We start from the raw sequence: 57,050 nt of genomic DNA, 5'->3' as shown, positions 1-57,050 counted from the left end.
CCACCGCGTCCTCCACGCGGGAGCTGCTGCTCCACGTCGCCCGGCAGGAGATCTTCGAACGCGGCTTCCACGGCGCGGGCGTGCGGAGCATCGCGCGTCGCGCGGGGGTGGACCCCGGCCTGGTGCGGCACTACTTCGGTTCCAAAGACGAGTTGCTGCTGCGCGCGGTGCGGGTGTTCGACGCGCCGCAGGAGTTGGCCGCGCACGTGCTGGCGGGCGCCCACGACAAGATCGGCGAGCGGGTCGTGCGGTTCATGCTGGAGCTGTGGGAAGCCTCGCCCAACTCCCTGGTGCGCCTCACCGCGGCGTTGAACAGCGTCGACGTCGCGGACCTCGCGCGGGAGTCGTTCGTCGTGCCGTTCTTCGGCACCATCGCCCGGCACGTCAGCCCGGACCGGCCCGAGCTGCGCGCCTCCCTGGTCGCCGCGCAGGTCGTGGCGTTGGCGCTCGGCAGGCACCTGGTCTGCGACCCGGCCCTGACGGGTGCGGGCCTCGCGGTCCTGACCCGCGTCGTGGGGCGGGTGGTCCAGCGGTACCTGACCGGGCCGCTGGCGTGACGTGGTGCGCTCGGCTCAGAACCGCTCGGTGAGGTAGCTCTGGCACGCCTCGCCGATGGTCGCCGCGAGTTCGGTCGCCTCCATGGACGCCAGCGGTTCGCTGCGGAGCACGTAGCGCATGTACACGACGCCCAGCAGGTGCGTCCCGAGCAACGAGGCGCGCAGGTCGGGTCGGCCGCCCCCGAAGGCCGCGACCACGGGGCCGAGCACGTCGCCCGCCAGGAAGTCCCGCACGGTCCCGGCCGCGCCGTCGAACGACCGCACGGAGCGGATCAACGCCTCCACGCGCGGCCGGACCTCCGGGTCGTCCCAGTGCACGAGGAACGCGCGGGCCAGGCGCTCCCCCGCGCCCGCCGGGTCGCCGGCGACGACGGTCGCCACCAGGTCGGGCACCGCGAACACGTCCCGCACGGCGGCGGTGAACAGGCCGTCCTTGGTCAGGAAGAAGTGGTGCAGCAACGCGGAGTCGACGTCGGCGGCGGCGGCGATGGCACGCATCGTCGCGCCCTCGAAGCCGTTCTCGGCGAACTTCGCGCGTGCCGCCTCCAGGATCGCGTCGTGGCTGCTCGTCGGCCCGGCCCGGCGTCCGCTGCGCTTCCTGCGGGTCTGCTCCTCGCCCGTCACCGACCGCTCCTCACCTGCACCGGCCGCCTCCGGCGGGCCGAGAACAGGGTGGCTCAGAACAACGTGACCGCCCAGTGGATGCGCACCGGGTGCTTCGGCAACCCGTCCTGCGCGTCGCCCGCGATACCGGCCGCCACGATCCGGTCCAGCGTGTCCATGCCGTGCACCACCCGGCCGAGAACGCTGTACACGGGCGGGATGTTGGCGTGCGAGTGCACGATGAAGAACTCGCTGCCGTTCGTGCCCGGACCCTGGTTGCCCATCGCGATGGTGCCGCGCGGGTACGTCTCGCGGCCGGTCACCTCGTCGGCGAACCGGTAGCCGGGGCCGCCTTCTTCGGCGCGGTGGATGTCGCCGCACTGCAACACGCCCAGCCGGGCCGAGTTCGTCAGCCGGAAGCACTGGGTGTGGTGGTAGAAGAGGCTGCGCACGAGGTGCGTGAAGTTGTGCACCGCGCACGGCGCGTTGGAGCGGTCGAGCGCGACGACGACTTCGCCGTAGTTGGTGCGCAGCACCGCGAACGCGGTGCCCTTCGTGGACGCGGTCGGCGTGGGCGGCCGGACCGGTTTCGCGGCCGGCCGGTCCGGGGTCGGCGTGAACTCGCAACGCACGACGGGTTTCGCCGCTCCCGGCGCGGCGACGGCCGGTGCCGCGGCACCCGCCAGGGTCATGAGCAGGACGACACCGGTTACGGCAAACCTTCTCATGGACGGAGGTTAGCGCCGATCGACCGGCCACGGGCAAAACCGCTTCGGGGCGCGTGGTTCCGCCCGTGCGGCGCAGTGGACACTCGCGCCCCCGCCGGACGGGGTCCGCTCGCGCACCGTGAGTCAACCGGTTGACCTATAGCAACATTCGCGTTGGGCGTGCACGCTTCGGGTACCGCATGTCCGGGGACATCTCCATGCGGTCAGCCGATCTCCCTACCGAAAGGACAGCCGTGTCCTTATCATCGCCCCGATCGCGCCGCGCGCGGTTCGGTCGGGCAGCACTGGCAGCGCTCACCGCCGGCCTGCTCGTGGCGGCGGGCGGCACACCCTCCTCCGCGTCCACTGTGGACGAAGCCGGTATCGCCGCGCCTCCACCGGAAGCACCCGTCAGCGGTCGACTCGTACCCGGCGCGCGTGGTGCGGAAGCGAGAGCCGTCACCGAGTCCACGGTGGGCGTCCAGTTCCGGAAGCTGTCCGAGTCGCGGGACGCCGCCCGCGACAACGGTCCCGCCCGGGTGCTCCCGCCGTGGACCGGCGAGAAGCACTCCGGCTGGGGCGCGTTCCCGTACTCCGCCTCCGAGGGGGCGCAGGCCACGCACACCGTCAACCCGGACATCAGCATGTCCCCGGACAACCCCGACGTGGTCTACGCGCCGACGCTCGACCCGAGCGGCAAGACGTGCATCGAGGTGACCACGTACTACTGGAAGTACGGCAACGCCGTCGCGGCGTGGGACTGGTGCGCGGCGTCGCCCGGCTTCGCCGCGATCATCCCGATCGACACCTACTTCGTGAACACGTACACCACGACGTTCCAGGGTCGGCCCGCGTACACGGTGCAGGACGTGCAGACCAACCCGGTGACCAACTCGTGGACCGCCTACCTGTACAACTACACGACGTCGTCCTGGGACACGGTGTTCACCAGCGCGAACACTTCCAAGCTGACCGAAACACACGGCGGCTGGGACATGTTCGAGGTCTACACGAACTACAACCCCGACACCAACGAGGGCTACTACTGCACCGAGACCGTCGGGGCCGAGTTCCACGCGAGCAACATCAAGATCAGGACGGGCGGGACGTGGAACACGCTCACCACGGCCAACTCCTCGGTGACCCCTCCGAGCAGCGTGTCGAACGCCGACTTCGGCTGCTCCGGGCTGACCTTCTCGCTGCCCACGGCGAACAGCTACTGGAAGGTGACCAACTGACCTGCGCCGGGTGACCGGTGGGGTGCCCGGCGCGCACCCGGGCACCCCACCGGTCACCCTCCGGCCCCCGTCCCGCCCCAACCCGGCACACCCCGCCCAACCACCCGAACACCACTCGCCGCCTCCGCCCCGCGCCGCACCCCTCGCCCCACGCCCCTCGCCCGCGCACCTCGCGCCGCGCCCGCGCACCTCGCGCCGCGCCCGCGCCCCTCGCGCCGCGCCCGCGCCCCTCGCGCCGCGCCCCGCGCCTCGCCCGCGCCCCTCGCGCACCTCGCCCGCACCTCTCGCCCCGCACCTCTCGCCCCGCGCCCCACGCCTCGCGCCCCGCGCCTCGCGCCCCGCGCCTTGCGCACCTCGCCCGCCCCCTCGCGCCGCGCCACCAGCCCGCCGCCGCGCACCCGCACAGCCGCCCATCCCTCAGCCCCAACCCGGCTGCCCTTGCCACTCGGCCATCCCGCGCAGCCGCCCCGCCACACAGCCGTCCGCCAGTCGAACCACCCGCCCCCATCCCGAACGATCGCTCGGCCCCGTGGGACTCGGCGGCGGCGATTATCTTTCAGGGAGCCTGCCTGATAGATCCGCGGTTAACTATCAGGCAGGCTCCCTGAAAGTTTCGGCGCACCGCAGACCCGCACGCCACCGGCAGAGGGCGGCTCGCTCAAGCGTTCACCGGACTGAGCAGGGGGCCGAGCGGTCCGCGGGCGGTGGTGAGTGCTCGGCGGAACGCGGTCCAGAAGCCCGGGCTGCGGGCCGCGCGGCGGACGTCCGCCGCGAACCGCCGCACCCACGGGTCGTCCGGCTCACGGCGGTGCACGGTGTGCAGGTACTCCAGCACCTCCCGCGCGGGCCGGAGGGTGGACATCAGCTCGTCGTCGCCCAAAGTGCCCGCACGGCGGATGCGCTCGACGAGCGCCACCTCGGCCCGGTCACCGGCCAGGGCGACACGCGCGACCTCCGCACTGCGCGGCGCGAGCAGCGTCACCCGCTCGACCGACAGACCGGACACCAGCCCGCGCGGGAACCCCGGACGGTCGACCAACGCGCACACCACGGGTTCGGGCAGGGGTCGCGCGGCGTGCGCCCGCTCCAACTCGCCCCACGGCGGGTCGACGCCGGCGAGCACCGCCTCCGCCTCTACCGCCCCCGCGCACCGCCGCAACGCCGCCACCAGGTCCCCCGGCTCCCGGCGCGGCTGCCGCGCGGCCAGGAACCGGCGCAACTCGGGATCCCGCTCCGCGGCCAGCTCGTTGAGCCGATCGAGGTCGGAGTCCTGCCCGTGCGCCCACATGCGGGCGGCCGTGGAGGGGTGTGCCGCGCGCACCAGCCGGGCGAACACCGGACGCGGCTCGACGCCCTCCACCGCCAACCGCTCCACGAACTGCCGCAGCACCTCACCCCGGACCCGCAGCCGGGACAGGTGGCGGGCCGCCATCTCCGCGACCTCGTCGTCCGACGCGGCGGCCACGACCTCCGCGAACACCGGCGCGTGCACCAGCACCCTCGGGTCGGGGCACGCGCCGGGCAACGCGGCGACCCGGCGGAGCAGGCCGGCGAACGTCCCGGGCCACTCCCCGACCGCCGCCGACGCGGCCCGCCACGCCCGCGGGTCGTCACCGCACCACGGGCGGAGCAGGGCGGCGACCGCGCTCCAGAACGCCGTGACGACGTCGGCGTGGTTGTGGTCGAACCCGTCGACCGCGCGGACCAGCAGGCCGAGGTGGGGCACGCCGGTCACGAGTTCGGTCGCGACCTCCGGGCCGCCGTGCGCCAGCACCGCGCGCACCAGCGCGGGCCGCACCTCCCCGATCCGCGCGGTGACCGCGAGCCGCACCGACCGCGGCACGGCCCGCCCGCGAGCGCCGACCCGGGCCGCGACCAGCGGGTCCCAGGGCGTGACGAGGGCGGGCACCAGTTCGTCCGGGCAGTCCGGACGGGCCACCAGGGCACGTCGCTGTGCCCGGCCGAACGGCACGCGCGCGTGTGCCGCGGCCAGCCCCGGCCAGTCGACGGCGAACGGCCCGGCCAGCACGTCGTCGCACGCCCGCACCGTGTCCGCCGCGCGCAACCGCCGCTCGGCGAACTCGGCGGGCAACACCGCCGGCTCGTCCCGACCGGGGCGGCGCACGCCGTGCGCGACCAGCTCCGCGCCGGCCGCCGCCCGCTCGTCCTCGGGCAGCAGCGACACCGCCCACCACACCAGCTCATCGACACCCACCGGCCAATCCTCGCACTGCCGGGCCCATCGGTGGGATCAAGCGGCACAACCATCCACAGTGGACGGTGATCAAGCCACCAGGGCGTCCGCGTGCCGGGCCAATTCCACGTCGGGCACCTCCGCGTAACCCCCCGCGGTCAGCACGGCCACCGTCGGGTGGATGCCGCGGGCGACATCGGGACCGCCCGTGGCCGAATCGTCGTCGGCCGCGTCGAACAACGCCCGCACGGCGACGCCAACCGCTTCGTCCCGCTCGAGGTCGGGCCGGTGCAGCTTCTTCAACGCGCCCTTCGCGAAGTGCCAGCCGGAGCCGGCACCGCCGAAATCACGTTCCTCGGCGGCCGCGCCGGAGACGTCGAAGGTGAAGATCCGGCCACGCCGCTCGTCCTCGTCCCAGCCCGCGAGCAGCGGCACGGCGGCCATGCCCGCCATCACCCGCTCCAGGCTGTCGCGCACCATCGCGGACAGGCGGTTGACCTTCGCCGGGAAGCTCAGCCCGACGCCCTCGATCTTCTCGTAGTGCCGCAGCTCCAGCCGGAACAGGCGCACCATCTCCAGGCCGAACCCGACCGTGCCCGCGAACGCGACGCACGAGTGGCCGTCCGCCGGTTCGAGCTTGCGCAGGTCCCGCTGCGCGATGACGTTGCCGCTGGTCGCGCGGCGGTCGGCGGCCATCACGACGCCGTCGCGGAAGTGCAGCGCCAGGAGGGTCGTGCCGTGCGGCACACCGGTCGCGCGCGGCAGGGCGGGGTCCGCGGCCCTGCGGAGCAGGGCGTACACCGAGGAGCCGTTCTCCGCCATGAGGTCGGCGAACGAGCAGGGCCACCGCCGCGGCGAGTCCAAGACCAGCTCCCCCATCCGTCGTCCACCACCCGCGCGACCCACCCTACACACGGCGGCGGACCGCGCGCCACACTGTCCACAATGGACGGTTGTGGGACCAGTGACAGGACCCCGGTGATGAGTGTCTTTTTCCACGCGCCCCGGCGAAAGAGCATCGAGCCGCGGAAACACGACCTGTAGGGAGCGAGAAGACGCATGGGAAAGTACGATCACCTGTTCGTCCAGAACATGCTTGAGTGCGCCGACGACCTGGTCAACGAGGGTGCCGCCGCGGGCGGGGAGCGACCGGCGAACATCAGCAACCCGTTCGGGTTGATGCGCGGCATCGACGTGGACGCCAGCAAGGTCCACATGGCGTACAGCTGGATCAACCCCACGTCGGAACGGGTGCACTGGGTCAACGACCACGAGCACACCTACGACGAGGTGTTGATGTGGATGGGCAGCGACCCGGACAACCTCCACGACCTCGGCGCCGAGCTGTACCTCGACATCGAGGGCGAGCGGCACACGGTGACCACGACGGGTTCGGTCTACATCCCGGCCGGCCTGCGCCACTGCCCGCTCGGCTTCAACTCCGTCACGCGCCCCTTCACGTTCATCGCGTTGTCGCTCAACCCGGACTACGCCTCGGACGAGAACGTCCCGCGCCACTCCTGAGCGGCGCTCCGCGAACGCGGGCCGGGCGGAATCACCTCCGCCCGGCCCGCGTCGTCGTCCGGGGACCGAAAGCCCCGTAGCGCGCTTGACGCCGAGCGCAAGCGTGACCCGCGTACGGGCTGACGTACAGCAACGCCGGTCAACGACCGACCCGCGCGGATCGTCATACCGACCACCGGCGCCGAAGCCGACGCGCCAAGGGCCCCCGGTGTCGCGGTCCCTGCGATCCACGACACCGGAGGCCCCACCGCCGACACGTCGGCGGCCCTCCCCCCGCCTACGGCCCGACCGGGCCGCTGCCCGCGCCGGTGGTCCGCACCGCTTCCGCCACCTCGGCCAGGTCCTCGCCGGTCAACCGGAGCGACGCGGCCGGCAGCCAGCCCTCGACCTGGGCCGCGGTGCGCGCGCCGACGATCGCCGCCGACACGCCCTCCCACGCCGTCGTCCACGCGATCGCCACGGCGCCCACCGACACCCCGTGCCGGGCGGCGACCGGTCGCAACGCCTCCTGCAACGCCAGGTTGCGGTGCAGGGCGGGCGGTTGGAACTCGACGGCGCGGGAGCGCCAGTCGTCGTCGGGCAGCGCGGCGGCGCGCTCGGCGCTGAACGTCCCCGACAGCAACCCCGCCGCCATCGGCCCGTACACGATCACCCCCGTGCCGTTCCGGGCGCACCACGGGATGACGTCGGCCGCCGCCTCCCGCTTGACCAGCGACAGCGGCGGCTGGAGGGTTTCCACCCGGCCCACCGCCGCGCACCGGTCCAGCAGCGCGGTGTCGAAGTTCGACACCCCGACGTGCCGCACCTTGCCCTCCCGGACCAGCTCCAGCAGCGCGCCCCAGGACTCCTCGACCGGCGGACCGGCCGGGTCGGGCGCGTGGATCTGGTACAGGTCCAGGTGGTCGACGCCGAGCCGGCGCAACGACGCCACGCACTCCCGCCGGATCGACTCCGGCGTCAGGTCGTTGCGCTCCACGCCGCGGTCGTCCCACACCAGGCCGCACTTGGTGAACACCAGCGGCCGGTCGGCGGGCGGCAACGCGGCCAGCGCGCGCCCGACGACCTCCTCCGCGTGGCCGAACCCGTACACGGCCGCGGTGTCGATCCAGTTCACGCCGCCCGCGACGGCCCGGTGGACCGCGGCGATCGACTCGTCGTCGGACTGCGCGCCCCAGCCCATCAGGCCGGGCCCGCCGGTCACCCAGCTGCCGAAGCCGACCGCGCTGATCTCCAGCCCGGTGCGGCCCAGCGCACGTGTCGACATCACTTCTCCGTTCGGTGTGGTCGGGTGGCCTCGGACGGCACGACCGGCAGCACGACCCGCGACAGGTGCGCACCCGAGTGGTGGACGCTCTGCATCGCGCTGACCGGTTCGCCGACGCCGCCCGTGTTGGGGTTGCGGTCGAAGTGGGGGAAGTTGCTGCTGGACACCTCCAGCCGGACGCGGTGCCCCGGCTGGAACACGTTGCTGGTCGCGCCCAGGTCGATCCGGTACTCGACGACCTCGCCCGGGGTCAGCGGCCCGGCGCCGGGTGCGCGGTGGCGGGCGCGCAGCACACCGTCGGTGAGGTTGCGGGCGTAACCGCACGGCTCGACGTCGACCAGCTTCGCGGTCCAGTCGGTGTCGACCGCCGTGGTGGCGGCGTGCAGCACCGCGGTCACCGGCCCGGTCACGTCGAGCGGTTCGGTCAGCGGCTCGCTGGTGTAGACGAGGACGTCCTCGCGCGCCTCCACCGGCCGCTGGTCGTACACGCCGCCACGGGTGTGCACCGGGCTACAGCACAACGCGCCGCCCAACGTGGGCACCGGGTTGCGCGGGTTGTAGACGAACGCGTCCGGCGGCTGGGCGCCGGGCGTCTCGCGGGACAGCCGCCCGTCGCCGTGCAGCGTGTTGGCCCGGCCGTCGCTGTGCAGGTACCAGTCCTGGTGCTCGGTGCCGGGCAGCGGCCACGAGTCGGCGACCCGCCACCCGCCGCCGCCCATGGCGTACAGCAGCACGGGCGGGTCGGCCTCGGCCGCGTCGTCGCCACGCAGCCAGCGGTCGAACCAGCGCAACTGGAGCCCGTCCACGTCGAGCGCGGAACCGGTGGCGCGGGCGCCGAAGTTCCACTCCCCCACCGGGTTCCCGCTGAACAGGCCCTCGTGCGGCCACGGGCCGACCAGCAGCCGCTGCCGGTCGGGCACCGCGCTCCGCGCGCGCATCCCGGCGAAGTTCGCCAGGGTGCCGCCCAGGAACGTGTCGTACCAGCCGCCCATGTTGAACGCGGCGACGGTCATGTCCGGGTAGGCGCGGGACACGTCGAGCCGTTCCCAGAACTCGTCGTAGTCGGGGTGGCGCAACCACTCCCGGTAGTACGGCGCGACCTCGTCCAGGTACGGGTGGTCGTCCAGCGGCAGCACGCGCGTGGTGTCCGGCAGCCGGTCGAGGGCGTCGGTCAGGGCGCCGCGCACCGACGCCGGCACGGACGGGTCGCGGGCCGCGTTGTGCGCCGCCAGCGACAGCGTCCAGCCCAGGCTGAACGAGAGCTGGAACGCGCCACCCCGGTACACCCAGCCGTGGTGGTAGCTGGACGCCGTGACGTTCGGCGCGATCGCCCGCAACGCCGGGTGCCCGGACATGGCGCCCTGCCACTGGGTCACGCCGTCGTACGAGCCGCCGAACATGCCCACGTTGCCGTCGCACCAGGGTTGGGACACCACCCAGTCCACCGTGTCGTAGCCGTCGTCGCGCTCGTGCACGAACGGCGTGAACCGGCCACCGGACGCGCCCCGGCCGCGGGTGTCCTGCATGACGACCGCGTACCCCTCGGACGCGGCGCGCAGCGCGAACGTGCCGTACATCCCGAGGCCGGTCCGGTCGTAGGGCGTGCGGAAGACCAGCGCGGGGCACCGCTGCCCCACCGGGCGGTACACGTCGGCGCGCAGCACGACGCCGTCGCGCATCGGCACGGCCGACATCCGGTCCACGGTCAGTGATTCAGTCATTGTCGGCCAGCCAGTGGTCGAGGACGTTGCGGGTGAGCCGGGACAGGCCGTTGTCGTAGCCGTTGGCGGACAGGCCGCTGCTGTAGTCGATGGAGCCGGTGGCGAACACCGAACCACCGCCGCGGGTGTGGAAGTGCACGATGTCCGACCGCACGTCGGGGTGCTCGGTCGCGCCCTGTCCGGGGTGCGTGCCGCTCAGCTCCTCCACGGCGTACTGGTAGCCGTCGCCGAGCCCCTCGGAGGTGGCCAGCACGACCGCGTCCGGTGGGCTGCCCAGCGCGATGTCGTAGCGGTCGATCTCGTTGCCCGCCGCCCCGCCGTGCAGCGACACCTCGCCGAACACCTCGGGCACGTCGTGCAGCAGCTTCGCCGGGTCGGGGTCCGGTCCGAGCCGGTAGTGCCCGGACGGCCCGCCGCCCTGCGCGGAGAACCCGACCCCGAACACCTTCTGCGGCGCGCGGTTGCGCCCCGCCCACAGGCCGCCGCGCTCGCCGGTCGTGGCGTGGTGGTACTCGCCGGGCCGCGCCTGCCAGCTCCGGGTGCCGTACTCGCCGCGCCGCAGCTCCATCACGTGCGGCAGCTCCGGGTGGAACGAGACGACCCAGTAGTAGCCGTTGCCGCCGAGGTAGGCGAGGTGCCCACCGCCGTCGACGTACGCCTCGATGGCGTCGATCATCTCCCCGGACGCGTACTCGGGGTGCGACCCGGTGAGCACCGCGCGGTAGCGGCGCAGCAGGTCCACGCCCTCCGCGTGCAGGTCGTGGTCGGTGATGACGTCGAAGTCGTAGCCCAGCTCGGTCAGCCAGTCGACGATGTACAGGTCGGAGGCCAGCATGAACGGCGACAGGTGGATGCGGAAACCCGGCGCGAGGGTCAGGATCGGCCGCCGCCACGAGGTGTAGCAGACGCCGCTGCCGTCGGTGTGCCGCGCGTACGCGGAGTGGCCCAGGTCGTAGCGGTGCTCCAGGAACACCGTGCCCGGTGGCACGGCGGGCACGTGCCCGAGGCCGCGCTCGTTCGCGTACGCCAGGTAGGTGGCGGTGGGCAGCAGCAACGCGAGCCGACCGGTGGCGGTGCCCGCGGGCGGGCGCACCACGAACGGCACGGACCGCTCGCACGACCCGTCGACCGCCGCGACGCGCAGCGCGTACACGCCGCTGGGCAGGTCGGCGGGCACGGTGAACTCGTGGCTGGGCACCCAGTCGGCGTCGGCCAACGCGTCGTCGTGGAAGTGGATCGCGGCGTACCCGCGCGGGTCGACCGCGTAGTGCTCGACCCGGCCGGTGAAGTGGCGGCCGGTCACGCCGCGCACCGGCAGGTTCACCAGCCGCCCGTCCAGGCCGGGCCGCCCGACGCACGGCACCACCAGCGACGCCGCCGTCGCGCCCGGTTCGAACGCCCAGCGCAGCGGTGCGTCGTGGTCGTCGGACGCGGCGGCCACCAGCGCGGCGCGGGACAGCGGGTGCGGCCAGAAACCCGGCCGCTCGACCTTGCCGTTGTAGTGGCCGGCGTCCGGGGTGAGCGCGCCGAACAGCAGGTCGCCGTGGTCGGCCGGGGTGAACGCCGCGTCGACCCGCCGCTCCACCACGTGCGGCCGGTCGTCCACCACGATCGGGCTCACCCGGCTGTTGGCGCTGTTCACCAGGGGCCGGGTGACCAGCACCGCGCGCCCCGTCGCCGGGTCGTAGCTCGCCGCCACGCCGTACCACCGGTGCAGTTCCAACGGCGCGTCGGCGTGCACGGCCGTCTCACGGGTGCCGTCGCCGAGCCACAGCGTCGCGCGGCCCTCGCCGTCGATGCCGAGCGCGTAGCCGCGCGCGCCGTCGTTCCAGCGGGCGATCACGGCCTGCGGCCCGCCGGTCACGTGGGTCGGGTGGACGTAGGCCGCGACGGCGAACCCGCCGTCACCGGTCGTCGCGCCGTGCGCGTCCCGGACGGCGATGTGCGAGCCGAGCCGGGTGCGCTGGACGTGGCCGCGGTGCGTGCCGCGCCAGGCGCCCGGCACGGGTTCGACGCGGACACCCGGCCCGTCCGGGTCGTCGTCGGTGTGCCGCAGCCGAAGCAGCTCGGTGGTGTACTCGGCGACGCCCTCGGCGGACACCATGAAGGCGAGCGCCTCGCCGGGCGCCGCGCTGACCCGGTCCGCGTAGCCCAGCAGGACCGGGCCGTCCTCGCGCAGCTCGGGACCGTCGATCGCGTCCGCGGGCGGCTCGCCGTAGCCGAACACGTCGTGCAACTCCCGCCGGAGGCACGCCTCGCGGGCCTCCCCGGCGTCGGTGAACTCGCGGCGGTCGGCGAGCCGGTAGGTCTCGCCACGCCGCGCGGGCGGGCGGACGAGCCGCCACCGCCCGTCCGCCGACTCGTGCACGGACAACCGCTCGGTGGGCGGGCGGGCGTCGAGGAACCGGGCCACGAGGCTGAGCGGTTCCCGGTCGACCGCGCCCGGTTCGTCGAGCCAGGCGCGCACCAGGTCTTCGGTGAGCAGGGGGCGGAGCTGCTCGGCACGGCGTTCGGCGAACCGCGCCCGGATGGCCACTACGGAGGAGTCCATGCACCGACGTTAGGCAGCGCCTCCGGGCGCGGGTAGCGCGTCAGGTCGGCGGCCGTGTCACTGAGCGGAGGTGGTCCGCGCCGGTCGCGCGGCGGCGGAACTCGCCGGGGCTCATCCCGGTCTCCCGCTTGAAGAACCGGCCGAAGTACGACGGGTTGTCGAACGCCAGCCGCTCCGACACCTGCGCCACGGTGAGGTCGGTGTGCGTCAGCAGCCGCTTGGCCTCCACGGTCAGCGCGGCGCGGATGATCTCGGCGGGCCGCTTGCCCGTGGTCCGCTTCACCACGTCCGCCAGGTGCTTCGGCGTGACGCCGATGCGGCTGGCGTAACCACGCACGGTCTGCTCGTGCGGCAGCTCCTCGCTGACCAGTCGCAGGTAACGCCGGGCCAGCGCGGTGCCGCGGTCCTCCTCCACCGCGCCCGCGCCCACGTCCCGGTGCAGCCTGCGCATCTCCACCAGGAGGACGTGCAGGTACGCCTGGAGCACCGAGACGTCCGCCCCGCCGGGCCGCCGGTACTCGCGCTCCAACGCCGTGATCAGCGCCGTGACCGACTCGACCTGCTCGGCGGCCAGGTGCAGCGCGTGCCCGGTGCCGAGCGGGTCGAGCGCCAGCGACCGGCGTGGCGACACCCGGTCCCCGTACTGGGGCACCAGGAACTCCTCCACGAAGACCACCACGTGCCCCTCCAGGGGCGCGCGGCGCTCCCAGAACTGCACCTGGCCCGGCGCGATGAAGTACAGCGTCGGCGGCGCGACCTGGTACGGCACGAAGTCGATCACGTGCGTGCCGGACCCGCCGGTCACGCACACCAGCTCGTAGAAGTCGTGCCGGTGCGGGTACGGCGCGTCCGACCACGGCGACAGGTCGGCGAACGACCCGATGGCGAACCCCGGCGGGCCGTCCGCGATCAGCGGGTCGTCGAACCGGTGGGTCGGCAGGGGTACCGGCTGCACTGCTCCTCCCGCTGTCACTCGTGCGAGCCCGCGGCGGGCGCGGTCGGTCGGATGCCGGGGTTCGCGGCCAGCAGGGTGCGGGTGTACTCGTGGTTCGGCGCGGCGGCGATCTCCGCCGGTGTCGCCACCTCCACCAGCCTGCCGTCCTTCATCACGCCGACCCGGTCTGCCACGGACAGGATCAGGCTCAGGTTGTGGGTGATGAACAGGAAGCCGAGGTCGCGCTCGCGGCGCAGGTCGAGCAGCAGGTTCATCACCTGCCCCTGCACCGACACGTCCAGCGCGGAGGTGGGCTCGTCGGCCACCACCAGCGCCGGTTCGGGCGCGATGGCGCGTGCGATCGCGACCCGCTGGCGCTGGCCACCGGAGATCTGCGCCGGTATCCGGTCGATGATCGACTTCGGCAGGCCGACCTCGTCCAGCAGGCGCTCCACCCGGCGGCGCAACGCGGCGCCGCGCAGGTCGGTCAGCTCCCGCAGCGGCTCGGCGATGATCCGCCCGATGGTGTGCCTCGGGTCCAGGGAACTCTGCGGGTCCTGGAAGACGAGCTGCACGGTGCGGCGGAACGCGCGGACGTCGCCCTCCAGCCCGCGTGGCGTGTGCTGCTGCCCGGCGACCGTGATCGTGCCCGACGTGGGGTGGTCGAGGGCGGCGACGAGCTGGCCGAGCGTGGTCTTGCCGCTGCCGGACTCGCCGACCAGGCCGAAGAACTCACCCGGCCGCACGGTCAGGCTCACCCCGTCCACGGCGTTGGTGCGCTCGCGGCGGCGCAGCTTGAACAGGCCGCCCGCGCGTCCGCTGCGCGTGGTGAACGCGCGGTGCACGTCCCGCACCTCCAGCAGCGGCGCGACCTCCTCGGCGGCGGGCGCGGCGAGCGGCGGCGGCGCGGTCAGCGGCAGCTCGACCGGGCCCGCGCCGGGGTGCCAGCACGCCACCTCCGACTCGCCGTCGACGGCCAGCGGCGGTTCCTCGGCGGCGCAGCGGTCGACGGTGTGCGCGCAGCGCGGGGCGAACCGGCAGCCCGGCAGCACCTCGCCCGCCGCGGGCACCGAACCCCGGATCGACGGCAGCCCCTCGGCGCGGCGCGTCCCGATCCGCGGCACGCACTCCACCAGCGCGCGGGTGTAGCGGTGCCGCGGTGCGGACAACACGTCCGCCGCCGGACCCACCTCGACCAGGCGGCCCGCGTACATCACGGCGATCCGGTCGGCGATCTCCGCCGCGACACCCATGTCGTGGGTGATGAACACGCACGCCATCCGGTGCTCCCGCTGGACGTCGCGGAACAACCGCAGGATCTCGGCCTGCGTCGTCACGTCCAGCGCGGTGGTCGGCTCGTCGGCCAGCAGCAGGTCCGGTCCGGCCATCAACGCCATCGCGATCATCACGCGTTGCTGCATCCCGCCGGAGAGCTGGTGCGGGTACAGGTTCGCGACGCGTTCCGGATCGGTGAAGCCGACCTCGCGCAGCAGGTCCAGCGCGCGGGTGCGGGCCGCGGCACGCGCGTCGCGGCGAGCCGCGCCCGGCTGGTGCGCCTCGGCGAGCTGCGCGCCGATCCGCTGCGCCGGGTTGAGCGAGTCCAGCGCCTCCTGGAACACCATGCCGATCCGCCGACCGCGGACCGACCGCATCGCCGCCGGACCGAGCGCGGTGAGGTCCACGTCGTCCAACCGGACCGCGCCGGTCGTCCGCACCGGTGCGACGAATTCGAGCAGCCGGATCACCGACAACGCGGTGACCGTCTTGCCGCTGCCCGACTCGCCGACCACGCACAGGGTCCGACCCGACTCCAGGCTGAGCGACAGCTCGTGGACCAGTTCGGTGGCGACGTCGTCGGCGAGCACGCCGACCGACAGTCGGTCGATCTCCAGTAGCGACACGGGTGTCATCCCTTCCGCCGGCCGGCACGACCCGGAATCCGGTGATTCTGTACCGCGAACACCCCGTCTTACAAGGGTTGCCGGACAGTCTGCGGGTACGGGGGCACGTCTGTCCACAGTGGCAGGTGGGGTTGTGGCGATTTCGCCTGAGTGACAGAAAAGCCGACATCGGCGTCTGTGCGCCCCCGGTGCCCCCGACTACCTTCTCGGCCACCGACCTGCGGAAACCAGGCGCGAGGAGCCGCAATGGATCGCACCGCACGACGTCTCAAGCACAGGATCTCCGCACTCGCCGCGGTCGGGCTGGTGCTCACCGCCTGTGCCACCCCGGCTACCAAGCTCGCCGACGAAACCGGTCCACCGGTGCGCGGCGGGAACCTCACCGTTCGACTCGCCCAGGACCCGGGGTCCCTGGACACGGTGCAGAACACCAACGCCGGCGTCACCTACATCGGGCACGAGGTGTACGAGCAACTGGTGACGATCGACGCCGACTACCAACCCCAACCGGTGCTAGCGGAATCGTACAAGAAGGCGGACGACGGCCTGAGCTACGAGTTCACGCTGCGCAAGGGGGTCGTGTTCGCCGACGGCACGCCGCTGCGCGCCGCGGACGCGGTGGCGTCGTTGAAGTATTGGGTCGCCAACGGCAGCTACGCGGGATCGCTCAAGCCCGTGCTGAAGGACATCACCGCACCGGACGACAGCACCGTGCTGGTGACGCTCAGCTCGCCGTTCAACCTCGTCGCGCTCGTCGCGGCGAGCCACGGCACCGGTATCCGCAAGGAATCCGACATCGCGGCGGCCGGTCCCACGGGAATTCCCCGCGAGCGGTCCACCGGCAGCGGCCCGTACAAGGTCAAGTCGTGGACGCCGGGTCAGGAGATCGTGCTGGAGCGCAACGACCGTTACCAGCCGCCCGACGGGAAGTCCAGTGGTTACGCGGGGAAGAAGAACGCTTACCTGGACACCATCACGTACAAGGTGGTCGCCGACGCCGACGCCGTGCTCAACGGGCTCCAGACCGGCCTGCTGGACGTGGCCGAGCCGTCACACGACCAGTACGACCAGATCAAGCGGACCGACACCCTCAAGCTCGGCGTCGAGGCCGCGGCGAACATCCAGTACGTGGCGCTCAACCACAACCCCGGTTCCCTCTTCGCCAAGCCCCAGGCCCGCGAGGCGATGAACCTGGTCATCGACAAGGCCGCCGTGATGGCCGCGCAGGGCGTGCCGGACCTGGTGTCGCCGAGCGACGGCGCGTTCGCCGCGCAGACGAACAAGGCCATGTACTCCGCCGCGGGCAAGGACAGGTGGTCCCAGCACGACCCGGAGCGGGCGAAGAAGCTGTTCGAGGAGGCCGGGCTGCGTCCCGGGCAGGCCGTCCGCATGATCACCACCGACGAGTTCCCGCAGTTCAAGGACGCGCTGGTGATCATCCAGAGCCAGCTGGAGAAGATCGGTGTCACGGCGACCATCGACAGCTACGACTTCGCGACCCTCATGGGCCGCAAGAACAACGAGCCGGACAGCTGGGACGTGCTGGCGCTGATGGACGACGCCAACCCGCCCGTGCCGTCCTACAGCGACAACGTCCAGGGATTGGACAACATGGGTTACCCCCGGGACCGCCTCCAGCCGTTGCTCGGCGCCTACAACGCGGCGGCCACGCCGGCGGACCAGCGGCGCGAGGTGGACCGCATCCAGCAGTTCACGGCCGAGAACCTGCCGACCATCACGCTGTACACCGCGAAGTCCTATGTGGCCTTCAGCTCGAAGGTGCGCGGGTACGACGGCTGGGGCATGGAGTTCGCCGACGTCTGGCTGGCGGGGTAGCCGCCGATGACCGCCGTAGTCCTGCGCCGGTTGCGCGATCTGGTGGTGGTGCTGTTCGTGGTCGGCACCGTGCTGTTCTTCCTCCTGCGGTCCATTCCGGGCGACCCGGCCCAGGTGCTGCTGGGCACCAAGGCCACCCCGGAGCAGCTCGACCGGCTGCGCCGCGAACTGGGGTTGACCGGCCCGCTGCACGAGCAGTACCTGCACTGGCTGGGCAACGTGCTGACCGGTGACTTCGGCACGTCGATCAAGTACCAGCTGCCCGTGCCGCAGATGATCGCGGACCACGTCGTGCCCACCCTCACCCTGGCCGTCCTCGGCACGGCGATCAGCTTCCTGCTCACCGTGCTGATCGTCAGCTGGGCCGCCGTGTCACCGCACAACCCGGCGGCGCGGTTCGTGGGCCGGGCCGCGCAGTTCGGGCTCGCCCTGCCGGAGTTCTGGCTCGCGCTGATCGCCGTCTACGTGTTCGCGCTGACCCTCGGCTGGTTCCCCACCAGCGGCTACACCCCGCTGTTCGAGGACCCGGCGACGGCGGTGGCGCAACTCGCGCTGCCGCTGGCGGTGCTGGTGGTGGGGCAGACCGCGTTCCTCACGATCACCATGGAGGAGAGCGTGCTCGGCGAGCTGTCCCAGCTTTACCTGCGCACGGCGCGGGCCAAGGGCGTCGGCGAGCGGCGGATCGTGCTGCGGCACGTGCTGCCCAACTCGATGCTGCCGGTGCTCACCACGGCCGGGCTGAACTTCGCGTCGCTGATCGGCGGCGTCGTGGTGATCGAGAGCATCTTCGTGATACCCGGTCTCGGCACCATGCTGCTCGGCGCGGTGTACGCCCGGGACTTCCCGCTGATCCAGGGGGGCGTCATGTTCATCGCGATCCTGTTCGTGGTCGTGAACCTGCTGGTCGACCTCGCGTACGCGGTGATCGACCCGAAGGTGCGGGTGTCATGACGGACGGCGTCCTGGTCGACCGGCCGGCGCGGGCCGGCCGGTACCGCTCCTTCGCGCGGCGCAACACCGCGCTGGTGGTGGCCTGCGGGCTGCTGGTCGCGATCACGCTGGTGGTCGCGGTCCTGCCGCTGGTGCTGCCGGACCCCAACGCGCCCGACCCGGCGCGCCGCCTGCTGCCGCCGTCCGCGGAGCACCCGATGGGCACCGACAAGTACGGCCGCGACCTGTTCGCGCGGTGGGCCTCCGCCGGGCGGGTGTCGATCGGGATGACGCTCCTGATCACGCTCTGCGCCGCCGGGCTGGGCACGTTCATCGGGCTGGTCGCGGGCTACTTCGCCCGCGCCGGCCGGGTGATCATGCGGGTGGTGGACGCGTGGATGGCGTTCCCGTCGATCATCCTGGCGATCGTGTTCGCGGTCGTCATGGGTCCCGGGATGCTGAGCGAGCTGCTGGCGGTGACGATCATCTTCACCCCGTACACGGCCCGGGTCATCCGCAGCCGCGTGCTGGGCCTGACCACCCGCACCTACGTGAAGGCGGCGCGGGTGTCCGGGATGGGGCCGTGGAAGACGCTCGCCGTGCACGTGCTGCCGAACACGCTGCCGCTCGCGGTGGTGCAGTGCGTGCTGCTGTCGGCGGGTGCGATGCTGATCGACGGCTCCCTGAGCTTCCTCGGCCTCGGCATCTCGCCACCCACCGCCACCTGGGGCAACATGGTCGCCGACGGGCGCACGTACCTCCAGGACCACCCGACCATGGTGTTGTTCCCCGGCCTGACCATCGCGTTGTTCGTGTTCCTGCTCAACGTCGCGGGCAACGCGCTGCGCGCGTTCGTCGACCCGAGGGCGCGGCTGCTGCTCGCGCAGCGGAGGCGGCGATGACCGAACCGCACGGGTGAACGGGCCGCCCCGCACCCGCCTGCTGCTGCTCGGGGCGCTGTCCACGTTCGGACCGCTGTCCATCGACCTCTACCTGCCCGCGCTGCCCGCGCTGGCCCACCAGCTCCGGGCGTCCGACGACGCGGCGCAGTGGAGCATCTCGGCGTGCATGGTCGGTCTCGCGGTCGGTCAGCTGTTCATCGGACCGCTGAGCGACCGCGTGGGCCGCAAGCGGCCGTTGGTGGTCGGTGTGGTCACGTACGCGGTGGCGTCCCTGCTGTGCGCGGCGGCGCCGTCCATCGCGGTGCTGGTCGTGCTGCGGCTGGTGCAGGGGCTCGCCGGGTCGGCGGGCATGGTGGTGGTCGAGGCCATGGTCCGCGACCTCTACGAGGGCAGGCGGATGGCACGCATCCTGTCGCTGCTGATGCTCGTCGGCGGGTGCGCGCCCGTCTTCGCGCCGGTGCTGGGCGGGCAGCTGCTGCACGTCACCGACTGGCGCGGCCTGTTCGTGGTGCTGGCCGCGATCTCCGCGGCGCTGCTGCTCGCGGTCGCCGCGCTGCCGGAGACCCTGCACCCGGGTCTCCGGCACGCGGGTGGGCTGCGGCGGGTGCGGGCGGGGTTCCGGGCCGTGGTGCGGGACCGGCTGTTCGTCGGCTGCGCCCTGGGCTCGGGCATCGGCGGCATCGCCCTGTTCGTCTACATCTCGGTCAGCCCGTTCGTGCTCGAGGGCGGCTACGGGGTGAGCCCGCAGGCGTTCGCGTTGATCTTCGGCGTCAACTCGGTCGGCCTGGTGCTGGGCGGGTGGTGCAACGCCCTGCTGCTGCGCAGGCGCGCTCCGGAGCGGTTGCTGGTCGTGGAGGCGCTGCTGGCCGTCGTCACCAGCGCGGTCACCCTCGTGGCGGCCCTCTGCCACGCGCCGCTGGAGGTCTTCCTGCCCGCGTTGTTCGCCACCGTGCTGACCGGTGGCATGGCCTCGCCGAACGCCACCGCGCTCGCCCTCGTCCGCCACCCGGACAACGCGGGCACGGCCGTCGCGCTGCTGGGCGGCACCGGTTTCCTGCTCGGGGCGCTGATCGCGCCGCTGGCGTCGCTGGGCGGGGCGAGCGCGATCGCGATGACGTGCGGCATCGCCGTCGCCAGGGTCGGCTCGTGGCTGGCGTACGCGTTCGTGGCGAGGCCGGGGCGGACGGTCGTGGATCACAGCCGGGCCGGGGATGACGTCGGGTTGTGAGAGCGTTCTGGTTGGTGGGCATCGACCAGAGGAGCGACACATGACCACGGCGACCGAGAAAGCCGTCCTCGCGGGCGGGTGCTTCTGGGGAATGCAGGACCTGTTCCGCAAGCACCCCGGCGTCATCTCCACTCGTGTGGGTTACACGGGCGGCGACGTGCCGAACGCGACGTACCGCAACCACGGCACGCACGCCGAGGCGATCGAGATCGTGTTCGACCCGCGGCGGTTGAGCTACCGACAGGTGCTGGAGTTCTTCTTCCAGATCCACGACCCGACAACCCGCGACCGCCAGGGCAACGACATCGGCACCAGCTACCGCTCCGCGATCTTCTACGAGAGCGACGAGCAGAAGCGGGTGGCGGAGGCGACCATCGCCGACGTCGACGCGTCCGGGAAGTGGCCGGGCCCGGTGGTCACCGAGGTCGCCCAGGCGGGCGACTTCTGGCAGGCCGAGCCGGAGCACCAGGACTACCTGGAGCGCTACCCGAACGGGTACACCTGCCACTACGTCCGACCGGAGTGGCAGCTCGGCGAGCGCTGAGCCCGACCGCGGCGCACCCGCTCGGGGGCGGCGGCCCGCAGGCCGCCGCCCCCGTCGCCCGACACCGCTGCGCCACGAGCCACGGGGCCAGGTCCGCCGCCCGGTACCCGCGGTCAAGCCGAGCAGGTCTCCGCCCCGCCCGCACCCCTGGTGGTCCCCCGCATCGGCGCGTGCGGGGAAACGGCCCGCGCCGAGGGGTGGTCCCCCGCATCCGCGCTTCAGCGACCACGCCCGCGTCCGCACCGCGCCCCCGGCAGCCGCGCCCCCTTGGCGAGCCCGCCCCCGCTCGGCAGGTCCTGCTCCCATGATGGGCCGCCGCGCCCTCCGGCTCGGCGTCCCCGCGCAATCGCCCCGCCCGTTCGGCCACCGGGCCGCCGACAACCGCGAGCGCGCTTCACCCCATCCGGGGCCTCCCGCGGCCCACCAATTCCGCCGCGTTCCGCCCAGGTCGTCGGGAATAGATCGACAACGGATTCGTCCGCCGCTGCCAACGCATTAACCCGTGCTTTACCCACCGCCCGACCGGTCCCCCATCCCGCCGGTCCGCGGTTTCTTGGCAATTCCCCCTGGACATTAGTGTGGCACAATGCACACGACCCGTCCACGAGCGGTGGTGGGCGGGGGTCCGAGCTGTTCTGGGGTGTCGAATCGCTGCTCGACAAGGGTGCAGCTCAAGCCACGGTTGCACACCGCCATTCGGGGGGCTCATGCGGTATTCGAATCGAACGAGGTTGCCCATAGTCATTGATCGCCACTCGGCTTGCCCGCTGTATCTGCAACTTGCCGATCAGATAGAACGGCTGCTGGGCTCGACCGCGATGGAAGCGGGCGATCAACTGCCGTCCAGTCGCGTCCTGGCCCGCGAACTCGACATCTCCCGCGGTGTCGTGGTCTCCGCCTACACCGAGCTGTTCGGGCGCGGCGTGCTGCACCGCCGACGTGGCGCCGGGACGTTCGTCAGCACGGCGGGCAGGCGGCGCGAGCCGTCACGTGCCCAGCGCGCGCGGCCACGCGCGATCGACATGTCGGTCGGCCGCACGAACGCCGAGCAGTTCCCGAAGGTGGCGTGGCGGTCGGCGTGGCACGAGGCCGCCTACCGCCCGCCGGGCACGGCCTCGCTGCCCGTCGAAGGGCTGCCGGAGCTGCGCAAGCACGTCGCCAACTACCTCACGAAGGCCCGCGGCGTGCGGTGCGACTGGCGCGAGGTGCTGATCACGCGCGGCATCCGGCACGGCATCGAGCTGTTCTCCCGCGCGGTGCTGGACGGTCGGGGCACGGTGCTGCTGGACCCGGCCGCGCCGACGTCGCCGTGGCGTGGTCCGGGGTTCCGCGTGCTGCGCCTGCCGGACACCGGCCGGGTCGCGGTGGACGCCCTGGTCGCCGTGCCCGGCGGGCGCTGCCCCGGCGTCGACACCATGCCGCTCGGCTACCGGCGGTCGCTGCTGCGGCTGGCGGGCGAGCAGAACGCGCACGTGGTGGAGGTCGACCACGGCACGGAGCTGATCAGCGGCCGGTACGTGCCACCGCTCAAGACGATCGACTGGGCGCGGGTCACGCACGTCGGCGACTTCTCACACCTGTTCTCCGACGAGCTGCGGCTGGCCTACCTGGTGCCGCCGCCCGCGCTGCGCCGCCTGATCGAGCGCCGCATGACCACCGAGGACACCGCGGACGGGATCGCGCAGCGCGCGATGCGCACGCTGCTGGTGTCCGGCGAGGTCGTCCGCTACGCGAACCTGCTGGCCCGCACCTACGAGCGCAAGGTGGTCCGCGCCCGCCGCCGCTTCCAGGGCACGCCGCTCGGCGAGTCGGCCGTCCTGTTCTCCGGCGCGAACATGCTGGTGCACGTGGACGACTCCGCCGACGAGCCCGACCTGCGGGCACTGCTGCGCGGCCTGGGCATCGTGTTCTCCGGGCGGGACGGGATGACCACGGTCCACGGCCTCGGCCGCACCCTCGTGCTGGGTATCGGCCACCTCGACGACGACCAGCTCGACCGGGCCACGGGTGTGCTGTCCGAGGTCCTGCCGAGCCTGTGCCGCGGTATCGCGGGCGGCGTGCGCCCGTGACCGCTCAGGCCAGCGCCAGGGCCGTGCACAGCGCGGCCACGGCGATGCCCTGGAGGGTGAGCCGCGCGGGCACCACCCGGTCCCACCGCCGCTGCCGCTCGCGTGCGTCCGGCAGTTCCTCGCCCGCCTCGGCGGCGGCGGTGAGGACGCGGTTGATCGGCGCGCTGACCCGCAGGTAGACGGTGAGCCACGCGCCGAGCGCGACGACGGCGACGGCGCTCGCCACCGCCGTGCCCGAGCGCCCGGTCAGCAACGCCACCACCAGGGTCAGCGCGGAGGCCACGACGCTCACCGCGAACGGCACCGGCATCCGGCGGTCGCCGTAGCGGTGCACCCGGCCCATCGTGGCGGTGAGCGTGCGATCGTCCACTTCGGACAACGCGGACCGCAGCACCAGGGCCGCGAACAGGTCTGCGCCGTACACGGCGGCACACGCGAGCACCGCGAGGCCGGGCAGGAGGTGCATCAGGAGGTCCATGCGCGAACAACTCCGGATCGGTTCGGCCGGCACGGCGTCCACCGGCGCCCGCGATGGTAGGGGAAGCACCCGCCCGGTGGCGGGACGCGCTCAGCGCGTGTTCGCATTCCACGTGGCGTAGCGCCGCAACCCGTACAGCAGCGGTGGCTGCGCCGGCCACTGCGTCACCCGGACCACCTCGCCGAGCACCACCGCGTGGTCCCCCACCGGGCGCACGTCGGTCACCCGGCAGTCGCCGACCGAGTGCGCGTCGGTGTACAGGTGCGGTCCGCCGCCACCCGGTTCGGTCCGCCAGCGGACCCGGTCGAACCGGTCGACCGCCCCGGACGCGAACAGCTCCGCCGTCGCACGGGCGTCGGCGTGCAGCAGGTTGACCGCGAACCGGCCGCTCGCGCGGACCGCGGCCAGGGTGGGGCTGCGCCCGCGCAGGCACACGAGCAGGGTCGGCGGCGACAACGTCACGCTGCACAGCGACGAGCACGTCATGCCCAGTGGCGCACCACCGGCGCCGACGGCCGTCACAACGCTCACCCCGGTGGGGAACCCCGCCATCAGGGCCCGCATCCGGTCCGGGGCGCAGGCGCCCGTGCCGAGGTCTGGGCTGGTCGTCATGCGACCCCTTCCATCGGTAGAGGTGTGTGCCGCCCACGCGGGCGGCCCCGCGGCAGGTGGTGCGCCAGGTCGACACCCCGGGAGGTTCGGCCCACGCGAGGCGACCGGGCGGGTCGTGCACCGACACCTGTGGAGAACCCGTGGAGGTGCGGGCCGCCCCGCGCGAGGGCGGCCCGCCGGGCTCAGTGCAGCGTGGCGAAGAACTCGTGCTGGCTGGGCAGGCTCGCCACCAGGTCGCGAGCCGTGTTCTGGACGAGCTGGAACTCCTTGCGGGCGGGCGTCGGGTCGAGCAGCGCGAGCGCGGGTGTCGGCCGCACCGGGATGCGCCCGAGGCCGAGCACCATGCACATCCACGAGTACGCCTCGAAGCCGTGGTAGTGGCCGAAGATGCTCTCCCGGTCGGGCAGCTTGACCTGCCACCGCTCGGCCCGCTCGACCAGCGCGTCCGGCACGGCGCGGGTCTTGGTGTCGCGCCAGTAGTCGTTGTCGGCACGCGCCGCGCCCCAGTAGTGCAGGGCGAGGAACTCACGCACCCCGTCCATGCACCGCGCGACGGCCCGGTTGTACGACTCCCGCAACGCCGGGTCCCAGTCCGGTCCCGGGAAGTGCTTCACCAGCTGCTCCACGGCGTGCTGGATGAAGAAGATCCCGGTCGACTCGAGGGGCTCGACGAAACCGCTGGCCAGGCCGATCGCGACGCAGTTGTTGACCCAGCTCCGGTCGGTGCGGCCGATGCGCATCCGGATGTGGTTGGCCTCCAGGTCGTCCGCCGCGGGCCCGACGAACTCCCGCAGCGTCCGCTCCGCCTCCTCCGGCGTGCAGTACCCGTCGGCGTAGACGTAGCCGGTGCCGATCCGCTCCCACAGCGGGATGGTCCAGATCCACCCGGCGGCCGAGGCGGTGGCCGTCGTGTACGGCCGCAGCCCGAAGCGCTCCATGTCCAGCGGCACGCGCAACGCCACGGCCCGGTTGTTCGGCAGGCTGTCCTGGTAGGACACGAACGGCTCGCCGAGCCGCTGGTTGATCAGCATTCCCCGGAAACCGGTGCAGTCGATGAACAGGTCGCCGCTGATCTCGCCCGACTCGCGGGTGCGGATGTGCTCGATCCAGCCCCGCGGGTCGACGCCCACGTCCACGACGTCGTCCACGACCCGCCGCACGCCACGCGTCGTCGCGTACTCGGCCAGGAACTCGGCGAGCAGCGACGCGTCGAAGTGGTACGCGTACGGGAACTGCGTGTCCTGCTCGGTCAACGTGGTCCGGCGGTTCGGGCCGTCCTCGTCCAGGTCCCGCTCGAACAGCCTGCCGTCCAGGTGGCGCGGCGAGCGCTGGGCGTCGCACATCGCGGCGATCAGGAAGCAGTCCCGGTCGAACCGCTCGGTCAGGCCCTCGTGCAGCCACCACTCGGCGATCGGGAACCCGTCCACCACCCGGGCCCGCTCGAACGGGTGGTAGAAGTGGTGGCCGGGCGCCCGCCAGTTCTCGAACCTGATGGCGAGCTTGTAGGTGGCGTTGCACCGCGGCATCCACTCCGCCTCGCGCAGGCCGAGGTAGTCGAAGAAGTGCCGCACGGTGCTGAACGTGGCCTCACCGACGCCGATCGCGCCCACGCGAGCCGACTCGACGAGCGTCACGTCCACGCGGTCGTGGAACGCGGCGCGCAGGTAGGACGCCGTCATCCAACCGGCGGTGCCGCCGCCGACGATGACGATCCTGGTGGTGGGCATGAGGTTCCCCCCTCACTCGTTCCCGGTGGACCCCGGCGGCCGGCGCGGCAGGCCGCGCAACGAGTCCGGCAGGCGGTCCAGGTTGTTGGTGTTGCACCAGGTCTCCGGCGGCTCCTCGATGCCGTACAGCGCGCCGTACTGCTTGCCCGCGTAGGTGAGCATTACGTGCGCGTCGCTGGCCATGCCGACGAACGTGAAGCCCTCCGCGAGCCGGTCCCGCGCCTGGTGCGCTTCGGCGCACAGCACGCCGACCGGCTTGTCCGCCTCCTTGGCGGCGGTGATGATCTCGTGCACGGCGGCGAGGAAGCGCGGCTCGGTGCTCCACACCTTCGACGGCAGCTCCAGCGCCATGTGCAGGTCGAACGGCCCGACGAAGACCAGGTCCACCCCGTCCACCGCGGCGATCTCCCGGACGTTCGCCAACCCGGCCACCGTCTCGATCTGCACCCCGACGAGGATTTCCCGGTTCGCCTCGGCCAGGTACGTCGGCCGGTTGACGCCGAACCCGAGGTGCGGCGCGAGCCCGCCCGCGCCACGCACACCGGCCGGCGGGAACCGCGCGGCGCGGACGGCGGCCTCGGCTTCCGCCGCGGAGTTCACCATGGGCACGATCACGCCCTGGCTGCCCGCGTCCAGCGCCTGCTTGACCTGGTCCACCGAGCCGGCCGCGACGCGTGCCAGCGGGGTGATCTCGCCGCCGCTGAGGTCGGCGATGGTGGAGAAGATGTGGGCGGCGGTGGTGTGGTCCACCGGCGTGTGCTCGAAGTCGACCAGCATCCACCGGTGGAAACCCTGGGCGACCAGCAACCGCGTGGCGTGCACGCTGTGCAGTTGGAGCCACGTGCCGACCGCGGGTTCGCCCCGCCTGATCAGTTCCAGCGTCCTGTTCTTGCGGATCAAGGTGTCACTCCACTCTTCGGCGGGCCCGCCGCGGCCGGTTGGTGTTCGCGGAGGAAGCGGGTGATGCGCTCGGTGATCACGTCGAACAGCCGCCGCTCGGTGCCGGCGGTCCAGGCGGGGGTCTTGAGGACCTCCACGAAGAGGATGGCCGTGCCCGCGTTGCTGACCCACTCCGGCACGACGGTGACGCCGCGGTCCCGGTACTCGTCGGCCAGCGCCGCCGAGGCGAGCGCGTTGTTCGCGCCGCACACCACGTGCCTGCCGCCGGCGTCGACGAACGCGTCCAGCACGGTCCGGGTCAACGCGTACCTGGTGGCGCAGGCGCTGAGCACGTCCGCGCCGCAGGCGGCGGCGAACTCCGCCAGCAGCTCCTCGTCGGACTGGCCGGGTCGGCGCGGCGTCCACCGCCACCCCGGCGGCAGGCCCGCCGCGAGCACGTCGGTGAACGGGCCCCGCACGCCCCGGCGGCGCAGCAGCTCCGGCACGTCCAGGCCGTCCGGGCAGTGCAGCCAGCCGTCCTGCTCGCAGACGCCGACGAGCGTGCCGACGTCCGCGTCCGCGAGGAAGTGGGCGAGGCTCGCGCCGACCGTGCCGAAACCCTGCACGGCGACCCGCGGCCGGTCGGGCGCGACCACCCGGATCGACTCGGCCACGGAGTGCCCGGTGGCCGCCTCGCCCAGCGAGAACCGCTCGTCCCAGGGCAACGCGATGCGCGCCGTCATGACACCCGCCTGGGACGGGATGCCGGCGTGCCGGGCCAGCATCTCGGCCATCGCGACGAACGCCGACGGCAGCCCCAGGTCCTCGCGGGCGATCCGCTCGATCACCTCGTTGCTGGTGTACAGGTCTCCGCCGGTGCTCCACCGGTGGGCGATCGCGTCCCGGTGGGCGACCATGAACCGGCGCAGCACCCCGGTCGCCTCCGGCGAGTGCGGGTCGAACCGGATGCCGCCCTTGCCGCCGCCGAACCTCGGTTCCTGAATGGTGTTCTTCAGCGACATGGTGGCCGCGAGGTCGGTGACCTCGCGCTCGGTCGCGCCGGGGTGCATGAACAACCCGCCGCCCGAGACGCCGTTGTGCAGGTCGTCGATGACCAGCCAGCCCCGTGCGCCGGTCCGGTCGTCCTCCCAACTGCTGCGCTCCACGGGTGCGCGGTCACCGGTCACGGTCCACTCCCCTCCGGCACCGGGGCGCGGCGCGCGGCCGACCGGTGCCTGTCGAGAACTTCCCGGTAGGACAGGCCGGAGAAGTTCACCAGCACGGCCAGGGGCGGGTCCGGCGTCGTCACCGCGGACGGCGCCTCCGGGCCGCTCAGCTCGACGTAGTTGGACAGCGACAACGCCGCCGCCGCTTCGCCCTCGGGCCCGCGTTCGCGTTCGTAGGCGGCCAGCGCGGCCCGGCGGTCGTCGCCGTGCCCGGCCAGCAACGCGCCGAGCCGCGCGCAGTCCTCCAGGCCGACGTTCACGCCCTGGCCGAGGAACGGCGCCAGGGTGTGCGCCGCGTCGCCGAGCAGCAGCACGGAATCCGCGTGGGTCAGCGCCGTGCAGGACGCGGTGGCGATGCGGTTCACCGGGCGCGGCGCACCGGCCGCGGCGGGCAGCCGCTCGGCGAGGTCCGGGAAGTGCCGCCGCAGGAACGTCGGCACGTCGGGCGGCGCGAGGTCGCTGTCCGGTCCGCGGGACGGCAGGACGAGGGTGGCACGCAGCGAGCCGTCGCCGTTGGGCAGCGCGACCATGAAGAACCGGCCACGCGGCCAGATGTGGATGGTCGACGCGTCCGCCGGCCCCGGCCGGAAGGTGATCTCGCGGTAGGTGGAACCCAGTTCCCGGACCACGGCGTCGGTCAGGCCCGCGGCGGACATCGACCGGCGCACCGCGGAGTGCGCGCCGTCCGCGCCGACCAGCAGGTCGTAGCCGACCCGCGTCCGCTCCCCGGCGCGGTCGAAAACCGCCGTGCGCCCGGCGAAGTCGACGGCCACGCACTTCGCGTCGAACGTGAACCGGACGTCCGGGAAGCGGCACGCGCCACGCATCAGCATCAGGTTCAGCTCGTTGCGGCCAACCGAGTGCGTGCGCCAGTTGTCCGCGCCGTACGGGTTGGTCCGCACGCTGCCGTCCGCGAGGTGCAGCGACCGGCCGCCCATGGGCACGGACGCCGCGGCGAACTCGTCGCCGAACCCGTGCTCGGCCAACGCGCGCAGGCCGCGCGGCGAGATCGACAGGTTGATCGTGCGCCCCTCGTCGGCGATGCCGCCGCGCCGGAAGTCCGGCCGCTTCTCGTACACGTCGACGGTGTAGCCGCGCCGGCTCAGCACGACCGCCGCGAGGCACCCGACCGGGCCCGCGCCGACCACGACCGCCCGCCCGTTCCCCGGCGGCACGCCGCTCACCCCTTCAGCGAGACGGGCAGCGAGACCATCTTCCGGAAGAACGTGTCCCGGGTGTACACGGGGTCGCCGAGCAGGGACGCGTCGGGGAAGCGGCGCAGGAAAGTCTCCACCGCGACCTCGACGATCATCTGCGCCAGCGAGTGCCCGAGGCAGTTGTGCAGCCCCGTGCTCCACAGCAGGCTGCCGCGCTGGTCGCGCCGGATGTCGAAGCGGCCGGGGTCCGGGAACACACCCGGGTCGCGTTGCGCGCTGGCGAACACCCCGAACACCGGGCAGCCCTTGCGCAGCGTCACGCCGTGCAGCTCGATGTCCTCCAGCGGGAAGCGCGGGAAGTTGAGCTTGCCCATGCTGTCGTAGCGGCCGACCTCGTTGACCGCGTTGCCCAGCAGGTCCGGCTGCGCGCGCAGGACCGCGAGCTGGTCGGGGTGGCGCAGCAGGTTGTAGATGGTGAAGCTGACCAGGTGGCGGGTGGGCTCGCTGCCCGCGGAGATGATCACGCCCACCATGCCGAGCAGCTGCCGCGGGCTCAGGCCCCGCCCGCCTCGGCGCGCGGCGATCAGCGCGGACAGCAGCCCGCCACGCGGGTTCGCCCGGTCCTGCTCGATCAACCCCTCCACCAGCGCGACGCCGTGCGGCAGGTAGGACATCTTCTCGTCGTAGGCGGCGGCGTCGATGGACGGGTAGAACGCGTCCAGCACGGAACTGGCGAACCGCAGGAAGTCGTCGTGCTGCTCGCCCGGGATGCCCAGCAGCGCGGTGATCGCCTTGGCCGGGTAGCCGAGCACGAAGTCCTCGACCACGTCCAGCTCGCCGCGCTCCGCGGTGCCGTCCAGGATGTCGTCCACGACCCGCTGCACCTGCTGCCGGTACTCCGCCACGGCGTTGGCGCGGAACAGGGACGCGACCGCGCCGCGGACGTGGTTGTGGTCCTCCAAGGACATCCAGAACATGCCGTACCTGGTGAGCAGCTGGTGCGCGGTGAGCTGCTCGTCCGGCAGGTGGTCCGGGCCGTAGTAGCGGAACTCCACGCTGAACCGCGGATCCCGCAGCGTCATGACCACGTCCTCGTGACGCGTCAGGATCCAGGCTTGCTTCTCCTCCCACCAGAAAGCGGGTTCGTGCTCCTGCATGTACGCGTAGGTGGGCCACGGGTCCACGTCGAACCCGGCTGCGCTCGGGTCGAAGTGGAAGTCGGCGCGGCGTGCGGTGGCGGTCGGGTCCGGCATCAAGTCCCCCTGGTGGCGTTCGCCGATCGGCTGCGGAAAGCGAATCGTGTGCGGACAACTCCAACCAGGGGGAAGCGTAACGACGGCGCGGCGGCCGAAACCGGACCAGTAACGGGCCTTTCGCGGCGCACAGTGGTATCGCCGGCCCGGCCGTCCGCCGCTACCCTGCGACTCCCCCACCGGGCGGTTTCCACCTCGCGTGGCGGTGGTCAGGCGCGGCTCGCGCGCCTGCGCGCGAAACCGGCGTCCAGCTCCCGCGCGGTGCGGCGCAGCACCTCGATCGGGACGGGCAGGCCGCGGTGCGCTTCCGGGTCGCGCGCGATGTCGTCGATCATCTCATGCAGCCGCCGGAACTCCGCGGCCACCGGGTCGGGGTCGTCGCCGGCCAGCGCGCGCCGCCACAGCGCGGTGACGAGTTCCAGCTGCGCGGCGAGACCGCTCACGTCGTGCCGCCCGAGCGCCCGGTGCTCGGCGTGGACGACGTCGCGGAGCGCGGTGGCCGCGTCGCCGGCGCCGGTCTGCGCGGTGATCCACGCCAGGTCGAACCGGCAGGTCAGGGTGAGCGGGTGGTGTGCGCCGAGCAGGGTGGCGCAGTCACGCACCAGGGCCGGGTACTCGGCGGGCGGCCGGCCGTCCCGGGTGTGGGCGAGCCACGCCAGGTCGCGGCGCACGGTGAGCACGTCCGGGTGGTGGTCGCCGAGGTGGCGGCGACGCGTGTCGAGCGCACGCGCGAACAGGGCCTCGGCGCGGGCATGAGCGCCGGTCAGGTGGGCGAGGACGGCCGTGGTGCGGGTCAGCTTGCTGGCGAGCAGTTCCCACTGCCGGGGCAGCGCCTCGTCGTCGACGCGGTCCACCACGTGGTCGCAATGCGGTGCGAGCGCCGCCCAGCGGGACAGCTGCTCCGGGTCGGTGACCGTCAGGTGCGTGGTCGCGCCGTCCAGCACGGCGATGCACAGCGCCAGGTACTCCTGCTCGGCGGCGCGCAGGTCGGGTTGGTGGCGGGTGGCCTCGCGGATCACCGGGTGCAGCAGCAGGCAGCGGATGCGGGAGGCGGAGGCGCGCGGGTCGTGGAAGACCACGTCGTCCAGCAGGCCGAAGTCGGTGAGCGCGGTCAGCGACCGCACGATCTCCGGGCCCGTGATGCCGGGGAACCGGGGTGAGGCGGCCAGGACGTCGGCGTCCACCGCGGTGTACGGCAGCGGTGCCGGTGCGAAGCACGCCAGCCAGCGCAGCAGCGGCCGGGTGCGCGGCAGGCCCAGGTCGGCGAGCAGGTCGAGGGTCAGCTCCCAGGTGCGGGCGAGCAGGGTGCGGTCTTCCAACGCGCCACGCAGCTGGTGGAGCTGGTCGACGTGCGGGAAGCGGGTGCGGAACACGCGGCGGTAGTGGTCGAAGTCGACCGGCAGCGCCACGCCCGGCACGGGCGGGTGGTGGGCGGCGGCACGCAGGTAGCGGCCCGCCAGGTGCAGGGCCAGCGGCAGGCGGCCGAGGGCGCGGGCGAGGCGGCGGGCCGCCGGCCGCCCGCCCGCGTCGGGTGCGAGCCCGCACAGCACGTCCGCCGCGTGCTCCTCCGCCAGCGGGCCGACCGGCAGCAGCCGCGCGCCGGACGGCCACGTGTCCGCCGCGCCGTCCCGCGTGGTGACGACGATCGCGCCCGTGCTGCCGCGCAGGGCCGGCAGCCACGGCGCGGAGGTGCGTGCGTCGTCGGCGTTGTCCAGCACGACCAGCCACCGGTGCGGCGTGCGGGCGAGCGCCGCGGCCAGGACCGCGACCGGCGACCGCGCGCCGGTCCAGGCGGCGACCACCTGGTCCACCGGCGCACCCGCGTCGAGGGCGATCTCGCGGCACCCGGCGGACAGCGAGTGGTCGGTGGTGGCGTCCACCCACCACACCCGGGCACCGCGGTGGTGGTCCCGCACCCGGGCCGCCAGCCCCAGCGCGACCGCGGTCTTCCCGCTGCCGCCGGTGCCGTGCAGGACGACCACCGAGCCGTCCTGGGCGGACACGGCGTCCGCCAGGACGTCGAGGAGGTCGTCCCGCCCGTGCAGCGGGCCGGTCAGCCGGTCGAGGGGTGGGTCGGTCGAGATGAGGCCGTCCGGGACGGACAGGTGTCCCCGCACGGTGACCGCGCCGTGCACGGTCCCGATTTGCACGACGGTGTCGTTGTGGTCGCCGACGACGTGGTTGGCGGTCGGTGGTGAGTAGCCCATCGGGGCGGTTCTCCGGTTCGGTTCGCGCCCGGCGTCGCCGGACGGCGGGGGTGGGGGATGCGGCGGAGGCGGGCAACGGGTAGTGGCGTGGCGTGGCGGGTTCCGCTGAGCGGCGAGGGCCGGGGGCGGCGGTAGCGGGTAACAGGCGGCGCCCGCAGCGCCTGGTAGCGGCCGGGGGTGGGCAGCCGGTAGCGGCCCGCGGCGTGCCGGCGACGAGTACCCCTCCGGGGCGGGGTGCCGCTGTGCGGCAACGCGCGGCGACAGGTACCGCTCCAGGGCGGGTGCCGCTGTGCGGTGGGCAGCCGGTAGCGGCCCGCGGCGTGCCGGCGACGGGTACCGCTCCGGGGGCAGGTGCCGCTGTGCGGCAACGCGCGGCGACGGGTACCCCTCCGGGGCGGGTGCCGCTGTGCGGTGGCACCGCCGAGCTGCCGGGTGGCGGGTGCACCGGTGGTCGGGGTCAGCCGGCGCTCCTCCCCGCCGCCACCAGGTCCGCGATGTCCTCCGGCGGCTGGGGTCCGCCGAACAGGACGCCCTGGCCGAGGGCCGCGGACAGCTTGTGCGCGGTCTCCCGCTGCGCCGCGGTGCGCACGCCCTTCACCGTCACCTCCCGGCTCACCGAACGGCTGATCCGGATCAGGTTCTCCGCCACCGCCTGCCTGCTGGCCTCGGCACGAGGCGCGTCCAACGTGGCCGTCAGCTGCGACGGGATCACCACCGACTGGAGGAACAGCCGGGTGAGGGTGTCGTAGCGGGCGAAGTCGATGCCCACCCCCTCCAACGCCACGGGCACTTCCAGACCGCCGAGCTTCACCAGGTTGTCCAACGGCGTCCCGTTGTCCTGGAGCACCGCGCTGTGCGGCATCGACAGCATCAGCTGGGACGCCGCCACGGCACCGTCGCTCAACGCGGTCTCCACCTGCGGCACCAGCGCGCGGTCCCGGGCCATCCGGCGCGGGATGTTGACGGTGATCCGCGGCGCGGCCTCGCCGAGCGCCCGCCGCCACCTCGCGGCCTGCGCCACCACGCGGCGCAGGATCCAGGGGCCCCAGCGCAGGGTGAGCCCGATGTCGTCGGCCAGGGACACCAGGTCGTCGATCTGCCGCCGGTCCCCGTCGGGCAGCTGCCACCAGGTGCTGGCCTCCGCGCCGACCACCTGCCCGTCGCCCAGCCGGACGATCGGCGTGTAGGCCACCACGAGTTCGTCGCGGTCGATGGCGTCGGCGAGCCCCGCGAGCAGGTGCGGGGTGTCCGGGCGCACGCCGGCCCGGCGGCGGGCGCGCCACCGGCCACCCGGTTCCGGCCCGGTGTGCAACGCGGCCCGGGCGCGGGCGAGCAGCTGCCCGGCCGTGCTGCCCGGCCGTGCCTCGGCGACGCCCGCCGCCGGGGACAGCACCAGTTCGCTGTCGTCGATCCACATCGGCTCGGACACCCAGTCCACCAGGCGGCGCACGGTGTCCGTGACGCCGTGCCAGCTGTCCTGGTCGGTGATCAGCACGCCGAACGTGTCGCGGTCCAGGCGGCCCACCGTGGTGGCGGGCATCCCGGCGACGGCGGCGGTGATGCGGGCCGCCACGGCCTTCGCGACGAAGTCCCGCACCAGCGGCCCGAACCGGCGGGTGATCTCGTCCGACTCGCGCAACCGCAACGTGCACAGGCCCAACGTGGCATCGGCGCCCGCGGCGTCCATAGTGGACTGGACCTGGTGCAGGAAGTCGCGCTGCTCCGGCAGTGCCGTCACCTCGTCGAGGTCGGGGAGCGGGACCTGCCGCCACGCGCGCGACGCCGTGACGTCGTGCAGGAACACCTGGCACGTGCCGCCCGGACCGCGCAGCGCGGTCACCTCCACCCGCGCCACCGGCACGCCGTGCGGGTCGGTCACGGTGGCCTCGCCGCACCCGGTGACCCCGTCACCGCCCGCCGCGCGCAACGCCCGGTCCAGCACCGCACGGTCCTCCGGTCCCGCCAGGTGCGCGCGCAGGTCCGGTGGACCGCCCTGCTCGTCCACGCGGAGCAGGGCGCGCAACGCCGCGTTGGCGCGGACCACGGTGCCGTCCGGGCCGAGCGCGCACGCCGGCCGGGGCAACCGGTCCAGCGCCGCGTCGAACCACGGCCGGTCCGGCTGCGGTGACGTCACCGCCGCGGCGAGCTGTTCGCCCAGCACGCGGTCGCGCACGCCCTCGCTGAACCCGCCGCCCAGCCCGGCGATCACCCTCGACCGCCCCTCCACACCGGCGTCGCCGAGGGTTTCCAGCCACGGCACGATCAGCTCCACCACGTCCTGGAACGACCGCGGCGTCACCGCCAACCGCACGGCCAGCTCCCGCCCGACGCGTTGCGCGGGCCACTCCCCCGGATCGCGGCCGGCCGCCTGCCGCGCGAGCGCTTCGGCGAACACGGTCAGCTGAGCCTCCAACTCGGCGGGCGTCAGCGGCAGGCGGCTGTGCGCGGCCAGGGCGGCGGCCCACCGGCGCACCGCCTCCGCGTCCGGTGCCGCCGCCGCGCGGGCGAAGAGCCGGTCCAGCGCGGCGGCCACCTCCTCCGGCCCGGCCGGCGCGGGCGGACCCGACCGCGCGCGCCATCGCAGTGCCGCCCGCGCCGTCCGCCACCGCGCGTACTCCCTGGTACCGGGGATCCGGTGCGCCACCCGCCGCCACATCACACGTCACCTCTGTCCTGTCGTCCCCCCGGACCACTGCCCCCGCCTGCCTCCGGGTCGGGCCCGCTCAGCCGCCGACGCGCCTCCGACAGGTAGTTCGCCACCGTCTTCTTGCCGCACCCGAGCACCGTCGCGATCTCCCCTTTGCTTAAGCCGAGGGCGTGGAGCTTCACCGCCAGCCGCAACTGCGGCGGCAGCCGCTCGACCCGGTCGAGGGCGTCCTGGAACTCCTGCCGGGTCTCGACGTCGGACGGCCGGGCCATCAGCGCCGCGTCACCCTCGTGCAGGTCCATGGGCGACGCCCGCCGCCCGACCATGCGCCTGCCGTTGCGCAGCCCGTTGCGGGCCGCCTTGTAGACGAACGCGCGTGGGTTGTCCAGCTCCCGCCACCGGCGCCAGGTCTGGAGGAACGCGTCGTCGGCGATCTCGTCGTGGTCCACCGCCGGGTCCCACCAGCTGATCTGGCGACGCAGAGCGTCGTAGTTGGCACCGTAGAACTGCCGGAATTCCTGCTTGGCGCGGTCCTCGTCGTCGGGGGTGCTGGTCACGGGCTGTCGCCCCGGCCCGTCCCCTTGCCGAGAACCACTCGCGGCGGTGTCCGCCGTGCACCACACCCGTCCGGCGACGTGGCCGGCACGCGTCCGTCCGAGGCGACACCGGGTGCGGAAACCCGGTCCGCCGCACGGCGGGGCCGCCCGGTTCCGGACGGCGGGGCGTCGGGGGCCCTCCACCGCGCCGGTGGACGCGGGCGCACGTCCGCCGTGATCGTTTCCTCGGGGAGCAAACCTCAACCCTTCTTCGCAGCTGTCGGTGGTGAGTACGCCGTCGGCGTACACCCCGAACGGGTCCCCGAACTCCCGAAAATCCGTGCCAAGGCCGTCATATTCACCCGAATGAGCTTTTATGCAACGTGCCCTGTCATAAGAACCACCCGCTCGGTGGTCCGGTCCGCCGGCAGTGTGAGCAGGTGCGAACCACGCCAGACCCGACCGTCAGGCCACCACACCGCGCCCGGAGGGATCGGCCGTGCCCCAGGACAGCCCCGAGCCAGGCGACTTCGACCACCCCAACCCCGCCCGCGTCCACGACTGGCTGCTCGGGGGGACGCTGAACACCCCCGTCGACCGGGACACCGCCGCGCTCGCCGAGCAGCACCTGCCCGGTCTGGCCGAGCTGACCCGCCGGAACCGGGCGTTCCTGCACCGGGCCGTGCGGCACCTGCTCGACCGGGGCGTCCGGCAGTTCCTCGACCTCGGCTCGGGACTGCCGACCGCGGAGCCGACCCACCACGTGACACGACGGCACGGCCAGGCCACCCGGGTGGTCTACGTGGACCACGACCCCGTCACCGTCGCGCACGCACGGCTCATCCTGGAGGACTCGCCCGCGGCGTCCGTCGTGGCGGCCGACCTGCGCGACCCGCGCGCGGTCCTGGCCGCGGCGCCGGGGCTGGACCCCACCCGGCCGCTGGGCGTGCTCGCGGTGGACGTGCTCGACGCGTTACCGGACGCGGAGCACCTGCCCGCCGCCTACCTGTCGGTGGCGCCTCCGGGTAGCGCGTTCGCGCTCACCCACCTGGTCGGGGAAGACCCGGTGCCGGGCCCACTCCCCCGCTTCCCCCGCCCGCTCAGTGTGCTCACGGCGCTGCTGTCGGGGTTGTCGCCCGTCACGCCGGGCCTCGTGCCACCCTGGGAGTGGAGACCGGAAGTGGGAGCCCCCCACCGGTTGCCACCCGCACTGGCCGCCGTGTGCACAGGCTGAAGCGCCGAGTCCCCTCAAGCCGCAGTCCACAGTGGACAGAAACGCGGTCGAGCCCGGACGGCCCCACCCGGCACACACGCGAAAATCGAACCGGCCGCCCGGCACCACGCCACCACCGAGCAGCGCCGCACCGGCCGCCCGACGGCACCCGCCGCACCGGGCTTGCCGTTCCACACCGCCGTACCGGCCCGGCCGCGCGGCGCCGCCGGTCCGGCAGCCGCACCGGGCCGCCGGACCGGCGCGCCCCGGAGTCCGCCGGCCGGTCCACTCAGTCGGCGGACTCCGGGGTGCGCTCGGCCTCGGCCACCGAGCCGCCCGCCTCGTCGGCCGACTGGCCGCGCTCGACGGCCTCGGTGCGGACCTCGTCGCCCAACCCGGCGGGCAGCTCGGGTTCGGAGCGGGTCTCCGGCGACCGCGCCTCCGCCGGCCGGTCGGCCGAGACGTCGGGCTGCTCCTCGGCGAGCCGGTCGTCCAGCGGGCGGGCGTGGGCCTGTTCGTAGGGTGTCGTGCCGTACTTGTCGGCGGCCGTCCAGTGCTCGGGCGGGTCCATGCCCGCCTCCAGCGGGTCCAGGCGGAGGCGGTCCTCGTCCAGGTCCTCGGCGCTGTTCAGCGCGGCCGGGTCCGTCTCCACGGCGTCCGGCGCACCGGTGTCCTGCGGTGGGGCGTAGGAGCCGAGGTCGTCGCCCGGCGAGTCGTGGTCGGTGGTCATACCCGCTCTGTACCCACCGGCCCTCGTTCCACACGTTCACCGCCGGGGTTCGTCCTCGTCCAGCTCGACCCGGTGCTGGTCGACGACGTCGGCCGGGTCGGCCTCCAGGACGGGGTCCACCTCGGGCGTCGGGCCGGCGTCGTCGTCGAGCGGTTCCAGCCCCTCCGGCACGGCGGGGAACTGCTGTTCGGCGACATCCGCGTCCGGTTTCGCGGCCAGGGGCTGCTCGTCGTCGGCCATCGCGGTCCTCCCTGTCGGTGCGGTCCGGGCGCTGATCGACGCCGCGGCACCCGGACGGAGTACACCGGGTGGACCACCGCCGAAACACGGCGCCACGATCGGTCAGGCCCCGAGCGCCTCCGCACCGGCCCGCTCCCGGAACGGCTCCAGCTCGGCCCGCTGCTGCTCCGCCCGCTCCACCAGCCGGTCGAAGTCGACGTCGGCGAGCCGCGTGCCGAGCCCGGCGAGGTCGCGCAACGTCGTCCACAGCTGCTTCTTGCCCTCGATGCCCATCACCAGGAACTCCAGCTCCACGAACCGGCTCAGCGGCGAGTAGCCGCGCAACCGGCCGTTGGGCTTGAAGCGGCCCAGGCGCTCGGCGGCGGTCGCCAGCGCCGTGCGGACCGGGTCCGGCCGCACGCCGAGCCGCCGCATGATCGACGCGAACTCGTCCACGTCCTCGCCGATGCCCAGCGACACCCGCGCCAACGCGCCGCCGAGCGGCGTGCCCCGGTTGGCCCGCTGCGCCCGGCGCGCCAGCTCCCGCCACAGCACGCCCAGCGCCAACTGGTCCTTCAGGTAGATCCCGAGATACTTGTCCACCCCGGAGAGCTACCCCGTGCCACGCGGTCCACGCGCCAACCCGGCACATCCGGACGGTCCACCGGGCGGTAGGGTCGGCCGCCGAGTCGAGGGGAATGGGGGCCGGGTGTCGGAGGAGCTGCGCCGCGCGCTGGAGGACGAGCTGGCGGACCGGCGGTCGGCGGTGCTGGCGCCCGTGGTCGAACGGCTCTCGGCGCGTTACCGCGAGGGCGGCGCGGCGAGCACGCCGATCCTGCGCACGGCGGCCGACGCGAGCGCGTACGCGGCGTACCGGATGCCCGCCACCTGGGCCGCGCTCCGGCACGTCCTCGGCGAGGCCGCCGCGCAGCGGCCCGGCCTCGCGCCACGCACGCTGCTCGACGTCGGCGGCGGCACGGGCGCGGCGCTGTGGGCGGCCGTGGAGACGTGGCCGGGGCTGTCGGCGCTGACCGTGTTCGAGCAGGCGGAGCAGGCGAGCGCGCTCGGCGCGCGGCTGGCCCGCTCGGCGGAGCACCCGGCGCTGCGGTCCGCGCGGTGGGTGCGCGGCGTGCTGGGCCCGACCACCACGTTGCCGGAGGCCGATGTCGCGACCCTGTCCTATGTGCTCGGTGAGCTGGCGGAACCGTTGCGGGACAAGGTGATCGACGAGATGCACCGGGTCGCGGACACGGTGGTCGTGGTCGAGCCGGGCACACCCGGCGGCTACCGGCGGGTCCTCGCCGCGCGGGACCGGCTGATCGCCGCGGGCCGGTCGGTCGCCGCGCCGTGCCCGCACGAGGCCGCGTGCCCGATCGCGGGCGCGGACTGGTGCCACTTCGCCGCCCGCGTGTCCCGGACCTCCCTGCACCGGCAGGTGAAGTCCGGGACCCTGGGCCACGAGGACGAGAAGTTCTCCTACGTCGTCGCCACCCGTGCGGCGGGACCGCACGCCGGGTCCCGCGTGCTGCGGCACCCGTTGCGCCGCAAGGGAATGGTGCAGTTGCGGGTGTGCGCGGGCGACGGCGAGCTGCGGGACCGCGTGGTGAGCAAGCGCGATCCCGACGCCTACCGGGCCGCCCGCGACGTGGAGTGGGGCGACCCGTGGCCGTGACGCGGGATCAGCGGCCGAGCAGCAGGGCCCGGTGCTCCTCGATCCACGCGGCCTCCGCGTCGAAACCGGGCAGCGTCCCGTCCGCGACGAAGTCCGTCCACGGCGCCATGCCCCGCCCGGCGAGTTCCGCCATCTGCGCCCGTTCCGCGCGGATCATCGCGACGGCCTCCGCGACCACCTCCTCCGGCGTCCACGCACCGTACGCGGCACACAGGTCGCGCAGCCGCGCCGCCCGGTCCACGCCGTCGGCGAAGCCGTACTCCAGCGACCGGTAGTCCGCCGACAGCGGCACGCCGTACCACGCCAGGTGCGCCAGGTCGGTGATCGCGCGACCGGGCTGGGCGAAGTCCCAGTCGATCACCCCGGTCACCCGCCCGTCCCGCCACACCGTGTTGAACGGCGAGAAATCGCCGTGCCGGACGATCTCGCCGGTCGCCGGGGCGAGCGGGTTGCGCCACACCGCGCCCGCCGGCGGCGCGTAGTCGCGCACCGCGTCGTGGTAGCGGCGCAGCAGCGCGCCGAGCTGCGCCAACCCGTCGCCGGTGCGCAGCACGGCGGGCCAGTCCGTCCAGCCGGGCGGGTCGCCGGGCAGGTAGGTCAACACCTCCCGACCCTCGTCGTCCACGCCGAGCACGCGTGGCGCCTCGGCGAAGCCCCGGTCGGCGAGGTGTTCCAGCAGACCGTGCACGGCCGGTGTCCACGGACCGCACGGCCGCCGCACCGTGTCGCCGATCCGCACGACCTCGTTGACGGAACCACCCGCCAGGCTTTCCGCTTCCTGGTTGCTCCCGGTGACCACGTGAGCAACCTACCGCGACCGGTGGTCGTCGAGGTTCAGCAGGGCGTCGGCGAGGAACTTGGTCGCCCAGTTCGGGCAGCGCAGCGGTTCGTACCCGCCGCCGAGCGGCCACGAGCCGGGCAGCGCGCCCACCGCGCGCGGGTCCAGCGGCTGGTCGACCTGCACCTCCAGCAGCCGGGCGACGGTGGCCTCCGCCCGCTCGGCGAGGTGCGGCGCGTGCCGTGCGGCGTCCAGCCACACCGTGGCCATCTGGGCGTCGCCGGTCAGGCAGGCGTAGTCGGCCGCCGGCTCGAAACCCGGCGCGAGCTGGCCGGGCAGCAGCGGCCACAGCGGCGAGGACACCTCGGCGAGGCGGCTCGCGGCGGTCACCGCCACTTCGGCGCACTCCCGGCCCAGGTCGTCGTCCAGCAGCGCGGCGCACCGCAGCAGGCCCCGCAGCGTGTAGGCGATGGTGTGCGTGTACGGGTCCTGACCGGGCCGGAACGCCATGTGGTCGACCCAGCCGTCCGGGTGGGCGTGCCGCAGCACCCAGCGCAGCGCGGACCGGACGGCCGTGCGCACCTCGGGTTCGCCGACCTCGGCGCACACCTCGGCCATCGCCCAGCAGACCCGCGTGGAGTAGGAGTTGGGCAGGCCCAGGAACGCGTGACGCACCCACGACCCGTCCGGTTCCAGCTCGTCGGCGAGCCAGCGCGCCGCGCGCCGGGACGCCACCAGCAGCACGTCCCGGCCGGTCGCGCGCCAGGCGGCGACCAGGCCGAGCAGGATCTGGCCGACGTCGAACACCACCGGTTCGCCGTGCACGCCCATGTCGCCGGGGAACGAGCCGTCCGGCAACTGGATCTCCAGCAGCCAGTCCGCGATCTGCACGGCCCGCTCGGCGAGGTCCGGCCGGTCGAGGCGCTCGGCGGCGCGCAGCAGGGTCGGGATGGTGTAGCCGCTGGTCTCCGGGTACGGCGGCAGCCAGCCGTCACGCAGGTCGAGACCGCCGGACACGCCGTTGCGGCGGGTGGCGTCGTGGGCCGCCGCCGTCCAGTCGGCGGCGCGGACGAGGGCGGCCCGCAGGTCGACGCGGGACGCGAGCGCGGTGTCGGTCATCCGGCCAGCACCCCCGCGAGCCGACGCGCCAGCGCCAGCGTGGTCAGCGACGGGTTCGCCGCGCCCTGCCGGGGGAACGTCGCCGGGCCCGCCGCGTGCAGGCCGGGCACGGCGGTCAGCTCGTGCCGGTCGTCCAGCACCGCGCCGAGCGCGAGCGTGCCGCCCTCGTGGTCCTCGGTGCCCAGCGGGCTGGCCCAGGTCACCGGCGCGGTCAGGCCGGGTCCGTCGTGCCGCAGCCGGGCACGCACCTGGCGCAGCGTCCGGACCGGCGACAGGAAGTCCGCCCCGAACTCCAGCGCCGACCCGGGCCTGCCCTGCACGGCGCACAGCGCGTCCCAGAACGCGCCCAGCACGTCCTGCTGCGCGCGCACCACGCCGGTGTCCTCCGCCGACAGGCCGGCGCGGACCTCCGTCGGCCACGGCCACGGCCCGTCCGGCGCGCAGCGGACCTCGCCCGCGGCGCTCGGCACCTGCTCCCCGGTCACCCACACCTCCAGCTCCACTCCCCCGGTCGAGTTCGGCACGCCTTCCACGAAGAGGTTGGACCGGCTCTCACCGGCCACCGGCGCGTACCGGAAGAAGCGGCCCTCCGGCAGGCCGTCGGCGGGTACGGTCGCGTTGAAACCCTGCACCAGGTGGTCCACCAGCCCGGTCAGCACGGGCGGCGCGCCCGTGGTCGCGAGCGCCTGCACGGCCAGCCGGGTGCTCTCCACCGCACCCGCGGCGAGCACGACCCGCTCGGCGCCCACCCGCGTGCCGTCGGCCAGCACCGCGCCCCGCGCCCGCCCGTCCCGCACCTCGATCCCGGCCACACCCGTGCCGCACGCCAGCACCGCGCGGGCCGCGTCGTCCGCCCAGTGCTCCAGCGGCGAGTAGGCCGACCACCGCTCCGGCTCCACCGGGTCGAAGCGCACCGCGCGTGGCGGCGGCACCAGCGCGAACCCGCCGACGTCCACCGCGGGCACCGGCGCGACCGGCCCCAGCAGCTCCGCGCGCACCCGGTCGTACAACGCGGGCCCGCCGCGCCACGACCGGGTCAGGTCGTCGATCACCGCGGTGGGCCACCACGGCTCGCGCAACGCCCACTCCTCCACCGGCAGCAGGACCCCGTGCCAGTACAGGGAACGGCCGCCGAGCCGGCTGCGCAGGCCCGCGCCGTCGCCGAAGTGCGGCCCGGACGCCGACGTCCACGGTCGGCGGTAGTGCTCGTCGGTGCGGACGTCGGTCCACATCTCCTCGGCGCGGGCGGGTTTCACCGCCGCGTTCACGTGCCTGCGGTCCTCGCCCGGCCCGGCCTCCACCACCAGCACGTCGGCCCCGGCCCGGTCCAGGTGCCGGGCGACCTCCAGTCCCGCCAAGCCGCCGCCGACCACCAGCACGTCGACCGCCGGGGGCAGTTCCGCCGTCGGACTCATCGGTTTCCTCTCCACGTCGGGGCCGGTTCGGGCGCCTGCGGCACCACCCGCTCCAGCCAGGTGTCCAGCACGGCCCGGCGGTCCAGCACGCCCGCGCCGACCGCCGCCGGGTCGCCGATCACGACGGCCGCCACGCCCAGCGCGGCCAGGCCGTCCACCAACCGCCGCGTCCGGTCCAGGGCCGCGCGGCCGGCGGACGGGTCGGTCAGCACGGTCGCGGTGAGCGTGATCCCCGCCGGGTCGCGGTCGACCGCGGCGCACTCCGCCGCGAGCCGCCGCACCCGGTCGGCCAGCACGTCCAGCCGGGACGTGCCGTCCTCGGTGGTGGCGAACAGGTTCGCCTCGTCCGCGTGCGCCGCCACCAGGGGCAGCGTCCACTTCGGACCGTCGCCGCCGACCAGGACCGGCGGCACGCGCCGGGGCGCGGGCGAGCACAGCGCCCTGGGCACCACCAGCACCTCGCCGGTCAGGGCGGGCGCGGTGTCCGCCGAAGCACCCTCCGGGGACCACATCAGCCGGGCCAGGCGCAACGCGTCCGCGAGCAACGCGTACCGCTGCGGCGCGGGCGGGAACGGGATGCCCAGCCCCGCGCACTCGGGCCGGTACCAGCCCGCGCCGATGCCGAAGCAGGCCCGGCCGCCCGACAGCACGTCCAGCGTGGTGACCTGCTTGAGCAGCACCGCCGGGTGGCGGAAGTGCACGCCCGCCACCAGCGGGCCGAGCCCGATCCGCCGGGTGGCGCCGGCCAGCAGGCCGAGCACCGCGAACGGGTCGAGCACCGGCCGGTCGGCGGGACCGGCGTCCCACCACTGGTGGTCGGGCAGCCACACCCGGTCCAGCCCGGCCTCCTCCGCCCGGCGGGCCGCCTCGACCAGGGCGGCGGCCGGGTCCGGCCCGGCCACCGCACCGGTCACGTTGGACAGCAGCAGGTGGAACCGCACCCCTAGCCCCGGACCGCCGCGAACGGCTCCAGCACCCTGGTGTCGTCCTCCGCCCGGCGACCGGTGCGCCGCAGGTCGCGGACCACGGTCACCTTGCGCAGCCACCGGTCCGTGCCGTCGTACCGCGCCCGGAACGCGGCCCGGCCGTGCACGGCGCGGTAGTTGTCCACCAGCAGCAGGTCGCCGGGGCTCATGGGCAGCGCGACCATCGCGCCCGCGAGCCGCGCGCACAGGTCCTCCAGCGCCCGCGCGGCGCGCTCGTCGCCCGGCAGCGGGTCGGTGTAGGCGGGGTCCACCCGCAGGTACGGCGCCGCCGGGTCGCCGAACAACACCGGTCGGGGCGGCACCGGCACGGACGCCGGGTCGACACCACGCAGGTGCTCCGGGTCCGGCCGGATCAGGAACCGCGGCTCGAACAACACCTCCAGGTCAAGTTCGCCGAGGTCCAGCGCGTCCACCGCGGCCACCAGGCTGGCCACGCCGTCCCGGTCCCGCACGCACAGCAGGGCCAGCGCGTCGCACCGGTGGTCGCAGAAGCCGTCCTCCACGTGGAACTCCAGCACGTCCGCGCTGCCGTGCCCGGTCTGCTCGTGCTCCTCGCCGGCGATGGGCAGGATGTCGTGGAACAACCGCCCGCCCTGGAGCGTGGACCAGCACACCGGGTCGCCGAGCCGGGACGCGACCAGCGCCAGCCAGAAGTCCTGCCGCACGGTCGCCGCCGCCGGCCGCTCCCGCCAGTGGACCGGCGTGGGCACGGCGGGCTCGGCCACCGGTCCGCCACGCACCACCAGCACGGACGGCGACTCGCGGTACCGCATGGCGGCCAGCGCCGCGGCCAGGTCGTCGGGCAGCACGTCGGCCGCGAACGGCGCGCGCGGCAGGAAGTCCGGGTGGTCGGCGCGGCCGTAGCGGGCCACGAGGTCGTCCAGCGCGGCCTGGTGCCGCTCGGCGAGCGGGCCGAGCCGCACCTCGCCGACGCCCGGCGCGACTTCGGTGATCGTTGCGTTGCCCATCCTGTCAGCTCCTCTGCCCGAGGCCGATCCGTTCGCGGGCCGTCGCCGCGGCCATCACGCGCAGCAGTCGCGCCCACGGCGCGTCCGGGAACCGCGCCCGGACCAGTTCGCGGTTGGTGGCCAGCGCGTCGGCCACCCACGCGCGGCCCGCGCGGCGGGCGGCCAGCCACCCCATCAGTTCCGCACCCGCGCGGTGCGCCGCCTCCGGGTCGACCCGCACGTAGCGGAAGTCGGGACCGTAGGTCGGTTCGAACGCCGCGTACGGGGTGACCGCGCACGGCACGTCGGCGACCGCCGCGAGCGCCGGTCCGAGGCCGACGCTCTCCACGTCGGTGCGGTTGGGCGTGAACAGCACCGCCCCGCCGGTGTGCCGGGCGATGCCGAGCAGGTCGGCCTCGTCCGGGTGCGGCCGACCGCTCCCGTCGCGGTGGGACGCGAGCGGGACGCCGTCCAGGAACACCACGGCGTCCTCCACCGCCAGGTCGGCCGCGACGCGCCGCACCTCGGCCACGTACTCCGGGTCCTCGTCGAGGCTGCCGAACACCAGCAGCGCCGGGTCCGGCCCGTCCGCCGCACGCATCCCGGCGAACACCCGCAGCGCGATCTCCACGCCCTTCACCTGGAACAGCCGCACCGGGACCAGCACGGCCGGCCGGTCCTCGCCCAGGCCGTGCCAGGTGAGGAAGTCCCGTTGGAACGCGGACAGCGGCCCGTCGGGCACCACCGGCAGCACGTTCGGCACCACCTCGGCCCGCAGCGGGGTCGGGTACCGCGCGGTCTCGTCGGCCAGGCCCGCCGTGACCACCGCCCACCGGTCGGTCGCCGCGTCCGGCACCGGCGTGAACTCGTTCGGCGCGGTCGGGTACACCCGCCGGCCGCGCTCGCGCACGGCGTAGCTGCCGAACAGGTCGTGGTCCCAGTACAGCGCCCCACCCGGCCGACCGGCGCCCCACCGCCGCTGCACGGCACGCCGCAGGCCCACCGTGACCGGCACCGCGTCGGACAGCGTCATGTTGACCGCCACCACCCAGTCCACGTCCGCCTCGTCCAGCCAGCGGGTGAAGTGCTCGGCGTACGGCGCGGCCAGCGCCTCGATCCGGGCGTGCAGGGCGTGGACGCCCTCCGGCGTCAGCTCGTCGGCGTCGGCGACGGCCGAGCGGATCGCGCCCAGCTCGGCGATCAGGGCGTCGCGGGACAGGTCGGTGGGCACCGCGTCGGTGACCTCCAACCAGTCCGGGTAACGCAGGTCCGACCGGCCCGCCGGGAAGAACGCCGCCTTGTCCGGCCGCCAGGAGTAGCCCAGGTCGGCGGCCACCGGCAGGTCCAGGTGCCCGGCCGCCGTCGCGCGGTCCACCACGTTGCGCAGCACCGTCAGCAGGCCGCTCACCGGTAGCCCGTCCCCGCACACCACGGCCCACCGCATCAGCGCACCGCCATCCGCGCGGGCGCGGTGTCGGCGGACGTCTCCGGGACCGCCTCGCGCAGGAAGTGGTAGAGCCTGCTCTTGGTGAGGGCGCGGCCGATGCCGCGCTCGTCCAGGCCGAGCGTCTTGGCGTAACCGGACAGCAGGTCGCGCTGGTCGCGGGTGAGGCGGAACGCGACCCGCTGCGGCGTGGCCAGCACGCAGTCCGCGGGTGTGCTCTCCGGGTCGCTCGCGTACCGCGCGATGTCGTGGGACAGCGTGGCGTGCACGGCGGTCGGCGAGTCCAGCTCGAACACCCCGCGCCCGCTGGCGGACACGAACTCCCGCAGGTCGGCCAGGAACGCGTGCTCCTCCGCGGACAGCGGGTCGTCCTCGAAGACCTTGTCCAGCGCGGAGAACGCGATCTCGACCAAGCCGGGCCAGCCGTACATCAGGGCGTAGGCGCGGTAGGTGTACATCTCGTTGTTGCCCAGCTCGCCGGACAGGTAGCGGGCCATGGTCTCCGGCTGCTTCACGTACTCCATCAGCTCGTCGCGGTCGTCGTGCAGCTGACCGATGGTCTCGCGGGTGAACAGCTCCATCGCCCGGTCCAGGTCGGCGGGGCGGGGCAGCGCGATCGCCGCGTCGATCCAGTCCGCGATGGAACGGCCCTTGGACTGCAAGAACTTCTCGATCGCCGCGAACGGGCTGTGGTTGTGCAGCAGGGACACGTAGCAGTTGTAGATCCGGCACTCCAGGTACTCGTCGAACGTCAGCGTGTCGAGACCGACGCAGACCTCGTCCACCTCCGCCGCCGCGACCACCTGCCCGAGCACCCGGTAGCTGCCGAACGAGCGCGGGATGACCCGGTACTTCGTGCGCATCGCGAACCGCTCGCGGTTGGCGGGCGTGGACAGCTCGCTGCCGGGCAGCAGGGAGAGCTGGAACATGGTCAGCGAGTCGAAGCCCGCGTCCAGCAGCTTGCGGATGCTCGCCAGGTGCGCGGCGCGGCTGTCGCCGGGCAGGCCGAGGATGATCTCGCTGTAGGAGCCGGCGCCCGCCTGCTTGGCCGCCAACGCCTGCTGCACCAGCGTGTCGGCGTTGATGTTGGTGCGCTGGATGTTCTCCAGCACGCCCGGGTCCATGCTCTGCACCGAGCCGGTGAGCTGGATCGCGCCGCGGGTCTTCTCGATCGCCCGCAAGACGCGGTCGCGCTTGTTCTTGCCGGTGGTGGCGTTGATGTAACGCGGCCAGCCGTACCGGTCCTGGCACTCGGCGATGATGTCGCAGATCTGCTCGTCCTGCGGGTACATGCCGAAGTTGGAGTCGGTGAGCAGCAGCTCGTTGCGCCCGCCCTCGGCGATCAGGTCGCGCATCCGCGAGCCGATGTGGTGCAGCTGCCGCTCCACCGCCTCCAGCGGGTTCATCGCGACCTTCTGGTAATACTTCTCGCCTTCCACGCAGAAGGTGCACTTGAACGGGCAGCCGCGGTTGGTCTGGAGCGTCGGCACCAGCTTGCCGTCGAAGAACTCGTCCAGCAGGCCCGACAGGTACGGGGGCGGGATGCTCTCCATGTCCGCCATGCGCGGGCGGCTGAAGTCCATGTGCGCCGTGCCGTCCGGCGCGATCGAGTTCACCGAGCGGACCTTGCCGTGCACCGCGTCGCGGTCGAACCCGGCCTCGGTCAGCTCGACGAGCAGTTCGGCGAAGCCCTGCTCACCCTCGCCCACGACGTAGTAGTCGATCTCCGGGTGCTCGCGCAGGAACTGCTCCCGCTCCGGCACCACCAGGCTGTAGTGCGGGCCGCCGAACACGATGACCACGTCCGGCCGGGCGGCGCGCACCGCGCGGGCGAACGCCAGGGAAAGCTCGGAGTTCCAGACGTAGTGGCTGAACCCGAGCACGCGCGGCGTCTCGGCCTCCAACGCCTCCGCCAGCCGCTCCGGGTACTTGAAGAGGCGGAACTTGAGGTCCGGGCTGGTGTCGGCGGCGTAGGTCGCCAGGCACGCCACCGCGTAGGGCATCGACTCAGCCGAGATCGACTGCTGGGTGTAGGTCAGGTCGGCGAGCCAGACCTCCGGAACCACGGTGGTCCCAGGTGACATGAGTCCCTCCAAGGCGTGCTCAAGCGCGCCGTCGGGCTGACGGCGTCCGGTGCGCTCTGGTCGGGCGACGGCGGGCGGTGCCGCCTGATGGGGGCGAGCGGCCCACCGACGCGACAGTAACTTCCGTTGCGGTGGAAGGACAAGGCGCGCAACTCTTCCACTCGGGACACTAGGATCGGCCGCATGTCCACGCGCCTGAGCGGTCGGTTCGGCAGACTCTGGGGCGCGAGCACGGTGGGCGCGCTCGGCGACGGGCTGACCGTCGTCGCCGGCCCCCTGCTCGCCGTCGCGCTGACCCGCGACCCGATCGCGATCAGCGGGCTGGTGGTGGCGCAACGCCTGCCGTGGCTGCTGTTCAGCCTGCCCGGCGGCGCGCTGGTCGACCGGCTGGACCCGGCACGCCTGATGTCCGCGACCGCTCTCGCGCGAGCGCTCGCGCTCGGCGTGGTGGCGTGGGCGGTCCTCGCCGGCACGCCCGCGGTGGCGTTGCTCTACGCGGCGTTCTTCGTCGTGGGCTGCGCCGGTGTGCTGTTCGACGCCGCGGTGGTGGCTCAGGTGCCCGTGCTGGTGCCGGAACCCCTGCTGGCCAGGGCGAACGGCCGCCTGCTCGCGGGGCGCACGCTGGCCGGCGACCTGCTGGCCGCACCCGTGGCGGCCGGGCTGTTCGCGCTCGCGGCGTGGCTGCCGTTCGCGGCGGACGCCGCGGCGCTGGCGGCGGTCGCGGTGGTGGTCCTCACCCTCGGCGGCACGCGCCCGGCCACCACGGACCGCGTGCCGCTGCGGACGGCGGTCCTGGTGGGGTTGCGGTGGTTGTGGTCGCACCGGCTGCTGCGGGTGCTGGCGGTGACGGTGGGCCTGCTGAACCTGACGTTCGCGGGCACCACGGCGGTGCTGGTCCTGATCGCCGCCGAGCGGCTGGGCGGCGCCTTCGCCTACCCGGCGCTGCTGACGGCGCTGGCGTGGGGCGGTGTCGTGGGAGGTCTCCTGGCCGACCGCGTCGTGCGCCGCTTCGGTACGACGGCGGTGCTGCGCGTGGGCCTGCTGGCGGAGGCCGCCACGCACGCGGCGCTGGCCGTGCTGCGGGACCTGGTGGCGGCGTGCGTGGTGCTGGCGTTGTTCGGCCTGGTGTCGATGGTGTTCGCGACCAGCACCTCGACGTTGCGCCAGCGCCTCGCGCCACCCGACCTGCTGGGCCGGGTGCAGAGCGCCTACCGCCTGCTGTCCACCGGCGGGGCGGCGGTCGGCGCGGCGCTGGCGGGCGTCCTCGCGACGGCCGTCGGCCTGACCGCGCCCCTCTGGCTGGGTGCCGCCGCGGGGGTCGGCCTGGTGCTCACGACGTGGCGCGCCCTGGCCGCCGCCGACCAGACCACCCCGTCCCGCACCTGACCGACCGCCCCTCGTCCCCGGTCACCCGCCCGAGGCGGACCACGTCCCCCGACCCGCACCCTGGCCACCGTTGAAGCGGCTCACGTCCCCCGGCACCCGCCGAGACCCGCGGCGTCAGACCGGCGCGGCGAGTTCGGCCAACCGCTTGGTCGCCAGCCCGTAGTCGCACTCCCGGAAATCACCGTTGCGACCGGCGAACCGTTGCAGCACCCGCCGGGCGCGTTGCTCGCCCACCAGGTCGCCCAGGACCAGCTCCGCGAACCCCCGCAGCAGCGTGAACCGCGACAGGTCCGGGTTCCGGCGGTGCAGGCGCATGTGCGACGTCCACAGGTGGCGCGTGGACGCGGCGGCCGTCGCGGTGTGGGAGCCGATCGCCTTGAAGCAGTACGGTCGGTCCACCACGGCGAACTCGCCCGGCCCGACGGCCGAGAGCAGCAGGCAGGTCTGGTCGAGGTCCTCGCCGAAGTCCAGGTCCTGGTCCATCAGCGACGCCCGGCGGGTCAGCACCTCCCGCAGCAGGTCGGTCCGGACCGCGTTGGACGGGTGGGCCGCGCTGTACGCGCCGCGCTTCCGGTAGCGCTCCAACGTCCGGTCGTGCGGCGCGGGCCCGTAGACGTACGCGTACCGCTCCTCCTCGTTGAAGAACAACGCGGTGGCCGTGACGAGCTTGCGGTACCCACCCAGGGCCAGTTGCTCGGCGGCCACGTCGTCGTCGGCCAGGAAGTCGTCCGCATCCAGCCGGAACGTCCACGACCGGTCCGGCGGCTCGGACGTGCGGGCCGCGTGCGCGAGGCCGACGTTGAGCGGCCGGGCCGGGGTGCGGCGGTCGTCGGGCCGCCGCACCAGGGTGATGACCTCCACCCTGGGGTCCTCGGCCAGTTCCGCCGCGATCCGGTCGCTGCCGTCGGTGGACCCGTGGTCGACGACCAGCACCCGCACGTCGACCCCGCGCTGCCGCAACGCCGACCGCACCGAGCGCGGCAGCATGTCGGCGGCGTTGTAGAGCGGGATCACGAAGTTGACCAGCGGCGCGCCGCTCACGGCCGACCTCCGTCCACTATGGAGTCCAACGCGCGCACGCGGTCGGCCCACGTGTTCGCCGCGCAGAACCGCGCCATCTCCTCGGCGTCGGCCGGGGACAGCTCCAGCGGGTCCACCTCGTGCACCAGCTTCACGAACTCGTCCGCGTCGCGGGCGATGTGCACCGCCGGGTACGACTCGATGTCGGGCATGTCCGAGGACACCACCACCGAGCCCGCACCCAGGTACTCGAACACCTTCAACGGCGACACCGCGGCGGTGAGTTCGGTGCGGTGGAACGGGATGATGCCCACGTCCGCCGCCGTCAGCCACGGCACCAGCTCGTCGTGCGGCACCTCCTCGAACACGCGCACGTTCGCGGGCCGGTCGAGTTCGGTCAGCAACGCCTCGATGTCACGCCCGTCGTGCTCCTCGGGCGCGGGCCGCAACGAGCCGATGTAGGTGAAGTCGCACTCCGGCAGCTCCCGCGCCAGCCGGAAGTTCACCTCCCAGTCGAACCAGTTGCCCCACACCGTGCCCAGGTGCAGCACGCGCTTGCGGGTGCCGGGCGCGCGCCGCCGCACACCGCCCTCCGGCGCGATGCGGCGCAGGAAGCGGCTGTCCACGGCGTTGGGCACCAGGTGCCCGGGAACGCCCTCCGGCAGCCGGTCCACGAGGCGGTTGCTGACCGCCGTCACGGCCAGCGCGTTCCGCTGGTACCAGCGCTCGGTTTCGCTGTCGCCCCAGGGCGTCTTGGTGAAGTCGTCCCACAGGTCCATCACGTCGTAGACGAACGGCACACCGGCCGCGCCCGCGATCTCCAGCGCGGGCCGGAAGTGCGCGCTCGGGAAGTGCGAGCGGATGTAGCGCGGCCGGAGACCGTCCAGCAGGGTGCGCAGCGACACCGGGTCGGCCCCGGTCAACGCCGCGGCGTGCGGCGAGCGCGGGCGCACCGAGTCGCCGTCGAGCTGGTAGAGCGCGAGGCGCGCGTACTCGGGGTCGGCCACACCGGAGGCGATCAGGTCGGGCAGGTCGGCGTCGTTGGCGTACACGTAGCCCGCCGACCGGCCCATGCCCAGCTCTTCGCGCAGGATCTGGTTGAACCGCTCCGCGCCGCCGTAGATCCACGGCTGGTAGAAGTTCATCACCAGCACGCTCACACCCGTAGCCACCACAGGTCCTCCTGTTGTCCGTCCCGCGCTCACGCGCTGGGCTCCCGCCGGGCCGCCACGAACCCGGCGAGGCCGGCGATGGTGCCGAAGTTGCGGTTGGTCAGGTCGGCGTCGGTGACCTTCACGCCGAACTCGCGCTCCAGGAACGTGGCGATGCGCAGGGTGTCCAGCGAGTCCACGGCCTTCCGCTTGATCAGCGGGTAGTCGTCGGTCAGCTCCTCCACCGTCCCGCGCCAGTTCAGCTCGGACAGGATGAACTGCCGGATGCGGTCCCGCGTGGTCATCGGTCTCCTCCATTCTGCGCGGACGCGTTCCGCGCGGCTCCGTGCCTCGCGGCGACCGCGGTGCGGTCGACCTTCCCGGTCGAGGTGCGGGGCAGCGCGTCGACAACGGTGATCGGGTCGGGCGCCATGTGCCGGGGCAGCACGCGGGCGCAGTGCGCGGCCACGTCGGCGGCGGTCACCCCGGCGGTGGCGGTGACGAACGCGGTGAGGCGGTTGGTGATCAGCTCGTCCGGCACCGCGACCACCACGCCCTCCAGCACGCCGGGGCACGTGAGCAGCGCGGCCTCCACGTCGCCCAGCTCGATCCGGTAGCCCCGGCTCTTCACCTGGTGGTCGCGGCGGCCGACGAAGTGCCACCGCCCGGACCCGTCCCGCCACGCGGTGTCGCCCGTGCGGTGCAGCGCCACGGGGTCCGCGCCCCAGTAGCCCCGCATCACGGACGGTCCGCGCACCCACAGCTCACCGGGTGCGCCGTCCGGCACGGGCGTGCCGTCGTCGGCGTGCGCGCTCAGCTCCGCACCGGACGCCGGCACGCCGATCGGCACCGGCCCGTCCGGCGGGCCGGTGAGCGTGTGGCAGGCGCACACGTTGGTCTCGGTCGGGCCGTACAGGTTGTGGAACACCACACCGTCGAGCTGTGCCATCAGGGTGGCGAGCCGGGCGGGTGGGAACACCTCGCCCGCGTACAGGACGGCGCGCAACGCGGGCAGTCCGCCGGCGGGCAGGCCGCCACGCGTGCTGAGCATGATCAGCTGGGACGGCACCGCGTACCAGAGCGTGATCCCGTGCTCCCGCATGAAGTCCACGGCCTCCACGGGGAACGCGGCCACCTCGGGTGGCGCGGGCACCACTCTCGCGCCCGCTCGCACCGGCACGAACAGGTCGAACACGGTCAGGTCGAAGTGCGGTGGCGCCGGGCTGGCGATCCGGTCGTCCGGGGTGACCGCGAAGTAGTCGGCGGCCCAGTCGACGAACGCCAACGCGTTGCGGTGCGAGAGGACGACGCCCTTGGGCCGTCCCGTCGAACCGGAGGTGTAGAGGATGTAGGCGGCGTCGTCCGGTTCACGCACCGCCTGCCCGGCCACGCCGGGATCGCCGGGCACGGCCGCCAACGGGTCGGTCACCACCGGCATCCCCGCCACCCGGTCGGCCTCGTCCGGGTCCGCCACCACGGCACGCACACCGCAGTCGTCCAACACCGCCGCCAGCCGCTCCGCCGGTGCCGAAAGGTCCAGCGGCACGTACACCGCGCCCGCCGCGAGCACGCCGTGCGCCGCGACCACGAACGCGATCCCCTTGGGCAGCAGCAAACCCACGCGATCACCGGGTCGCACGCCCAGCGCACCCAGCCTGCCCCCGAGCCGCGTGGCGGACTGCCGCAACTCGGCGTAGGTCATCGCCGTTTCCCCGTCGTCCACGGCGATCCGGTCACCGTGGACCGCCGCCGCCGTCGCCAGCAGCCCGGTCAACGTCCCCGACGTCACAGGCCCAACTCCCTCGCGATGAGCATCCGCAGCACGTCCGAGGTCCCCGAGTAGGCGCGGCTGGCCAGGGCGTCGCGCACCTCGCGTTCCAGACCAGTGCCCGACAGGTAACCGTGCCCGCCGAAGACCTCCATCACGTCCATCGCGGACCGCACCAGGCACTCGCTCAGGTGCAGCTTCACCAGCGCCGCGGACGCCGCCGAAGACCCGCCCCGGGCGCACTGCTGCGCGTAGCGGTACTGAACCGCTCGTGCGGTCTCCAACCGCACGTGCATGTCCACGATCCGGTGCGACACGGCCTGGAACGCGGCGATCGGCCGGTCGAACTGACGGCGTTGGCGGGCGTGCTCGACGGCGGCTTCGAGGTGGCGGCGCATGGTGCCCAGCGCGGAGGCGAGCACGAAGCCGCGTTCCCACTCCATCGCGGTGGCGAACACCCGTCCCCCGCCGCCCTCGGCCCCGAGCAACGCGTCCTCGCCGACCAGGCACCCCCGCAGCTCCACCTGCGCGGTGGGCGAGGTGCGCAGCCCCATCTTCGCCATGGGCGGCCCGACGAGCAGCCCGGGGGCGTCGCGCTCCACCAGGAACGCCGACGTGCCGAAGAAACCGGCGTCCGGGTCGGTGCGCGCGAACACCACGAACAGGTCGGCCACCGGCGCGTTGGTGACCAACGTCTTCACCCCGTCCAGCACCCAGCCGCCGGATACCCGCCGCGCGGTCGCGGCCATGCCCATGGCGTCCGAACCGGTGTCCGGCTCGGTCATCGCCTGCAAGCCGATCAGCGTCCCGTCGCACAGGCCCGGCAGGTAACGCTTGCGCTGCTCCTCGGTGCCGCACGCGAGAACGGGCAGCGCGCACGCCCACAGGTGCGCGTTCAGCGAGAAGATCAGGCCGTTGTCGCGGCAGCCGTGGCCCAGCGCCTCCAGCGCGGCGACCAGGGTCACCGGGTCCGCGCCGCCGCCACCGTACTCGACGGGGATCGGCAGGCCCTGCAACCCGACCCGCGCGCACCGCCGCCACAGCTCGCGGTCGAACCGGCCCTCCGCCTCCCGCTCGGGCGCGCCGGGGTCCAGCTCCTCCTCCGCGAACCGGGCCACCACGTCCCGGTAGGCGCGCTGGTCGGCGTCGAGCGGGACCTCGGTGATCACAGCGACTTCCCGAACGTGTGGTAGCGGGCCACCCGCGTCCCGCCGAAGGAGTCCAGCAGGTCGACCATCTGCGAGTTGTCGGGGTCGATGAACACCGCTTCCACCTCCGTCATGCCAACGGACTCGTAGTGGGCGAACAACGCGGCCAACAGGGTGTGCCCGACGTGCCTGCCGCGGAACCGCTCGCGGACCGCGAGTGTGGTGCCGGTGCCCTCGCGCACCAGCGCCGCCCGCTCGTCGAACCACCGCCGCGCGTCCTCGTCCCACCGGCCGTCCAACTCGCGCAGCAACGCGGTGTGGTCGGGCGAACCCGAGCACAGGCCCGCGATCTCGCCGTCCACCTCCGCGAACAGGATCTGGCCCGGGTCGGCCCGCTCGTACACCGCCATCTCGCCCGCCATCTCGGCGTCGGTCAGCGGGTAGTAGTCCCACGCCGCGGTGAAGCACTCGTTGAACACGGCCTGCGCGGACGCCGACTCCTCCACCCAGCGGTCGCGGTCGAGCGGGCGCACCTCGCACATCCGCCTGCGCGTCACCAGTTCCATCAGCTCGCGGGTTTTGGGATCGTGGAGGTCGAACCGCCACGACAGCCACGGCCGGTGCTCGCGGTACCCGGCCGCGGCCAGTTGCTTCGCGTAGTGCGGCGGGTGCCACGGCTCGGGCGAGCGCGGTGGGCGGTGGTGCTCGGCGGTGCGGAAACCCAGTGCGGTGCCGCAGTTCCCGTCGTAGCCCGCGATCACGGAGTCCGCGCCGCGCTCGGCGAGCCAGCGCTCGGCCGCCGCCGTCAGTTCCACCACGGCTTCGTCCGCGCCCTCGGCCGCGGCGAAGCAGCCCAGGAAACCGGCGTTCGAGCCGTGGTGCCGCTGCCAGCGGCGGTTGACGAACACCGCGCACCGCGCGACATCGGACCCGTTGTCCGACACGGCGAACAAGGCGTGCTCGATGCCCTCGTGCAGCGCGGGTCCGCCGCGCAGCAGGTCGACCAGGGGTTCCTCGGCCGGCGGCACCCACAGCGGGTGGTCGGCGAGGAAGTCGCGCTCCCGGCGGGCGAACTCCCGCACGCCCGCTTCGTCGTCGAGAGGGATTTCCCTGGTGTGCATACGTTTGCCTCCGGAGCCTCGTCGGAAGACCGGCCTGCGGGTGCCCGCCGTTCGCACACAACCAGCGCACGCACGTGTTCGGCAAGGCGCGGAGTCGGTGTGGTGCAACGGCTTGGTGCCCACGACCGGCTTGTGGCTACAGTCGGGTCACCGCCACCGCGCCGGTCGGCGAACGGCCGGCGCTCCCGACCTCCGGCGGTCTTCCCATTGAGCCACACGCTTTCCCCGGAGTCCCGCTCCAGCGGAGTCCACCCCAGGGGAGTCCGCCCTCAGGAGAGTCCACCCCAGGGGAGTCCTTCCCGGGGTAGTCCACCATGGAGCGCTGCTCCCGGAGAGGAGACAGATGCAACCGGTACGTGGGCCCGGCGCCCGGGTCGTCGTGGCGGGCGGTGCGGGCTTCCTCGGCTCGCACGTCTGCACGGCGTTGCTGGCCGCGGGCGCGTCGGTGCTGTGCCTGGACGACCTGTCGACCGGTCGCGCGGAGAACCTGCGCGGGCTGCGGGACGAGCCGGGCTTCCGGTTCGAGCGGGTGGACGTGACCGGACCGGTCACCGTGGACGGCCCGGTGGACGCGGTGCTGCACCTGGCCTCACCCGCCTCGCCGATCGACTACGCGCGGCTGCCGCTGGCCACCCTGGCCGCGGGCAGCGCGGCCACCCTGCGCCTGCTGGAGCTGGCCGAGGCCAAGTCCGCCCGCTTCCTGCTCGCGTCGACCTCCGAGGTGTACGGCGAACCGGAGGTGCACCCGCAGCCGGAAACCTATTGGGGCAACGTGAACCCGATCGGACCGCGCTCGGTGTACGACGAGGCGAAGCGATTCGCCGAAGCGCTCACCACGTGCTTCCGGCGGGAGAAAGGCGTGGACACCGGCATCGTGCGGATCTTCAACACCTACGGCCCGGGTATGCGCCCGGACGACGGCAGGCTGGTGCCGACCCTGGTCGGCCAGGCGCTGCGGGGCGAGCCCGCGACCATCGCGGGCACCGGCGAGCAGACCCGCAGCCTGTGCTACGTCAGCGACACGGTGCGCGGGCTGCTCGCGTTCACCGACTCCGGGCACCCCGGCCCGGTGAACATCGGCAGCGACCGGGAGACGACCGTGCGCGAGATCGCCGACGTCATCGCGGAACTCACCGGCGGCACCGTCGAACCGGTGCACGTGCCGCGACCCGAGGACGACCCGACCCGGCGGCGGCCGGACATCTCGCTGGCCCGGGACCTGCTGGGCTGGCGGCCGACCGTGCCGCTGGTCGAGGGACTGTCCCGGACCATCGAGGCGATGGCGGCCGAGCACGCGGCGGGAGCGCTCCGGTGAGCCCGCGGATCACGGTGGTGGGCACCGGGTACGTGGGCACCACGCACGCCGCGACGCTGGCGGAGCTGGGTTTCCGCGTGCTGGGCCTGGACATCGACGAGGACCGGGT

General features: G+C 73.7%; 49 protein-coding genes (2 of these 49 only partly in view). 14 read left to right on the top strand and 35 right to left on the bottom strand.

The annotated features are described in order from the left end of the window. Nucleotides 1-557, top strand: the 3' portion of a protein-coding gene (locus KZQ38_RS24965) for a TetR/AcrR family transcriptional regulator (protein WP_219445008.1). 52 nt of this gene lie to the left of the window's left edge; only the last 557 of its 609 coding nucleotides appear in the window; its start codon lies off the left edge, out of view; its stop codon occupies nt 555-557. A 15-nt stretch (nt 558-572) separates the two neighbouring features. On the opposite strand, the gene KZQ38_RS24960 is transcribed toward KZQ38_RS24965, so the two are convergent. Together KZQ38_RS24960 and KZQ38_RS24955 are read right to left on the bottom strand one after the other, a co-directional pair. Continuing rightward, on the bottom strand, nt 573-1,181 hold the full coding sequence (locus KZQ38_RS24960) for a TetR/AcrR family transcriptional regulator (protein WP_219445007.1): 609 nt from the start codon (nt 1,179-1,181) through the stop codon (nt 573-575). A 53-nt stretch (nt 1,182-1,234) separates the two neighbouring features. Then, nucleotides 1,235-1,888: a peptidylprolyl isomerase gene (locus tag KZQ38_RS24955; RefSeq protein ID WP_219445005.1), complete on the bottom strand. Its 654-nt coding sequence runs from the start codon at nt 1,886-1,888 to the stop codon at nt 1,235-1,237. Between the two features lie 233 nt (nt 1,889-2,121). Between KZQ38_RS24955 and KZQ38_RS24950 the strand changes: the two genes are divergently transcribed. Continuing rightward, complete coding sequence (locus tag KZQ38_RS24950; protein ID WP_219445003.1) at nt 2,122-3,105, top strand: carbohydrate-binding protein; 984 nt, start codon at nt 2,122-2,124, stop codon at nt 3,103-3,105. 658 nt (nt 3,106-3,763) lie between these two features. On the opposite strand, the gene KZQ38_RS24945 is transcribed toward KZQ38_RS24950, so the two are convergent. Further along, the gene (locus tag KZQ38_RS24945) at nt 3,764-5,320 is read right to left on the bottom strand and encodes a hypothetical protein (protein WP_219445001.1); all 1,557 of its coding nucleotides are present in this window, start codon (nt 5,318-5,320) and stop codon (nt 3,764-3,766) included. 69 nt (nt 5,321-5,389) lie between these two features. Next, nucleotides 5,390-6,178, bottom strand: a complete 789-nt coding sequence (gene prcB, locus KZQ38_RS24940) for a proteasome subunit beta (protein ID WP_219444999.1) — start codon at nt 6,176-6,178, stop codon at nt 5,390-5,392. Between the two features lie 180 nt (nt 6,179-6,358). Between prcB and KZQ38_RS24935 the strand changes: the two genes are divergently transcribed. After that, nucleotides 6,359-6,823 (top strand): hypothetical protein, encoded by a 465-nt coding sequence (locus tag KZQ38_RS24935; protein ID WP_219444997.1) that lies wholly within the window; start codon nt 6,359-6,361, stop codon nt 6,821-6,823. A 277-nt stretch (nt 6,824-7,100) separates the two neighbouring features. On the opposite strand, the gene KZQ38_RS24930 is transcribed toward KZQ38_RS24935, so the two are convergent. Genes KZQ38_RS24930 through KZQ38_RS24910 form a run of 5 tightly spaced genes read right to left on the bottom strand, consistent with a single transcriptional unit; the run spans nt 7,101 to nt 15,203 of the window. Then, nucleotides 7,101-8,087, bottom strand: coding sequence for an aldo/keto reductase (locus KZQ38_RS24930; protein WP_219444995.1), 987 nt, complete (start codon nt 8,085-8,087; stop codon nt 7,101-7,103). Then, nucleotides 8,087-9,808 (bottom strand): CocE/NonD family hydrolase, encoded by a 1,722-nt coding sequence (locus KZQ38_RS24925; protein ID WP_219444993.1) that lies wholly within the window; start codon nt 9,806-9,808, stop codon nt 8,087-8,089. The genes KZQ38_RS24930 and KZQ38_RS24925 overlap by 1 nt, the downstream gene beginning before the upstream one ends. After that, nucleotides 9,801-12,359, bottom strand: coding sequence for a N,N-dimethylformamidase beta subunit family domain-containing protein (locus KZQ38_RS24920; protein ID WP_219444992.1), 2,559 nt, complete (start codon nt 12,357-12,359; stop codon nt 9,801-9,803). The genes KZQ38_RS24925 and KZQ38_RS24920 overlap by 8 nt, the downstream gene beginning before the upstream one ends. Before the next feature lie 40 nt (nt 12,360-12,399). After that, nucleotides 12,400-13,314, bottom strand: a complete 915-nt coding sequence (locus tag KZQ38_RS24915; RefSeq protein ID WP_219444990.1) for an AraC family transcriptional regulator — start codon at nt 13,312-13,314, stop codon at nt 12,400-12,402. Nucleotides 13,315-13,328: 14 nt separating this feature from the next. Further along, nucleotides 13,329-15,203 (bottom strand): dipeptide ABC transporter ATP-binding protein, encoded by a 1,875-nt coding sequence (locus tag KZQ38_RS24910; RefSeq protein WP_257902136.1) that lies wholly within the window; start codon nt 15,201-15,203, stop codon nt 13,329-13,331. 237 nt (nt 15,204-15,440) lie between these two features. On the opposite strand from KZQ38_RS24910, the gene KZQ38_RS24905 reads away from it, so the two are divergent. From KZQ38_RS24905 to KZQ38_RS24880, 6 genes are all read left to right on the top strand, one after another. Further along, nucleotides 15,441-17,030 carry an ABC transporter substrate-binding protein gene (locus KZQ38_RS24905; protein ID WP_219444987.1) on the top strand — a complete coding sequence of 530 codons (1,590 nt, stop codon included), beginning with the start codon at nt 15,441-15,443 and terminating at the stop codon, nt 17,028-17,030. Between the two features lie 6 nt (nt 17,031-17,036). Further along, nucleotides 17,037-17,981, top strand: a complete 945-nt coding sequence (locus tag KZQ38_RS24900) for an ABC transporter permease (protein WP_219444985.1) — start codon at nt 17,037-17,039, stop codon at nt 17,979-17,981. Further along, nucleotides 17,978-18,862 carry an ABC transporter permease gene (locus KZQ38_RS24895; RefSeq protein WP_219444983.1) on the top strand — a complete coding sequence of 295 codons (885 nt, stop codon included), beginning with the start codon at nt 17,978-17,980 and terminating at the stop codon, nt 18,860-18,862. The genes KZQ38_RS24900 and KZQ38_RS24895 overlap by 4 nt, the downstream gene beginning before the upstream one ends. Nucleotides 18,863-18,875: 13 nt before the next feature. Beyond that, nucleotides 18,876-20,090, top strand: coding sequence for a multidrug effflux MFS transporter (locus KZQ38_RS24890; RefSeq protein ID WP_219444981.1), 1,215 nt, complete (start codon nt 18,876-18,878; stop codon nt 20,088-20,090). A 40-nt stretch (nt 20,091-20,130) separates the two neighbouring features. Next, a complete protein-coding gene (gene msrA, locus KZQ38_RS24885; RefSeq protein ID WP_219444979.1) occupies nt 20,131-20,634 on the top strand; it encodes a peptide-methionine (S)-S-oxide reductase MsrA in 504 nt (167 codons plus the stop codon). A gap of 707 nt (nt 20,635-21,341) precedes the next feature. After that, the gene (locus KZQ38_RS24880) at nt 21,342-22,703 is read left to right on the top strand and encodes an aminotransferase-like domain-containing protein (RefSeq protein WP_257902134.1); all 1,362 of its coding nucleotides are present in this window, start codon (nt 21,342-21,344) and stop codon (nt 22,701-22,703) included. Nucleotides 22,704-22,707: 4 nt separating this feature from the next. Here the strand turns inward: KZQ38_RS24880 and KZQ38_RS24875 are convergent, their stop codons facing one another. From KZQ38_RS24875 to KZQ38_RS37230, 10 genes are all read right to left on the bottom strand, one after another. Further along, a complete protein-coding gene (locus KZQ38_RS24875) occupies nt 22,708-23,181 on the bottom strand; it encodes a DUF1772 domain-containing protein (protein WP_219444975.1) in 474 nt (157 codons plus the stop codon). Nucleotides 23,182-23,271: 90 nt separating this feature from the next. Further along, a complete protein-coding gene (locus KZQ38_RS24870) occupies nt 23,272-23,793 on the bottom strand; it encodes a flavin reductase family protein (RefSeq protein WP_219444973.1) in 522 nt (173 codons plus the stop codon). A 182-nt stretch (nt 23,794-23,975) separates the two neighbouring features. Beyond that, nucleotides 23,976-25,520 (bottom strand): tryptophan halogenase family protein, encoded by a 1,545-nt coding sequence (locus KZQ38_RS24865; RefSeq protein WP_219444971.1) that lies wholly within the window; start codon nt 25,518-25,520, stop codon nt 23,976-23,978. A gap of 12 nt (nt 25,521-25,532) precedes the next feature. Continuing rightward, nucleotides 25,533-26,420, bottom strand: a complete 888-nt coding sequence (locus KZQ38_RS24860; RefSeq protein WP_219444969.1) for an HpcH/HpaI aldolase family protein — start codon at nt 26,418-26,420, stop codon at nt 25,533-25,535. Beyond that, on the bottom strand, nt 26,417-27,586 hold the full coding sequence (locus KZQ38_RS24855; RefSeq protein WP_219444967.1) for a Glu/Leu/Phe/Val dehydrogenase dimerization domain-containing protein: 1,170 nt from the start codon (nt 27,584-27,586) through the stop codon (nt 26,417-26,419). The genes KZQ38_RS24860 and KZQ38_RS24855 overlap by 4 nt, the downstream gene beginning before the upstream one ends. Then, nucleotides 27,583-28,800 carry an FAD-dependent oxidoreductase gene (locus tag KZQ38_RS24850; RefSeq protein ID WP_219444965.1) on the bottom strand — a complete coding sequence of 406 codons (1,218 nt, stop codon included), beginning with the start codon at nt 28,798-28,800 and terminating at the stop codon, nt 27,583-27,585. The genes KZQ38_RS24855 and KZQ38_RS24850 overlap by 4 nt, the downstream gene beginning before the upstream one ends. A 5-nt stretch (nt 28,801-28,805) precedes the next feature. Further along, entirely contained in the window at nt 28,806-30,035 is a 1,230-nt protein-coding gene (locus tag KZQ38_RS24845) for a cytochrome P450 (protein WP_219444963.1), read from the bottom strand. 209 nt (nt 30,036-30,244) lie between these two features. Beyond that, entirely contained in the window at nt 30,245-32,242 is a 1,998-nt protein-coding gene (locus KZQ38_RS24840) for an AAA family ATPase (RefSeq protein WP_219444962.1), read from the bottom strand. A 457-nt stretch (nt 32,243-32,699) separates the two neighbouring features. Continuing rightward, on the bottom strand, nt 32,700-34,898 hold the full coding sequence (locus KZQ38_RS24835) for a GGDEF domain-containing phosphodiesterase (protein ID WP_219444959.1): 2,199 nt from the start codon (nt 34,896-34,898) through the stop codon (nt 32,700-32,702). Continuing rightward, nucleotides 34,898-35,446 carry an RNA polymerase sigma factor gene (locus KZQ38_RS37230; protein WP_219444957.1) on the bottom strand — a complete coding sequence of 183 codons (549 nt, stop codon included), beginning with the start codon at nt 35,444-35,446 and terminating at the stop codon, nt 34,898-34,900. Before KZQ38_RS37230 ends, KZQ38_RS24835 begins: the two co-directional genes overlap by 1 nt. A gap of 478 nt (nt 35,447-35,924) precedes the next feature. Here KZQ38_RS37230 and KZQ38_RS24825 point away from each other — a divergent pair, with 478 nt between their 5' ends. Then, nucleotides 35,925-36,659: an SAM-dependent methyltransferase gene (locus KZQ38_RS24825; RefSeq protein WP_219444956.1), complete on the top strand. Its 735-nt coding sequence runs from the start codon at nt 35,925-35,927 to the stop codon at nt 36,657-36,659. A gap of 268 nt (nt 36,660-36,927) precedes the next feature. Here KZQ38_RS24825 and KZQ38_RS24820 read toward each other — a convergent pair whose 3' ends face one another. From KZQ38_RS24820 to KZQ38_RS24810, 3 genes are all read right to left on the bottom strand, one after another. Beyond that, nucleotides 36,928-37,368: a hypothetical protein gene (locus tag KZQ38_RS24820; protein WP_219444954.1), complete on the bottom strand. Its 441-nt coding sequence runs from the start codon at nt 37,366-37,368 to the stop codon at nt 36,928-36,930. 36 nt (nt 37,369-37,404) lie between these two features. Further along, the gene (locus KZQ38_RS24815; RefSeq protein WP_219444952.1) at nt 37,405-37,608 is read right to left on the bottom strand and encodes a hypothetical protein; all 204 of its coding nucleotides are present in this window, start codon (nt 37,606-37,608) and stop codon (nt 37,405-37,407) included. 102 nt (nt 37,609-37,710) lie between these two features. Next, on the bottom strand, nt 37,711-38,190 hold the full coding sequence (locus KZQ38_RS24810; protein ID WP_219444950.1) for a hypothetical protein: 480 nt from the start codon (nt 38,188-38,190) through the stop codon (nt 37,711-37,713). Nucleotides 38,191-38,296: 106 nt separating this feature from the next. Here KZQ38_RS24810 and KZQ38_RS24805 point away from each other — a divergent pair, with 106 nt between their 5' ends. Then, a complete protein-coding gene (locus tag KZQ38_RS24805) occupies nt 38,297-39,259 on the top strand; it encodes a small ribosomal subunit Rsm22 family protein (protein ID WP_219444948.1) in 963 nt (320 codons plus the stop codon). A 7-nt stretch (nt 39,260-39,266) separates the two neighbouring features. On the opposite strand, the gene KZQ38_RS24800 is transcribed toward KZQ38_RS24805, so the two are convergent. Genes KZQ38_RS24800 through KZQ38_RS24770 form a run of 7 tightly spaced genes read right to left on the bottom strand, consistent with a single transcriptional unit; the run spans nt 39,267 to nt 48,032 of the window. Then, nucleotides 39,267-40,058, bottom strand: a complete 792-nt coding sequence (locus KZQ38_RS24800) for a phosphotransferase enzyme family protein (RefSeq protein WP_219444946.1) — start codon at nt 40,056-40,058, stop codon at nt 39,267-39,269. Nucleotides 40,059-40,067: 9 nt separating this feature from the next. Next, nucleotides 40,068-41,156 carry a prenyltransferase/squalene oxidase repeat-containing protein gene (locus KZQ38_RS24795; protein ID WP_219444944.1) on the bottom strand — a complete coding sequence of 363 codons (1,089 nt, stop codon included), beginning with the start codon at nt 41,154-41,156 and terminating at the stop codon, nt 40,068-40,070. Continuing rightward, nucleotides 41,153-42,571: an FAD-dependent oxidoreductase gene (locus KZQ38_RS24790; protein ID WP_219444942.1), complete on the bottom strand. Its 1,419-nt coding sequence runs from the start codon at nt 42,569-42,571 to the stop codon at nt 41,153-41,155. Before KZQ38_RS24790 ends, KZQ38_RS24795 begins: the two co-directional genes overlap by 4 nt. Beyond that, nucleotides 42,568-43,512 (bottom strand): LLM class flavin-dependent oxidoreductase, encoded by a 945-nt coding sequence (locus KZQ38_RS24785; RefSeq protein WP_219444940.1) that lies wholly within the window; start codon nt 43,510-43,512, stop codon nt 42,568-42,570. Before KZQ38_RS24785 ends, KZQ38_RS24790 begins: the two co-directional genes overlap by 4 nt. A 2-nt stretch (nt 43,513-43,514) precedes the next feature. Then, nucleotides 43,515-44,525 (bottom strand): TauD/TfdA family dioxygenase, encoded by a 1,011-nt coding sequence (locus tag KZQ38_RS24780; protein WP_219444938.1) that lies wholly within the window; start codon nt 44,523-44,525, stop codon nt 43,515-43,517. A 4-nt stretch (nt 44,526-44,529) separates the two neighbouring features. After that, the gene (locus tag KZQ38_RS24775) at nt 44,530-45,948 is read right to left on the bottom strand and encodes a hypothetical protein (RefSeq protein ID WP_219444936.1); all 1,419 of its coding nucleotides are present in this window, start codon (nt 45,946-45,948) and stop codon (nt 44,530-44,532) included. Further along, entirely contained in the window at nt 45,948-48,032 is a 2,085-nt protein-coding gene (locus KZQ38_RS24770; RefSeq protein ID WP_219444935.1) for a B12-binding domain-containing radical SAM protein, read from the bottom strand. The genes KZQ38_RS24775 and KZQ38_RS24770 overlap by 1 nt, the downstream gene beginning before the upstream one ends. Nucleotides 48,033-48,215: 183 nt before the next feature. Between KZQ38_RS24770 and KZQ38_RS24765 the strand changes: the two genes are divergently transcribed. After that, nucleotides 48,216-49,418 (top strand): MFS transporter, encoded by a 1,203-nt coding sequence (locus KZQ38_RS24765; RefSeq protein WP_219444933.1) that lies wholly within the window; start codon nt 48,216-48,218, stop codon nt 49,416-49,418. A 114-nt stretch (nt 49,419-49,532) separates the two neighbouring features. On the opposite strand, the gene KZQ38_RS24760 is transcribed toward KZQ38_RS24765, so the two are convergent. Genes KZQ38_RS24760 through KZQ38_RS24735 form a run of 6 tightly spaced genes read right to left on the bottom strand, consistent with a single transcriptional unit; the run spans nt 49,533 to nt 55,626 of the window. Next, nucleotides 49,533-50,459, bottom strand: coding sequence for a glycosyltransferase family 2 protein (locus KZQ38_RS24760; protein ID WP_219444931.1), 927 nt, complete (start codon nt 50,457-50,459; stop codon nt 49,533-49,535). Next, the gene (locus tag KZQ38_RS24755) at nt 50,456-51,610 is read right to left on the bottom strand and encodes a glycosyltransferase family protein (protein ID WP_219444929.1); all 1,155 of its coding nucleotides are present in this window, start codon (nt 51,608-51,610) and stop codon (nt 50,456-50,458) included. Before KZQ38_RS24755 ends, KZQ38_RS24760 begins: the two co-directional genes overlap by 4 nt. A 29-nt stretch (nt 51,611-51,639) precedes the next feature. After that, nucleotides 51,640-51,894, bottom strand: coding sequence for an acyl carrier protein (locus tag KZQ38_RS24750; RefSeq protein WP_219444927.1), 255 nt, complete (start codon nt 51,892-51,894; stop codon nt 51,640-51,642). Further along, nucleotides 51,891-53,378 (bottom strand): amino acid adenylation domain-containing protein, encoded by a 1,488-nt coding sequence (locus KZQ38_RS24745; protein ID WP_219444925.1) that lies wholly within the window; start codon nt 53,376-53,378, stop codon nt 51,891-51,893. Before KZQ38_RS24745 ends, KZQ38_RS24750 begins: the two co-directional genes overlap by 4 nt. After that, nucleotides 53,375-54,526 (bottom strand): acyl-CoA dehydrogenase family protein, encoded by a 1,152-nt coding sequence (locus KZQ38_RS24740; RefSeq protein ID WP_219444923.1) that lies wholly within the window; start codon nt 54,524-54,526, stop codon nt 53,375-53,377. Before KZQ38_RS24740 ends, KZQ38_RS24745 begins: the two co-directional genes overlap by 4 nt. After that, on the bottom strand, nt 54,523-55,626 hold the full coding sequence (locus KZQ38_RS24735; RefSeq protein WP_219444921.1) for a GNAT family N-acetyltransferase: 1,104 nt from the start codon (nt 55,624-55,626) through the stop codon (nt 54,523-54,525). The genes KZQ38_RS24740 and KZQ38_RS24735 overlap by 4 nt, the downstream gene beginning before the upstream one ends. A 343-nt stretch (nt 55,627-55,969) precedes the next feature. On the opposite strand from KZQ38_RS24735, the gene KZQ38_RS24730 reads away from it, so the two are divergent. Together KZQ38_RS24730 and KZQ38_RS24725 are read left to right on the top strand one after the other, a co-directional pair. Beyond that, nucleotides 55,970-56,941, top strand: coding sequence for an NAD-dependent epimerase/dehydratase family protein (locus tag KZQ38_RS24730; protein WP_219444919.1), 972 nt, complete (start codon nt 55,970-55,972; stop codon nt 56,939-56,941). Then, nucleotides 56,938-57,050, top strand: the 5' portion of a protein-coding gene (locus tag KZQ38_RS24725; protein WP_219444917.1) for a UDP-glucose dehydrogenase family protein. Its footprint extends 1,228 nt past the window's final position; the window shows 113 of its 1,341 coding nt (coding positions 1-113); its start codon is at nt 56,938-56,940; its stop codon lies off the right edge, out of view. Before KZQ38_RS24730 ends, KZQ38_RS24725 begins: the two co-directional genes overlap by 4 nt.

Origin of the sequence: Saccharothrix obliqua (assembly GCF_019375475.1) — a bacterium.
Classification (GTDB): Bacteria; Actinomycetota; Actinomycetes; order Mycobacteriales; family Pseudonocardiaceae; genus Actinosynnema; species Actinosynnema obliqua.
This window is presented reverse-complemented; position numbering and strand designations above follow the sequence as displayed.

What these genes read in the sequence shown, in the direction of transcription:
- KZQ38_RS24955 (WP_219445005.1), bottom strand. Translation starts at nt 1,888, where the DNA reads ATGAGAAGGTTTGCCGTAACCGGTGTCGTCCTGCTCATGACCCTGGCG.
- prcB (WP_219444999.1), bottom strand. Translation starts at nt 6,178, where the DNA reads ATGGGGGAGCTGGTCTTGGACTCGCCGCGGCGGTGGCCCTGCTCGTTC.
- KZQ38_RS24935 (WP_219444997.1), top strand. Translation starts at nt 6,359, where the DNA reads ATGGGAAAGTACGATCACCTGTTCGTCCAGAACATGCTTGAGTGCGCC.
- KZQ38_RS24930 (WP_219444995.1), bottom strand. Translation starts at nt 8,087, where the DNA reads ATGTCGACACGTGCGCTGGGCCGCACCGGGCTGGAGATCAGCGCGGTC.
- KZQ38_RS24925 (WP_219444993.1), bottom strand. Translation starts at nt 9,808, where the DNA reads ATGACTGAATCACTGACCGTGGACCGGATGTCGGCCGTGCCGATGCGC.
- KZQ38_RS24920 (WP_219444992.1), bottom strand. Translation starts at nt 12,359, where the DNA reads ATGGACTCCTCCGTAGTGGCCATCCGGGCGCGGTTCGCCGAACGCCGT.
- KZQ38_RS24910 (WP_257902136.1), bottom strand. Translation starts at nt 15,203, where the DNA reads ATGACACCCGTGTCGCTACTGGAGATCGACCGACTGTCGGTCGGCGTG.
- KZQ38_RS24905 (WP_219444987.1), top strand. Translation starts at nt 15,441, where the DNA reads ATGGATCGCACCGCACGACGTCTCAAGCACAGGATCTCCGCACTCGCC.
- KZQ38_RS24900 (WP_219444985.1), top strand. Translation starts at nt 17,037, where the DNA reads ATGACCGCCGTAGTCCTGCGCCGGTTGCGCGATCTGGTGGTGGTGCTG.
- KZQ38_RS24895 (WP_219444983.1), top strand. Translation starts at nt 17,978, where the DNA reads ATGACGGACGGCGTCCTGGTCGACCGGCCGGCGCGGGCCGGCCGGTAC.
- msrA (WP_219444979.1), top strand. Translation starts at nt 20,131, where the DNA reads ATGACCACGGCGACCGAGAAAGCCGTCCTCGCGGGCGGGTGCTTCTGG.
- KZQ38_RS24880 (WP_257902134.1), top strand. Translation starts at nt 21,342, where the DNA reads ATGCGGTATTCGAATCGAACGAGGTTGCCCATAGTCATTGATCGCCAC.
- KZQ38_RS24875 (WP_219444975.1), bottom strand. Translation starts at nt 23,181, where the DNA reads ATGGACCTCCTGATGCACCTCCTGCCCGGCCTCGCGGTGCTCGCGTGT.
- KZQ38_RS24870 (WP_219444973.1), bottom strand. Translation starts at nt 23,793, where the DNA reads ATGACGACCAGCCCAGACCTCGGCACGGGCGCCTGCGCCCCGGACCGG.
- KZQ38_RS24865 (WP_219444971.1), bottom strand. Translation starts at nt 25,520, where the DNA reads ATGCCCACCACCAGGATCGTCATCGTCGGCGGCGGCACCGCCGGTTGG.
- KZQ38_RS24845 (WP_219444963.1), bottom strand. Translation starts at nt 30,035, where the DNA reads ATGCCGGACCCGACCGCCACCGCACGCCGCGCCGACTTCCACTTCGAC.
- KZQ38_RS24840 (WP_219444962.1), bottom strand. Translation starts at nt 32,242, where the DNA reads ATGGGCTACTCACCACCGACCGCCAACCACGTCGTCGGCGACCACAAC.
- KZQ38_RS24835 (WP_219444959.1), bottom strand. Translation starts at nt 34,898, where the DNA reads ATGTGGCGGCGGGTGGCGCACCGGATCCCCGGTACCAGGGAGTACGCG.
- KZQ38_RS24820 (WP_219444954.1), bottom strand. Translation starts at nt 37,368, where the DNA reads ATGACCACCGACCACGACTCGCCGGGCGACGACCTCGGCTCCTACGCC.
- KZQ38_RS24815 (WP_219444952.1), bottom strand. Translation starts at nt 37,608, where the DNA reads ATGGCCGACGACGAGCAGCCCCTGGCCGCGAAACCGGACGCGGATGTC.
- KZQ38_RS24795 (WP_219444944.1), bottom strand. Translation starts at nt 41,156, where the DNA reads ATGACCGACACCGCGCTCGCGTCCCGCGTCGACCTGCGGGCCGCCCTC.
- KZQ38_RS24790 (WP_219444942.1), bottom strand. Translation starts at nt 42,571, where the DNA reads ATGAGTCCGACGGCGGAACTGCCCCCGGCGGTCGACGTGCTGGTGGTC.
- KZQ38_RS24780 (WP_219444938.1), bottom strand. Translation starts at nt 44,525, where the DNA reads ATGGGCAACGCAACGATCACCGAAGTCGCGCCGGGCGTCGGCGAGGTG.
- KZQ38_RS24775 (WP_219444936.1), bottom strand. Translation starts at nt 45,948, where the DNA reads ATGCGGTGGGCCGTGGTGTGCGGGGACGGGCTACCGGTGAGCGGCCTG.
- KZQ38_RS24770 (WP_219444935.1), bottom strand. Translation starts at nt 48,032, where the DNA reads ATGTCACCTGGGACCACCGTGGTTCCGGAGGTCTGGCTCGCCGACCTG.
- KZQ38_RS24765 (WP_219444933.1), top strand. Translation starts at nt 48,216, where the DNA reads ATGTCCACGCGCCTGAGCGGTCGGTTCGGCAGACTCTGGGGCGCGAGC.
- KZQ38_RS24750 (WP_219444927.1), bottom strand. Translation starts at nt 51,894, where the DNA reads ATGACCACGCGGGACCGCATCCGGCAGTTCATCCTGTCCGAGCTGAAC.
- KZQ38_RS24735 (WP_219444921.1), bottom strand. Translation starts at nt 55,626, where the DNA reads ATGCACACCAGGGAAATCCCTCTCGACGACGAAGCGGGCGTGCGGGAG.
- KZQ38_RS24730 (WP_219444919.1), top strand. Translation starts at nt 55,970, where the DNA reads ATGCAACCGGTACGTGGGCCCGGCGCCCGGGTCGTCGTGGCGGGCGGT.